The 57,516-nt window shown below is 68.1% G+C and carries 48 protein-coding genes and 3 tRNA genes (1 of these 51 only partly in view); 14 read left to right on the plus strand and 37 right to left on the minus strand.

The features are described 5' to 3' along the window. The 11 genes from VHAB30_RS22745 to trpE all read right to left on the minus strand — a co-directional run. Positions 1–122: GTP-binding protein (locus VHAB30_RS22745; RefSeq protein WP_235926911.1), on the minus strand; the 122-nt coding region annotated here is incomplete at its 3' end. Between the two features lie 73 nt (positions 123–195). Further along, a tRNA-Thr gene (locus tag VHAB30_RS22750) sits at positions 196–270 on the minus strand. Between the two features lie 42 nt (positions 271–312). Continuing rightward, a tRNA-Gly gene (locus tag VHAB30_RS22755) sits at positions 313–386 on the minus strand. 65 nt (positions 387–451) lie between these two features. Continuing rightward, positions 452–537 (minus strand) — tRNA-Tyr (locus VHAB30_RS22760). 94 nt (positions 538–631) lie between these two features. Next, positions 632–1,354 carry a uracil-DNA glycosylase gene (locus VHAB30_RS22765; RefSeq protein ID WP_070063900.1) on the minus strand — a complete coding sequence of 241 codons (723 nt, stop codon included), beginning with the start codon at positions 1,352–1,354 and terminating at the stop codon, positions 632–634. Further along, positions 1,351–2,151, minus strand: a complete 801-nt coding sequence (gene trpC / locus VHAB30_RS22770) for an indole-3-glycerol phosphate synthase TrpC (protein WP_159273692.1) — start codon at positions 2,149–2,151, stop codon at positions 1,351–1,353. The genes VHAB30_RS22765 and trpC overlap by 4 nt, the downstream gene beginning before the upstream one ends. Positions 2,152–2,188: 37 nt before the next feature. Further along, a complete protein-coding gene (trpD, locus tag VHAB30_RS22775; RefSeq protein WP_159273691.1) occupies positions 2,189–3,211 on the minus strand; it encodes an anthranilate phosphoribosyltransferase in 1,023 nt (340 codons plus the stop codon). A gap of 197 nt (positions 3,212–3,408) precedes the next feature. Continuing rightward, positions 3,409–4,467, minus strand: a complete 1,059-nt coding sequence (gene ltaE, locus VHAB30_RS22780) for a low-specificity L-threonine aldolase (RefSeq protein ID WP_159273690.1) — start codon at positions 4,465–4,467, stop codon at positions 3,409–3,411. A gap of 6 nt (positions 4,468–4,473) precedes the next feature. Further along, positions 4,474–5,058 (minus strand): aminodeoxychorismate/anthranilate synthase component II, encoded by a 585-nt coding sequence (locus tag VHAB30_RS22785; RefSeq protein ID WP_070063896.1) that lies wholly within the window; start codon positions 5,056–5,058, stop codon positions 4,474–4,476. Further along, positions 5,055–5,447 (minus strand): GxxExxY protein, encoded by a 393-nt coding sequence (locus tag VHAB30_RS22790; protein ID WP_070063895.1) that lies wholly within the window; start codon positions 5,445–5,447, stop codon positions 5,055–5,057. Before VHAB30_RS22790 ends, VHAB30_RS22785 begins: the two co-directional genes overlap by 4 nt. Continuing rightward, the gene (gene trpE / locus VHAB30_RS22795) at positions 5,444–6,946 is read right to left on the minus strand and encodes an anthranilate synthase component I (RefSeq protein WP_159273689.1); all 1,503 of its coding nucleotides are present in this window, start codon (positions 6,944–6,946) and stop codon (positions 5,444–5,446) included. Before trpE ends, VHAB30_RS22790 begins: the two co-directional genes overlap by 4 nt. A gap of 334 nt (positions 6,947–7,280) precedes the next feature. On the opposite strand from trpE, the gene VHAB30_RS22800 reads away from it, so the two are divergent. Continuing rightward, on the plus strand, positions 7,281–7,886 hold the full coding sequence (locus tag VHAB30_RS22800; RefSeq protein WP_095743420.1) for a chalcone isomerase family protein: 606 nt from the start codon (positions 7,281–7,283) through the stop codon (positions 7,884–7,886). A 15-nt stretch (positions 7,887–7,901) separates the two neighbouring features. Here the strand turns inward: VHAB30_RS22800 and VHAB30_RS22805 are convergent, their stop codons facing one another. Next, entirely contained in the window at positions 7,902–8,582 is a 681-nt protein-coding gene (locus VHAB30_RS22805; protein WP_235926893.1) for a phosphoglycolate phosphatase, read from the minus strand. 79 nt (positions 8,583–8,661) lie between these two features. Between VHAB30_RS22805 and VHAB30_RS22810 the strand changes: the two genes are divergently transcribed. Next, positions 8,662–9,894 carry an NUDIX hydrolase gene (locus VHAB30_RS22810; protein ID WP_159273687.1) on the plus strand — a complete coding sequence of 411 codons (1,233 nt, stop codon included), beginning with the start codon at positions 8,662–8,664 and terminating at the stop codon, positions 9,892–9,894. A gap of 9 nt (positions 9,895–9,903) precedes the next feature. On the opposite strand, the gene VHAB30_RS22815 is transcribed toward VHAB30_RS22810, so the two are convergent. Further along, positions 9,904–10,605 (minus strand): response regulator transcription factor, encoded by a 702-nt coding sequence (locus tag VHAB30_RS22815; RefSeq protein ID WP_095743417.1) that lies wholly within the window; start codon positions 10,603–10,605, stop codon positions 9,904–9,906. Between the two features lie 253 nt (positions 10,606–10,858). On the opposite strand from VHAB30_RS22815, the gene VHAB30_RS22820 reads away from it, so the two are divergent. Together VHAB30_RS22820 and VHAB30_RS22825 are read left to right on the plus strand one after the other, a co-directional pair. Beyond that, positions 10,859–12,184, plus strand: coding sequence for a DotU family type IV/VI secretion system protein (locus tag VHAB30_RS22820; RefSeq protein ID WP_159273686.1), 1,326 nt, complete (start codon positions 10,859–10,861; stop codon positions 12,182–12,184). 17 nt (positions 12,185–12,201) lie between these two features. Then, positions 12,202–13,317: a type VI secretion system protein gene (locus tag VHAB30_RS22825; RefSeq protein WP_095743415.1), complete on the plus strand. Its 1,116-nt coding sequence runs from the start codon at positions 12,202–12,204 to the stop codon at positions 13,315–13,317. A 19-nt stretch (positions 13,318–13,336) separates the two neighbouring features. Here the strand turns inward: VHAB30_RS22825 and tssJ are convergent, their stop codons facing one another. After that, entirely contained in the window at positions 13,337–13,855 is a 519-nt protein-coding gene (gene tssJ, locus VHAB30_RS22830; protein ID WP_159273685.1) for a type VI secretion system lipoprotein TssJ, read from the minus strand. Positions 13,856–13,926: 71 nt separating this feature from the next. Between tssJ and tssA the strand changes: the two genes are divergently transcribed. The 5 genes from tssA (at position 13,927) to VHAB30_RS22855 (ending at position 18,288) form a co-directional block, all read left to right on the plus strand. Further along, positions 13,927–14,958: a type VI secretion system protein TssA gene (tssA, locus tag VHAB30_RS22835; protein ID WP_159273684.1), complete on the plus strand. Its 1,032-nt coding sequence runs from the start codon at positions 13,927–13,929 to the stop codon at positions 14,956–14,958. 49 nt (positions 14,959–15,007) lie between these two features. Continuing rightward, complete coding sequence (gene tssB, locus VHAB30_RS22840) at positions 15,008–15,520, plus strand: type VI secretion system contractile sheath small subunit (protein WP_062482197.1); 513 nt, start codon at positions 15,008–15,010, stop codon at positions 15,518–15,520. A gap of 53 nt (positions 15,521–15,573) precedes the next feature. After that, on the plus strand, positions 15,574–17,067 hold the full coding sequence (gene tssC, locus VHAB30_RS22845) for a type VI secretion system contractile sheath large subunit (protein WP_159273683.1): 1,494 nt from the start codon (positions 15,574–15,576) through the stop codon (positions 17,065–17,067). A gap of 152 nt (positions 17,068–17,219) precedes the next feature. After that, on the plus strand, positions 17,220–17,699 hold the full coding sequence (locus tag VHAB30_RS22850) for an Hcp family type VI secretion system effector (RefSeq protein WP_070063886.1): 480 nt from the start codon (positions 17,220–17,222) through the stop codon (positions 17,697–17,699). 88 nt (positions 17,700–17,787) lie between these two features. Beyond that, entirely contained in the window at positions 17,788–18,288 is a 501-nt protein-coding gene (locus VHAB30_RS22855) for a peptidoglycan-binding domain-containing protein (protein ID WP_062482201.1), read from the plus strand. Positions 18,289–18,359: 71 nt separating this feature from the next. Here VHAB30_RS22855 and VHAB30_RS22860 read toward each other — a convergent pair whose 3' ends face one another. The 23 genes from VHAB30_RS22860 to VHAB30_RS22970 form a co-directional block, all read right to left on the minus strand. Next, positions 18,360–19,154 (minus strand): PP2C family protein-serine/threonine phosphatase, encoded by a 795-nt coding sequence (locus VHAB30_RS22860; protein ID WP_070063885.1) that lies wholly within the window; start codon positions 19,152–19,154, stop codon positions 18,360–18,362. A gap of 40 nt (positions 19,155–19,194) precedes the next feature. Further along, a complete protein-coding gene (gene tagH, locus VHAB30_RS22865; protein ID WP_159278691.1) occupies positions 19,195–20,877 on the minus strand; it encodes a type VI secretion system-associated FHA domain protein TagH in 1,683 nt (560 codons plus the stop codon). A 114-nt stretch (positions 20,878–20,991) separates the two neighbouring features. After that, entirely contained in the window at positions 20,992–21,387 is a 396-nt protein-coding gene (locus VHAB30_RS22870; RefSeq protein ID WP_062482207.1) for a DUF4150 domain-containing protein, read from the minus strand. An 11-nt stretch (positions 21,388–21,398) separates the two neighbouring features. After that, the gene (locus VHAB30_RS22875) at positions 21,399–22,070 is read right to left on the minus strand and encodes a DUF3540 domain-containing protein (protein ID WP_070063883.1); all 672 of its coding nucleotides are present in this window, start codon (positions 22,068–22,070) and stop codon (positions 21,399–21,401) included. A 27-nt stretch (positions 22,071–22,097) separates the two neighbouring features. Further along, positions 22,098–23,153 carry a pentapeptide repeat-containing protein gene (locus VHAB30_RS22880; protein ID WP_095743408.1) on the minus strand — a complete coding sequence of 352 codons (1,056 nt, stop codon included), beginning with the start codon at positions 23,151–23,153 and terminating at the stop codon, positions 22,098–22,100. Continuing rightward, the gene (locus VHAB30_RS22885; protein WP_159278692.1) at positions 23,150–25,756 is read right to left on the minus strand and encodes a DUF2169 family type VI secretion system accessory protein; all 2,607 of its coding nucleotides are present in this window, start codon (positions 25,754–25,756) and stop codon (positions 23,150–23,152) included. Before VHAB30_RS22885 ends, VHAB30_RS22880 begins: the two co-directional genes overlap by 4 nt. A gap of 18 nt (positions 25,757–25,774) precedes the next feature. Further along, complete coding sequence (tssI, locus tag VHAB30_RS22890; protein ID WP_159273680.1) at positions 25,775–28,942, minus strand: type VI secretion system tip protein TssI/VgrG; 3,168 nt, start codon at positions 28,940–28,942, stop codon at positions 25,775–25,777. Positions 28,943–28,982: 40 nt separating this feature from the next. Continuing rightward, entirely contained in the window at positions 28,983–31,676 is a 2,694-nt protein-coding gene (tssH, locus tag VHAB30_RS22895) for a type VI secretion system ATPase TssH (protein ID WP_070063879.1), read from the minus strand. Between the two features lie 39 nt (positions 31,677–31,715). After that, a complete protein-coding gene (tssG, locus tag VHAB30_RS22900; protein ID WP_235926895.1) occupies positions 31,716–32,771 on the minus strand; it encodes a type VI secretion system baseplate subunit TssG in 1,056 nt (351 codons plus the stop codon). Next, positions 32,768–34,660: a type VI secretion system baseplate subunit TssF gene (gene tssF / locus VHAB30_RS22905; RefSeq protein WP_159278693.1), complete on the minus strand. Its 1,893-nt coding sequence runs from the start codon at positions 34,658–34,660 to the stop codon at positions 32,768–32,770. Before tssF ends, tssG begins: the two co-directional genes overlap by 4 nt. 6 nt (positions 34,661–34,666) lie before the next feature. After that, positions 34,667–35,182: a type VI secretion system baseplate subunit TssE gene (tssE, locus tag VHAB30_RS22910; protein WP_153280903.1), complete on the minus strand. Its 516-nt coding sequence runs from the start codon at positions 35,180–35,182 to the stop codon at positions 34,667–34,669. Further along, a complete protein-coding gene (locus tag VHAB30_RS22915; RefSeq protein WP_159278694.1) occupies positions 35,175–36,014 on the minus strand; it encodes a type VI secretion system accessory protein TagJ in 840 nt (279 codons plus the stop codon). Before VHAB30_RS22915 ends, tssE begins: the two co-directional genes overlap by 8 nt. Before the next feature lie 40 nt (positions 36,015–36,054). After that, positions 36,055–36,612, minus strand: a complete 558-nt coding sequence (locus VHAB30_RS22920; RefSeq protein WP_159278695.1) for a type VI secretion system tube protein Hcp — start codon at positions 36,610–36,612, stop codon at positions 36,055–36,057. A gap of 54 nt (positions 36,613–36,666) precedes the next feature. Next, positions 36,667–38,694 carry a caspase family protein gene (locus VHAB30_RS22925; RefSeq protein WP_174250274.1) on the minus strand — a complete coding sequence of 676 codons (2,028 nt, stop codon included), beginning with the start codon at positions 38,692–38,694 and terminating at the stop codon, positions 36,667–36,669. After that, positions 38,691–39,818 (minus strand): hypothetical protein, encoded by a 1,128-nt coding sequence (locus VHAB30_RS22930; protein WP_159278696.1) that lies wholly within the window; start codon positions 39,816–39,818, stop codon positions 38,691–38,693. Before VHAB30_RS22930 ends, VHAB30_RS22925 begins: the two co-directional genes overlap by 4 nt. 27 nt (positions 39,819–39,845) lie before the next feature. After that, positions 39,846–40,595, minus strand: coding sequence for a hypothetical protein (locus VHAB30_RS22935; protein ID WP_062482983.1), 750 nt, complete (start codon positions 40,593–40,595; stop codon positions 39,846–39,848). Between the two features lie 153 nt (positions 40,596–40,748). Further along, positions 40,749–42,332 (minus strand): murein transglycosylase A, encoded by a 1,584-nt coding sequence (gene mltA, locus VHAB30_RS22940; protein ID WP_159278697.1) that lies wholly within the window; start codon positions 42,330–42,332, stop codon positions 40,749–40,751. 61 nt (positions 42,333–42,393) lie between these two features. Further along, a complete protein-coding gene (locus VHAB30_RS22945; protein ID WP_159278698.1) occupies positions 42,394–44,307 on the minus strand; it encodes a serine/threonine-protein kinase in 1,914 nt (637 codons plus the stop codon). Positions 44,308–45,061: 754 nt separating this feature from the next. Continuing rightward, positions 45,062–45,697: a type VI secretion system-associated protein TagF gene (gene tagF / locus VHAB30_RS22950; RefSeq protein ID WP_159278699.1), complete on the minus strand. Its 636-nt coding sequence runs from the start codon at positions 45,695–45,697 to the stop codon at positions 45,062–45,064. Beyond that, complete coding sequence (gene tssM / locus VHAB30_RS22955; RefSeq protein WP_159278700.1) at positions 45,694–49,299, minus strand: type VI secretion system membrane subunit TssM; 3,606 nt, start codon at positions 49,297–49,299, stop codon at positions 45,694–45,696. Before tssM ends, tagF begins: the two co-directional genes overlap by 4 nt. Next, positions 49,296–50,642: a DotU family type VI secretion system protein gene (locus VHAB30_RS22960; protein ID WP_159278701.1), complete on the minus strand. Its 1,347-nt coding sequence runs from the start codon at positions 50,640–50,642 to the stop codon at positions 49,296–49,298. The genes tssM and VHAB30_RS22960 overlap by 4 nt, the downstream gene beginning before the upstream one ends. A gap of 32 nt (positions 50,643–50,674) precedes the next feature. Further along, a complete protein-coding gene (gene tssK, locus VHAB30_RS22965; protein WP_159278702.1) occupies positions 50,675–52,006 on the minus strand; it encodes a type VI secretion system baseplate subunit TssK in 1,332 nt (443 codons plus the stop codon). A gap of 1,518 nt (positions 52,007–53,524) precedes the next feature. Beyond that, the gene (locus VHAB30_RS22970; RefSeq protein WP_159278703.1) at positions 53,525–55,024 is read right to left on the minus strand and encodes a YfjI family protein; all 1,500 of its coding nucleotides are present in this window, start codon (positions 55,022–55,024) and stop codon (positions 53,525–53,527) included. Between the two features lie 574 nt (positions 55,025–55,598). Between VHAB30_RS22970 and VHAB30_RS22975 the strand changes: the two genes are divergently transcribed. The 5 genes in view from VHAB30_RS22975 to VHAB30_RS22995 are tightly spaced (at most 1 nt apart) and all read left to right on the plus strand, a layout consistent with a single transcriptional unit that may run on beyond the window. Continuing rightward, complete coding sequence (locus VHAB30_RS22975) at positions 55,599–56,192, plus strand: YqaJ viral recombinase family nuclease (protein ID WP_159278704.1); 594 nt, start codon at positions 55,599–55,601, stop codon at positions 56,190–56,192. A gap of 1 nt (position 56,193) precedes the next feature. After that, positions 56,194–56,733 (plus strand): hypothetical protein, encoded by a 540-nt coding sequence (locus VHAB30_RS22980; RefSeq protein WP_159278705.1) that lies wholly within the window; start codon positions 56,194–56,196, stop codon positions 56,731–56,733. Further along, the gene (locus tag VHAB30_RS22985; RefSeq protein WP_159278706.1) at positions 56,730–57,041 is read left to right on the plus strand and encodes a hypothetical protein; all 312 of its coding nucleotides are present in this window, start codon (positions 56,730–56,732) and stop codon (positions 57,039–57,041) included. The genes VHAB30_RS22980 and VHAB30_RS22985 overlap by 4 nt, the downstream gene beginning before the upstream one ends. Next, positions 57,038–57,325, plus strand: coding sequence for a hypothetical protein (locus VHAB30_RS22990; RefSeq protein WP_159278707.1), 288 nt, complete (start codon positions 57,038–57,040; stop codon positions 57,323–57,325). The genes VHAB30_RS22985 and VHAB30_RS22990 overlap by 4 nt, the downstream gene beginning before the upstream one ends. Continuing rightward, positions 57,306–57,516 carry the 5' portion of a hypothetical protein gene (locus tag VHAB30_RS22995; protein ID WP_159278708.1) on the plus strand. Its footprint extends 50 nt past the window's final position, so 211 of the gene's 261 nt are visible here — the first part of the coding sequence; the start codon lies at positions 57,306–57,308; its stop codon lies off the right edge, out of view. Before VHAB30_RS22990 ends, VHAB30_RS22995 begins: the two co-directional genes overlap by 20 nt.

Below are 57,516 nucleotides of genomic sequence, written 5' to 3' on the forward strand. Positions count from 1 at the left end.
CCGAACTTGGCCGACAGCACGGTGGCGATCGCAGCCGTCAGCGTGGTCTTGCCGTGGTCAACGTGACCGATCGTGCCCACGTTCACGTGCGGCTTGGTGCGGGTGAATTTACCTTTTGCCATTTTTCGACTCCGAAAAAAACGATTTCAACGCATGCAGATGGGTCGCAAGCCTGTCGTTGCAACCCCAGAAAACTGGTGCCCTTTGCGGGAATCGGACCCGCGACCTCTCCCTTACCAAGGGAGTGCTCTACCACTGAGCCAAAAGGGCTTTTGTTCTAACCAAATCGCTTCCGGCGCCGAACCGGGTCTCTGGAGCGGGAGACGGGAATCGAACCCGCGTCATCAGCTTGGAAGGCTGGGGTTCTACCATTGAACTACTCCCGCATCGGGGGCACTTCAAGGCACCCAAAGCGCTAGATCCAATCGCTCTTAGAAACCAAATTCATCGCTGGTGGAGAGGGCTGGATTCGAACCAGCGTACTCGTAAGAGGGCAGATTTACAGTCTGCTGCCATTAACCACTCGGCCACCTCTCCGGCGAACCTCGAAATATAGCACGATTTTGTGACTACACAGGATTCCCAGCAAAAGATGAAGCGTGGAAACCTGCTCGAGGTGTGAAGCCTCTGATTATGAGCGAAGTTCGGAGCCTCCCGACTGCTGCGCCTCACGCCATGCACGGGCTTGGCCAAAATGACCGCAGCCGATGAACGGAACCGGCGGCCGAAGCGCAGAAAGCGGCGAGGGATGATTCGACATCAGCACCTTATGGCGCCCAACATCGATCAACGCACGCTTACTTTGCGCGTGCGAGCCCCATAGCATAAAAACAACAGGTCGCTCGCCCTGCGCCACATGGCGAATCACGGCGTCGGTCAGCACCTCCCAGCCGCGGCCCGAATGGCTGGCCGGCTGGGCTTCCTCGACCGTGAGGCAGGTGTTGAGCAGCAGCACACCGTGCGTCGCCCATTTCACGAGACTGCCGCCCGGGTTCGGAAACGCCGGCGGCGGCGTGCCCAGGTCGCGCTGGAGCTCCTTGAAGATGTTGCGCAGCGACGGCGGCAGCGCCACGCCCGACGCCACCGAGAAAGCCAGGCCCTCGGCCTGCCCGCGCCCGTGGTACGGGTCCTGGCCCAGGATCACCACCCGCACGTCTTCCGGCGGCGTGAGTTCCAGCGCCCGCAGCGGCTGCGGCGGAAAGATCACCGCCCCGGCGTCGAGGCGCTCGCGCAGGAAACCCTGCAGCTTCTGCCCGACCGCGCTGGCGAAGAAATCGTCGACCAGCGGCTGCCAGCCCGGCGCCACCGGCCAGTCGGCAGGATCGCTGCTTGACAGCTGGTCCGGCCGCGTCATTTGAACAATGCGGCGAGCGCCTCGCCGGGTTCCTTGGCGCGCATGAAGGCTTCGCCGACGAGGAAGGCGTTGACGCCCGCAGCGCGCAGCGTGGCGACGTCCTCGCGCGTGGCGATGCCCGATTCGGTCACCGGCAGGCGATCGGCCGGCAGCCTGGGCAGCAGATCGATGGTGGCCTGGATCGACACCTCGAAGTTGCGCAGGTTGCGGTTGTTGACGCCGATGAGCGGCGTCTTGAGCTTCAGCGCGCGATCGAGCTCGCCCGCGTCGTGCACCTCGACCAGCACCGCCATGCCCAGCCCGCGCGCGATGGCCTCGTAGTCCTTCATCTGCGCGTCGTCGAGGCAGGCAGCGATCAGGAGAATGGCGTCAGCACCCATCGCACGCGACTCGTACACCTGGTAGGCGTCGACGATGAAATCCTTGCGCAGCACGGGCAGGTCGCACGAGGCGCGCGCCTGCTTCAGGTAGTCGACGCCGCCCTGGAAGAACTGCTTGTCGGTCAGCACCGAGAGGCAGGCCGCGCTGACCGAGCCGTCGCCCTCGGCATAGCTTTGCGCGATGTCGGCCGGAATGAAGTCTTCGCGCAGCACGCCCTTGCTCGGGCTGGCCTTCTTGACCTCGGCGATCACCGCCGCCTGGCCGGCCGCGATCTTGGCGCGCAGCGCGGCCTCGAAGTCGCGCGTGAGCACGCGGCTTTCGGCGTCGAAGCGCACGGCCTCGAGCGGGGCGCGCTTCAGCGCGGCGGCAACTTCCTGGCGTTTGACGGCGACGATCTTGTCGAGAATGTCTGACATGGCTTGCTCTGCTTTCGGTGGCACGACGGCCTGATTCTCAGAAGGAGGTGGAGGCTGCGACCAGCTCGGCGAGCTTGGCCTTGGCCGCACCGGACGCAATGGCCTGGCGCGAACGCTCCACGCCCGCCGGCACCGAGTCGACCACGTTGGCCGCGTACAGCGCCGCGCCCGCGTTGAGCAGCACGATGTCCAGCGCCGGGCCGGCCTGGTTGTCCAGCACGCCGATCAGCATGGCCTTCGACTGCTCGGGCGTCTCGACGCGCAGCGAACGGTTGCTCGCCATCTGGAAGCCGAAGTCTTCCGGGTGCAACTCGTACTCGCGGATCTCGCCGTCCTTGAGCTCGCCGATCATGGTGGCGGCGCCCAGCGAGATCTCGTCCATGCCGTCGCGGCCGTAGACCACCACCGCATGCTCGGCACCGAGGCGCTGCAGCGCGCGCACCTGGATGCCCACGAGGTCGGGGTGGAACACGCCCATCAGGATGTTCGGCGCGCCGGCCGGGTTGGTCAGCGGGCCGAGGATGTTGAAGATCGTCTTGATGCCGAGCTCCTTGCGCACCGGCGCCACGTTCTTCATCGCCGGATGGTGGTTCGGCGCGAACATGAAGCCGATGCCGACCTGCGCGATGCACTGCGCGATCTGCTCGGGCTTGAGGTTGATGTTGACGCCCAGCGACTCCAGCACGTCGGCACTGCCCGACTTGCTCGACACGCTGCGCCCACCATGCTTGCTCACCTTGGCGCCGGCCGCGGCCGCGACGAACATCGAGCAGGTCGAGATGTTGAAGGTGTGCGAGCCGTCGCCGCCGGTGCCGACGATGTCCACGAGGTTCGTGGTGTCGGCCACGGGCACCTTGGTCGACACCTCGCGCATCACCTGCGCGGCGGCGGTGATTTCGCCGATGGTTTCCTTCTTCACGCGCAGGCCGGTGATCAGCGCGGCCATCATCACGGGCGAACACTCGCCGCTCATGATGAGCCGCACGATGTGCAGCATCTCGTCGTGGAAGACTTCGCGGTGTTCGATGGTGCGCTGCAGCGCTTCCTGGGGGGTGATCATGAAGAGTCTCCTCGGTGTGTGCGTGTAGCCAGGCTTCAGAAGGCGTGAATGAATCCGGCGTGGCCGAGCAGCCCGCCCAGGCGCGCCCCCTCAAGGCGCAAAGCGCAGCCATAGCTCGGGCTATGGCGAGCATTTGCAACGCCGAGGGGGCGTGTCTGGGCAGGATGAGCGGACATGGCGGGTTCGTTCACACCTTCTCAGGCCTTGAAGAAGCCGCGGATCGCCGCGACAGCGCGGTCGACGCCCGCGGCATCGACATCCAGGTGCGTCACGAAGCGCAGGCGGTACAGCCCGGTCGCGAGGATGCCCTGCTCATTGAGGCTGGCGAGCAGCTCCGCAGAACGCGCCTGCGCCGCCCCCGTGAGATCGACGAACACGATGTTCGTGTGCGGCGCCTCGACCTTCAGGCCTTCGATGCCCTCGAGCCCCTGTGCCAGGCGCTGCGCGAGCGCATGGTCGTCGGCCAGACGGTCGATGTGGTGGTCGAGCGCATGCGAGGCCGCGGCCGCCAGCAGGCCGGCCTGCCGCATGCCGCCGCCTGCCATCTTGCGGATGCGGTGGGCGTGCGCGATGAACTCGCGCGAACCGACCAGCGTCGAGCCGATGGGTGCGCCCAGGCCCTTGCTGAAGCACACCGACACGCTGTCGAAGCACTGCGCGATACGGCGGGCTTCGGCGCGGATGTCGGTTCGCTTGTTCAGCGCAGCCTGTGCGGTGGCGGCATTGAAAAGCCGCGCGCCATCCAGGTGCCGCTGCAGCCCCTTGCTTTTCGCCAGGTCGGTCGCGGCCTGCACGTACTCGAAGGGCAGCAGCTTGCCGCCCAGCGTGTTCTCCAGCGCCAGCAGCTTCGTGCGCGCAAAGTGCGCGTCGTCGGGCTTGATGGCCGCCTCGATCTGCGCCAGCGGCAGCGTGCCGTCGGGCGCGTGGTCCAGCGGCTGCGGCTGCACGCTGCCGAACACCGCGGCGCCACCGCCTTCCCAGCGGTAGGCATGCGCCTGCTGGCCGACGATGTACTCGTCGCCACGGGCGCAGTGCGACAGGATCGCGCACAGGTTGCTCTGCGTGCCGGTGGGCACGAACAGCGCCGCCTCGAAGCCCAGCAGCGCAGCGATCTTCTCCTGCAGCGCATTGACGCTCGGGTCGGTGCCGAAGACGTCGTCGCCCAGCGGCGCTGCCGCCATGGCCTCGCGCATCGCGGGCGTGGGCTGCGTGACGGTGTCGCTGCGCAGGTCGACGATGGGAGTGCGTTCGGTCATGGTGGGTCAGTCCAGAAAGTTCTTGAGCATGGCGTGGCCGTGCTCGGTGAGGATCGATTCGGGATGGAACTGCACGCCTTCGATGCGCACGTCGTGCGCAAAGCCGGTGTGCCGCACACCCATGATCTCGCCGTCGTCGGTCCAGGCGGTGACAGCCAGTTCTTTCGGGCAGCTCTCGCGCTCGATCGAGAGCGAGTGGTAGCGGTTGACGATGAACTTCTGCGGCAGCCCCGCGAACACGCCCTCTTGCGTGGTCGTGATCTCGCTGGTCTTGCCGTGCATGAGCTGCTGCGCGCGCACGATCTTGCCGCCGAAGGCCGCGCCGATGGCCTGGTGGCCCAGGCACACGCCCAGGATGGGCAGCTTGCCCGCGAAGGCCTCGATGGCCGCCACCGACACGCCCGCCTCGGCCGGCGAACACGGACCCGGCGACACCACCAGCCGCGTCACGCCCGAAGCGATCAGCGCGCCGATCTGCTCGACGGTGATCTCGTCGTTGCGGTGCACCTGCACGTCCGCCCCCAGCTCGCCGAAGTACTGGACGATGTTGTAGGTGAACGAATCGTAGTTGTCGATCATCAGCAGTTTCATGGCTTGCTCACAATCCGGTGCACGCCCTTGACGACGGGGAACACGTTGAAGTTGATCAGCAGGCCCAGCTTGAGGCCCGACAGGCGCAGTGCGGCGAGCACCTGCGCGCGGTGCAGGTCGGTCAGCACGTCGACGGCGCGCAGCTCGACGATGACCGACTGCTCGATCACGAAGCCCGCGCGGTACACCTCGCCGAGCGACCGGCCCTTGTAGCTGGCCGACAGCGCCACGTCGCGCGCAAAGCCGATCTCGCGCTCGGCGAGTTCGATGGCCAGCGCTGCAGCGTAGGCGCCCTCGTCGAGCCCCGTGCCGAGCACGCGCTGCACCTCGACGGCGGCGCCGATGATCTCGTGCGAGAAGTCGTTCTGGATGTCCGGTGCGTTGCTCATTCCAGGCCTTCCTCGACCAGTTCGGCGGCACGCAGGAGTGCGCGCGCCTTGGCTTCTGTTTCCTTCCACTCCAGCTCGGGCACCGAGTCGGCGACCACGCCGGCCGCGGCCTGCACGTGCAGCATCTGGTCCTTCACGATGCCGGTGCGGATCGCGATGGCCACATCCATGTCGCCCGCGTAGCTGATGTAGCCGCAGGCGCCGCCGTAGAGGCCACGCTTGGTGGGCTCGAGCTGGTCGATGAGTTCCATCGCATGCACCTTGGGCGCGCCGGTCAGCGTGCCGGCGGGGAACGTGGCCTTGAGCACGTCGATGGCGGTCATGCCGTCCTTCAGCGTGCCTTCGACGTTGCTCACGATGTGCATCACGTGGCTGTAGCGCTCCACCGCGAAGGCCTCGGTCACCTTCACGGTGCCGGTCTTGGCGATGCGGCCGATGTCGTTGCGCGCCAGGTCGATCAGCATCACGTGCTCGGCGCGCTCCTTCGGGTCGTTGATGAGATCCACCTCGGCCGCCTTGTCGAGCTCGATCGACGCACCGCGCGGGCGCGTGCCGGCCAGCGGGCGGATGGTGATCTTCTGCTCGCCGTCGCCCGTGTTCTCCTGGCGCACCAGGATCTCGGGCGAGGCGCCCACCACGTGGAAGTCACCCAGGTTGTAGTAGTACATGTAGGGCGACGGGTTCAGCGAACGCAGCGCGCGGTACAGCGACAGCGGCGATTCGGTGTAGCGCTTGCTGATGCGCTGGCCCACCTGCACCTGCATGAAGTCGCCGGCGGCGATCATCTCCTTGGCGCGCTCCACGGCCGCAAGGTAGTCGGCCTTGGCGAAGCTGCGCTCGGGCGGGTGCGCCTGCGTGGGCTTCACGACGGGCGCGCTCACCGAGTACTTGAGCTTGTCCTTCAGCTCGCGCAGGCGGCGCTTGCCCACGGCATAGGCCTCGGGCTGCTTCGGGTCGGCATAGACGATGAGGTAGAGCTTGCCCGACAGGTTGTCGATGACCGCGAGTTCTTCGCACTGCAGCAGCAGGATGTCGGGGCAGCCCAGCGCGTCGGGCGGGCAGCTTTTTTCAAGCTTGCGCTCGATGTGGCGCACGGTGTCGTAGCCGAAGTAGCCGGCCAGGCCGCCACAGAAACGCGGCAGGCCGGGCCGCAGCGCGACCTTGAAGCGCTTCTGGTAGTCGGCCACGAAATCCAGCGGGTTGCCCTTGGCGGTCTCGACGACCTGGCCGTCGGTCACGACTTCGGTGACGGCCTCATCGCCGAAGCCGCTGGCGCGCAGCAAGGTGCGCGCCGGCAGGCCGATGAAGCTGTAGCGCCCGAAGCGCTCGCCACCCACCACCGATTCGAGCAGGAAGCTGTGCTTGCCGCCGCCCTGCGAATGGGCGAGTTTGAGGTACAGGGAAAGCGGGGTTTCGAGGTCGGCAAAGGCCTCAGCCATCAGCGGGATGCGGTTGTAGCCCTGGGCGCTGAGGCTCTTGAATTCAAGTTCGGTGATCACGGATCGTTCTCCAGTTGCCTGCCGACGCTCCTTTGGCCGGTGGCAAGGTCATTCACGAGAGTGGCCCGGTGCCGGCATGCGTGCCGGCTCGGAACCGCGGGCGCACGGCGTGCGCCGCGCAATCAAACAGTCAGCGATGTATGGCGACGCCAGGGCCAGGCTCCCCGGCTGCCTTCACCTGTTTGAATGATGTGATGAACGAACATGGAGCGCCGAGTTTAGCCCACGAAAACCAGGCCTTGTGCAACCGCTGGCTTCAGGGTTCCCCCGGAGCCTCTCGGATAAAACGAAAAGATACATTCGCACGACCGTTCGCAAATTCAAGGAGACTCACTTGCTCGCACCCCTGCTCCCGGCCGTGTTCTCCCGCCTCGCGGCGCTCGCTGTCCTGTCGGCCGCGCTCTGCGGCAGTGCCTTCGCGGCGCAGGTCGAGGTGGCGGGCGTCAAGCTCGACGACCAGATGGACCTGCGCGGCGCCCCGCTGGTGCTCAATGGCGCAGGCATTCGCTACAAGACCATCATCAAGGTCTACACGGCCGGCCTGTACCTGGGCAAGAAGGCCTCGACCACCGAAGAGGCGCTGGCCGTGCCGGGCCCCAAGCGCGTGGCGATCACGATGCTGCGCGACATCGACGCCAACGAACTCGGCAAGCTCTTCGTCAAGGGCGTGGAAGACAACTCGCCCAAGAGCGAGATGGTCAACCTGATTCCCGGCCTGCTGCGCATGGGCCAGATGTTCGCGGACCAGAAGCAGCTCAAGGCAGGCGACACCTTCACCATCGACTGGGTGCCCGGCACGGGCACGCTGATCACGGTGCGCGGCGTGCCGCAGCCCGACCCGGTGAAGGAAGTGGCGTTCTTCAATGCGCTGATGCGCATCTGGCTCGGCCCGAACCCGGCCGACTGGAAGCTGAAGGACGCGCTGCTCGGAAAGCAGTAAGGGGCAGTCAGCCCGTCAGGCCGCCGCTGCGAGGTCGGCCAGCGACGCCACGAACCCGTCCGCATCCACGCCGCGCACCGGCTCGCCGTGGTTGTAGCCGTAGGTCACGAGCACCACGGGGCAGCCGGCGGCGCGTGCGGCACGCGCGTCGTTGCTCGAATCGCCCACCATCAGCGTACGCGCGGGCACCGTGCCCAGCGCCTCGCAGGTCTTCAACAGCGGCAGCGGATCGGGCTTCTTGCGCTCGAAGGCATCGCCGCCGAACACCTGCTCGAAGAAGCCATCGAGCCCCTTCGCGGCCAGCAGCGGCTTGGCAAAGGCGGTCGGCTTGTTCGTGAGGCAGGCCAGCCGCAGCCCGCGCGCGCGCAGCGCCTTCAGGCCCTCGACCACACCGGGGTAGGCGGACGAGTACCGGCCGTTGATCTCCAGGTAGTGGTGCTGATAGCGCTCCCAGGCGCGATCGAACAGCGCCGCCGGGGCCGGCGCGCCCACGTGCGCCAGCGCCGACAGGATCAGGTGCTCCGAGCCCTTGCCCACCATGCGCTCGATGGCGGCGGGTGTCACCGGCGGCAGCTCGAGGTCGCGCAGCATGCGGTTCAGGGCCTCGGCAAAGTCGCCGAGCGTGTCGACCATGGTGCCGTCGAGGTCGACGATGGCGACGTCGAAGCGGGAGAGATCGGTGCGAAGAGTGTCCAAAACAGGCGGCTCCCAGGGAGCGAAGTGGGTGGTGGATGCGCGAGGCACGCATTGTCCCCCGGCCGCAAAATAGGCGCCCATGACCCCCACGACGCCCCCGCCCTCCGCCCCTCGCCCCATCCGCACCGCCGCCACGCTCGTCGTCCTGCGCGACGGCCCCGAAGGCCTCGAGGTGCTGATGCTGCGGCGGGCTGAAAAGGCCAACGACCAGAACAGCGGCGCCAGCGTTTTCCCGGGTGGCATGGTCGATGCGCACGACCGCCTGCTGCACCCGCTGTGCGCGGGCCTGGACGACGCCGCCGCGAGCGCGCGGCTGGGCCTGCCCGAAGGCGGGCTCGACTTCCACGCGGCGGCGATCCGCGAATGCTTCGAAGAGGCCGGGCTGCTGCTCGCGAACGATGCGCAGGGCCGGCCGGTCGAGCTGCTCGCGCTCACCTCGGGCGAACTCGACGCGATGCGCGCCGCCGCCGAGCGCAGCACCGACGCCCTGCTCGCGCTGTGCGCCGAGCGCGGCTGGTGCCTTGCCGTCGACCGCATCGCGTACTTCAGCCACTGGCTGACCCCGCCCGGCATGCCGCGCCGCTTCGACACGCGCTTCTTCGCCGCCGCGATGCCCGCCGGCCAGGACGTGCGCCCCGACGGCCGCGAAACCGTCGAGCACCTGTGGCTGAAGCCCGCCGACGCGGTCAGTCCCGAACGCGGCCTCAAGCTGCTGAACGTGACGCGGCGCGTGCTCGAGCACCTGGCCACCTTCGCCCGCGTCGACGACTTCATGGCCCATGCGCGCGCGCTGCGCCGCATTCCACTGACCATGCCGCGCCTGGCCGACGGTCCCAAGGGCCGACGGCCGGTGAACATGGAAGAGCCCGCCTACGACGAGATCGGACACCTCGATCCCGACGGCCAGGGCAGCGGTCGCTATGCGCTCGAGGCGGGCCTGGTCACGCCGCTGTCCGCACGCGTGCTGCGCGTGGTGCACGACAGCGGCCTCAACAGTTTTCTCATCGGCGGCACCGAGGGCTGGGCGCTCATCAACCGCGCGCCCGGCGACGCGGCGCACGAAGCCGCACTGCGGGCGGCGGCGCCCGGGCCGGTGCGATGGGTGTTGTCGGCGGACGCTGCGCCGCAATCCCTGGACCTCGGCGGCGCCACGCTCCAGGTGCTGGGCGCGCAGGGTTTCCTGCTGGCCGAGGAGCGCATGCTGTTCACGGAGGACGCAACGACGCCCGCGCCCGAAACGGATCAGATCGTCGAATGGATCGTGCCCGCGCGCGGCTTCATGCGCCGCCCCGCGTCGGCGCTCGCCGACTGAGCCGCGTCTTCAGGCCTGCTGCGCTTCCGTCAGCGCCTGCGCCGCCACCACCGCCTCGGTGCGGTTGCGCACGTTGAGCGCGCGGAAGATCGCCGCGAGGTGGATCTTCACCGTGCCTTCGCTGATGCCCAGGCTGCGCCCGATCAGCTTGTTCGGCTTGCCTTGCGACAGCAGCTGCAGCACCTCGACCTGCCGCTCGGTGAGCACGCTGCGCAGGTGTTCGAGGGTCTGGGTGCCGCCACCGCCGTTGCCGCCGCGCGCAAAGGGTTCGCCCGCCGCGGCAGACGACGGCGACACGCCGGCCACGATGCCCGGCGGCAGCGCCGTGAGCATCATCGGCGGCACGTAGACGCCGCCCGCCAGCACCAGGCGCACGGCCGACAGCATGACGTCAGGCGAATAGGCCTTGGGAATGAAACCGAGCACGCCGCGTTCGAGCGCGCTGCGCATGATGGACGGGTCTTCGTAGCCTGACAGCACGATCACGGGCACGGCCGGGTGTCGTCGCCGGATCTCGTCGATGTGGGCCTGCCCGTCCGCGCCGGGCATGTTGAGGTCGATCAGGGCCAGGTCGAGATCGTCGGTCGCGCCGGCAAGCAGTTCGTCGACGCTCAGCGCCAGGACGAACTCGATGCCAGCTCCCAGCTCCGACAACTTGGCTTTGACCGCCTCGATGACGAGCCGGTGGTCGTCGGCGATCAGAATTTTCATGGCATACCCCAGTGTCCCAACGTCAATGTGCATTGGATTCTTCTGCGACTGCGAAGATAACGGCGATTGCCCCGTCCAGCAAGGCCGCCGCGCCCCACCAACGGCATAGACCCCAAGCGGTATGGCGGCCCCGTGGGCCCGTTGAAAAAATGAACGCCCACTCCAACGACCGGGGACATGGGCATGTGCGATCGCTGCAGGCGCCGGTGCAAGGCATGCTTCGCAATGCACGCTTGAGAAGCGGGCATCCCTCATGGCCCGCCTGCTCGACTGCTTCTCGCCCTTCATTGCCTTCGGTCTCGGCCTGGACGCGTTGATCGCGGCCGGCCGCCCCACCCTCACCCACGGCGACGCCCAGCGCGAGGCCCTGCGCCTGCTGGACATCGCTCGCGCCGACGCCGACGTGGCGGGCGCCACCGCCACGCAGATCGAATCGGCCGCCTTCGCCATGGTCGCGTGGCTCGACGAGATCCTGGCGCGCCACCCCGACGCCGTGGACGGCGCCGCGCCGCTGCAGGTGCAGCTGTTCAACTCCAACAACGCGCACAGCGAGTTCTTCCACCACCTCTCGGCCCTCGGCGCGCAGGACCATGCGGTGCGAGAGGTCTACTGGCATGCGCTGGCCCACGGCTTCAAGGGCCAGTACTACTTCGAGTCGGGCGACGAAGGCGAGCTCGGCAAGCTGAAGGACCTGCACGGCCGGCAGCTGCAGCCGCCGCCGCTCGAACTCGGCAGCCTCGCGCAGGACCACATCACGCCCCAGCCCTACGGCGTGCCCGACCCGCGCGGCCCGGCCGACATGCGCCGGCGCGACCGCACCGTGCTGCGCACCGGCACCGCGCTGGCCGTGCTGGTGCCCGCGCTCTTCCTGCTGTGGCACTGGCTGGCGGGGCCGCCGGCCGCCGGCACGGCGCTCACGCAGCGCATCGACCGGCAACTCGCCAGCTACGCCTGCGCGGACCTCGAAGCCTCGATCGACCCCGACGGCCGCCCGCGCGTGACCGGCTTCGTCTCGCAGCGCGACGACCTGCTCAAGGTGGCGGAGGACGTCGCGGCCATTCCCGGCGTGCGCGCGCCACAGTTCGACATCGGGCTGCGCGTGTGGCCGCACTGCGAGGTGTTCGCCATCCTCAAGCCCTCGCAGGCACGCAACCGCCAGAAGAACCACGGGCTGAGCGTGAGCGCGCCGTCCGCGCGCGACGGCCGGCTGCGCGAGGGCGACGCGGTGCGCGTGCAGGTGGTGGCGCCGCGCCACGAGAGCTACATCTGGGTCGACTACTACACCGCCGATGGTTCCGTGATGCACCTGAACACCGGGCCGGCCCCGACGCGGCTGCGCGCGGGCGAGTCGCTGGAACTCGGGTCCGACATTCCGTCGAGCTGGCTCGTGAGCCCGCCCTTCGGCAACGTGCTGATCACCGTGCTGTCGGCGCCGATGCCGTTCAGCGAAACCTCCGACCGCCCGCCGTACGAGATGGCCTCGGCCTACCTGCTGCGCCTGCGCGAGGCGCTGGCGGCCAGCCGGAACAGCGAGCGGCTGATCGCCGACTTCATCTCCCTCGAAACCGTGGCGCGCTGACCTCGCCCTTCCCCATCATGTTCGACACGCTGTCACCCGTGCACCTCTTCTGGCCGCTGCTCGCGGTCTGCCTCGCCGGCCTGGCGCTGCTGTACGCCGCCGTGCGCGACGCCGGCCGCGGCGCGCGGCGACGCGGCCTGCTGCGGCGCGTCGATGCCCTCGGCGCGCCCGCCGACCACGCCGCCGTCGACGCGCTGAAGGAGGCCATGGCGCAGGCGCGCACCTCGCTGCGGCAGGCGCCGCGCACGCGCGCGACGGCGCCGTGGTTCCTCTTCATCGGCGGCCCGGCCACCGGGCTGCCGGGGCTGCTCTCGGCCGCCCGTGCCGAGTGCGTGGCGCCGCCGCCGCACGAGGCACCCGGCACGCCCTGGTGGCGCTGGTGGACCACCGGCGCGCTGACGGCCATCGAGCTGCATCCCGACGCCATCGGCGACCAGGCCGGCACGGCGCCCGCGCGCGGGCTCTGGCTGCAGTCGCTGCTGGCGCTTGCCGAGCGGCGCGAACGCCTGCCGCTGCACGGCGTGGTGGTGTGCGTGGCGGCCGGCGACCTGCTGTACGGCGACCCCGCCCTGCGCAAGCGCGCCACCGCGAACATGCGCCGCCTGCTCGACGAGGCCAGCGACACGCTGCGCCTGCAGCTGCCGGTCTACCTCGTCGTGACGGGCCTCGAAGGCCTCAAGGGCTACGCCACGCTGCGCGCCGCGCTGCCGCCCGAGGTGCTCGCGCAGGCGCTCGGCCACCGCGTGGAGCACCCGTTCGCGGCGCACGCAGCACGCGCCGCCGACCGGCTCGATGCGCTGTTCGATCCGCTCGTGGCGCAGCTGCACGGCCTGCGCATGGCCCTGCTGCGCGAGCAGCCGGGCCCCGCGGGACGGCTCGCGCTGCATGGCTTCGTGGAGAGCGTGCGCACCTTGCAGCCGGCCTTGCGGCAGGTGGCGCAGGGGCTGTTCGAGGGGCACGGCAAAGGGGTGCGCGCGCCGCGCTGGCGCGGGCTGTACCTCACGGCGACGGCGTCGGAGAACGGCACGGGCGCCGCGTTCGTGAGCGACCTGTTCGGCCGCTTCCTGCCGGCGGACCAGCCGCTGGTGCGGCCCGGGCGCTTTGCGCCCACGGTGCCGGCGGAACTGCGCTGAGGCCGCCGTGCAGCTGGTGCTACTTGGCCGCAGCGTCGACGCGGATCTGCCGCGCGCCGAAGGTCACGTTGAGCACCTGCGCCTGGCCCGGGGTGACCGCGCGCACCTCGCGCCAGCGCGCGCGGTCGAGGTCGCGGAACGCGGCCATCACGCCGATCGCCTTGGCATCGGCCGGCAGGGTGAGGTCGAGCTTCTTGCTCTCGCCGGGGCGCAGCAGCATTTCTTCGCGCTGCACCAGTTCGGCGCCGAGCGTGGCCTGGTCTTTCTCGAACAGCGAGAAGAAGTCGGCGCCTTCGAAGGGCCCCGGTGTCTTGAGCGCGTAGACGCGCACCGTGAGCGGCGAGGCGCGGCCGCGCGCATCGGGGTTGGCATCGGCGCCGGCCGTGAGCGTCATCGACACCGGCGTGACCACCGGTTTGCTCGCGCAGCCGGCCATCAGAAGACCCGCTGCAGCAAGGCCAAAAGCCGCGAGACGTCGCCGGGAAGGCCACGCCACGGAGTGCTCATAGGACGAATGGTGTGTACCCAGCGTGCGCATGCTATTCCCTTCGTTGCATTGACCGGTCCTGACGCATCTTTGATTATCACCAGCGAACTCGAACAGGCAACATGCTGACTCCCCAACTCGTCGACGCACTGCTCACGCCCATCGGCGAGGCCTCGCCTTGCGGGGACGACCTGGAGTACGACGCGGACTTCATGGCCCTCACGACTGCAGCGCAAGGCAAGGCCGAGCAGCAGTTCGGCGACACCGTGATCCCCGCCGTCGAACCCGACTGGCGCGACGTGGCCGAACGCGCCGATGCGCAGCTGCGCCGCAGCAAGGACGTGCGCGCCGCCGTGCTGCTGCTGCGCGCCGCGACGCGCCTGCAGGGCGTGGCCGGCTTCACCGCAGGCCTGCAATTGCTCACCTCGCTGCTCGACACCTTCTGGGACGGCATACATCCAAAGCTGGATGCGGACGACGACAACGACCCCACGATGCGCCTGAACGCGCTCGCGCCGCTGAGCGACGACAGCATGGTGCCGCGCGACCTGTACGACGCCTCGGTGGGCAACGCACCGGGCGTGGGCCCGATCCGCGTGCGCGACATCGCCATTGCGCACGGCGTGCTCAACGCCGTCGGCGGCGAAGCCTCGTATTCGCCCGCGCAGGTGCATGGCGGGCTCGAGGCCCTGCACGCCGCACACCCCGAACAACTGCAGGCCGCCATCGGCCTTCCCGCGCTGCTCGATCGTCTGCAGAAGCTGCTGGGCGAGCGCACCGGCCGCACCGATGCGGTGGACCTGGGCACGCTGCGCACCGTGTCGCGCACGGTCGCCAAGGCCTGCACGGCGGCGGCCGGCGCACCGGAGGCCTCGGCCGATGAAGGCGCAACCTCAGACGGCGACGCCCCCGCCGGCAACACGGCCCGCCCGGCCGCGCCGCGCGGCGAGATCCAGAACCGCCAGGACGCGGTGCAGATGCTCGACCGCGTCATCCGCTACCTCGAACAGGCCGAGCCCGGCAACCCCGCGCCGCTCCTGATCGAACGCGCCAAGAAGCTCATCGGCGTGAGCTTCCTGGACATCATGGCCAACCTCGCGCCCAACGCGATGGACACCATCGAGACCGTGACGGGCAAACGCCAGTCCGAATGACCGCCGCCGTTTCCACCCGTCCCCTTTCATTCCCGCAAGGAGCATCGCCATGGCCAAGAGCAGTCAGAAATTCATCGCACGCAACCGCGCGCCCCGGGTCCAGATCGAATACGACGTGGAGCTCTACGGCGCCGAGAAAAAGATCCAGCTGCCCTTCGTGATGGGCGTGCTGGCCGACCTGTCGGGCAAGCCCGCCGACCCGCTCGCGCCCGTGGTCGATCGCAAGTTCCTCGAGTTCGACGTCGACAACTTCGACGCCCGCATGAAGGCCATGAAGCCGCGCGCCGCCTTCGCGGTGGAGAACTCGCTCACCGGCGAGGGCGACCTGAAGGTCGAGCTCACCTTCGACAGCATGGACGACTTCTCGCCCGCCGCCGTGGCCCGCAAGGTGGGCGCGCTCAACAAGCTGCTCGAAGCGCGCACGCAGCTGTCGAACCTCGTGACCTACATGGACGGCAAGGGCGGCGCCGAAGACCTGCTGGCCAAGGTGCTCGAAGACCCGGCCCTGCTGCAGACGCTGGCCGCCAGCAAGAAGCCCGGGGACGGCGAAGCCGCCGCCTGAGCCTCATTCCCGATTCCTGACAGACACACACCGGTACACGAGGAGAAACCATCATGGCCGACGCACTCGAGCAGAGCGCACTGAAAGACGTTGCGTACGCGGGAAGCGACTTTTCGTCGCTGCTGCAGAAAGAATTCAAGCCGCGCAGCGACGAAGCCAAGAGCGCCGTCGAAGCCGCCGTGCTCACGCTGGCGCAGCAGGCGCTGAGCAACAGCACCGTCATCGGCAAGGACGTGACCAAGTCGATCCAGGCCATGATCGCCGCGATCGACGCCAAGCTCACCGACCAGGTGAACAAGATCATCCACCACCCCGACTACCAGAAGCTCGAGAGTGCGTGGCGCGGCCTGCACTACATGGTGAACAACACGGAGACCGACGAGAACCTGAAGATCCGGGTGATGGACATCTCCAAGCAGGAGCTGGCCAAGAACCTCAAGAAGTTCAAGGGCGCGGCCTGGGACCAGAGCCCGATGTTCAAGAAGATCTACGAGGAAGAGTACGGCCAGTTCGGCGGCGAGCCCTTCGGCGCGCTGGTGGGCGACTACCACTTCGACCAGAGCCCGCCCGACGTCGAGATGCTCGGCGAGATGGCCAAGATCGCCGCCTCGGCCCACGCGCCCTTCATCACCGGCGCGAGCCCCAACCTCATGCAGATGGAGTCGTGGCAGGAGCTGGCCAACCCGCGCGACCTGACCAAGATCTTCTCCACGCCCGAGTACGCCGGCTGGCGCTCGCTGCGCGAGTCGGACGACTCCAAGTACCTGGGCATGTGCATGCCGCGCTTCCTGGCGCGCACGCCCTACGGCGCCAACACCAACCCGGTGGAAGAGTTCGACTTCGAAGAAGACACCGCCGGCGCCGACCACAGCAAGTACGCCTGGGCCAACGCCGCCTATGCGATGGCGACCAACATCAATCGCTCATACAAGCTGTACGGCTGGGGTTCGCGCATCCGCGGCATCGAGTCGGGCGGCGCGGTGGAAAACCTGCCGCTGCACACCTTCCCCAGCGACGACGGCGGCGTGGACCAGAAGTGCCCCACCGAGATCGCCATCAGCGACCGGCGCGAAGCCGAGCTCTCGAAGGCCGGCCTGCTGTCGATGATCCACCGCAAGAACTCCGACTTCGCGGCCTTCATCGGCGCCCAGTCGCTGAACAAGCCGGCCGAGTACGACGACCCCGACGCCACGGCCAACGCCAACCTGGCGGCGCGCCTGCCCTACCTCTTTGCCTGCAACCGCTTTGCGCACTACCTGAAGTGCATCGTGCGCGACAAGGTCGGCAGCTTCAAGGAGCGCGAGGACATGCAGCGCTGGCTCAACAAATGGATCATGAACTACGTGGACGGCGACCCCGCCAACTCGTCGGAAACCACCAAGGCCCAGAAGCCGCTGGCCGCCGCCGAGGTGATCGTGGAAGAAGTCGAAGGCAACCCGGGCTACTACACGTCCAAGTTCTTCCTGCGCCCGCACTACCAGCTCGAAGGCCTCACGGTCTCGCTGCGGCTGGTGTCCAAGCTGCCGACGGCCAAGGGCGCCAGTTGAAAAAAATCTGCGGATTCTTCTTGAATTCCCGGTTCCGTTTCGTTCTATGAGTAGCTGCCGGGCATCGGAACTTTTCTCCCACCGCCGGCAGCCATTTTTTTCGTTTCGATCATCAACCGCCCGAATGCAATCGGGTTCCAAGGAGTAGGAACATGTCATCTGACTTTCACATCAAGCTCGACGGCGTCAAGGGCGAGTCTTCTCACAAGGACCACAAGGACGAGATCGAGATTTCGTCGTGGTCCTGGAATGTGAGCAACGCATCGGGCGCGGGATCGGGCGGCGGTTCGGGCAAGGGCAAGGCCACGCCGGGTGAATTCAATTTCACGCACGTCTACGACAAGGCATCGCCCGTGCTCGCCAAGAACTGCGTGAGCGGCAAGCACTTCAAGGACATGGTCATGACCTGCCGCAAGTCGGGCGAAGGCCAGCAGGAGTACCTGAAGGTCACGCTCAAGGAAGTCTTCATCTCCAGCGTGGGCCCCGGCGGCGCACAGGGCGGCGACGTGCACGAGCAGGTGTCCTGCAGCTTCAAGGACATCGAGTTCGCCTACAAGGGCCAGGACGACAAGGGCGCCGGCGGCGGCGAGGTGAAGTTCGGCTGGAACGTGGCCACCACCGAAACCCGCTGACGGGCGACGGACCCGCCAGCCCCGTCCGCCCCTGGCACCCCACGGTGCCGGGGCCGGTCCCTGCCCGTGTCCTCACCGGAGCAATGCCATGGCATTCAGCACCACACTCATCGGTACCAGCGGCAAGCTGCACACGACCTACAACTCCGATTGGTCGGTCGGACGGATCGGCTCCAACACGCGTGAAGACGTGATGCTGGTGCAGGCCCTGTTCAAGATCTTCTACTACGAGCTGCTCGGCTTCAACCACGACTTCGACCCGCCCCCCGGCGCGACCGAGGTGATCGTGGTGGACGGCTACTACGGGCCGGTCACGCAGAAGCACATCACGCACTTCCAGGAACAGGCGATCGCACGCGGGCGCAAGGTCCTGCCGGACGGCATCTTCGATCCGTTCCGCGAGCCCGGTGCGTCCAGCACGATCAGCAAGACGCGCTACGCGCTCGACCTGCTGAACAACGGCTGTGCCAACAGCTGCGAAGAGCAGAACATCGACAACTACAGCAACCTGCCGAACCGGGAAGACATGCCCGCATTGCTGCGCAGCGCGCTGAAGAAAGTCAAGAAGAAGGCCAGCAAGTACAGCTGAACAGTCTCAGCGGACCCAAGCAAAACGCCCATCCATCGGATGGGCGTTTTGCTTGAAAGATGGCGCCACGCTCAGGGGTCTGTCGACGCGACGTTCTCGGGCAGCAGCCGCGTCAGATCGTCGTCGGCGTCCTCGATCACCCACAGCGTGAGCGCCGTGTAGTTGTCGTGGCCCGGCTTGGCGTTGGCCTTGATCTGCGCGTCGAGCAGTTCGGTCCACTGGCTGGGCGTGCGCGAGGCGTGCAGCGTGTCGACCAGGCACTCGTCGCCCAGCGGCTCCCACACGCCGTCGCTGCACAGGAGCAGCACGTCGCCGGGCAACAGGCGCATGCGGTCGGACACCGCGATGTCGGGCGCCTCCTCGATCGAGCCCAGTGCCGACAGTAGCATGTTGCGCTGCGGATGCAGGCGCGCGCCCTCCTCGTCGAGCATGCCACCCGCGACCATCTGCTGCACCAGGCTGTGGTCGGTGGTTCGCGCCACGATGGCGCCGCCGCGGAACAGGTAGGCGCGGCTGTCGCCGCTGTGCACCCAGGCCAGCACCTCGCGCTCCAGGTCGATCACCGCGAACACCACCGTGGAGCGCATGCCGGCGAGCTTGCCGCCTTCGGCCTGGCGCGCCACCACGTCCAGGTTGGCGCGCTCGATCAGCGCACGCAGCGCGGCCTCGTCCAGCGAGGGCGCGCCCGAGAAGCCGCCGAGCACGCTGGCGCGCACCGTGGCGGCCGCCACGTCGCCGCCGCCGTGGCCGCCCGCGCCGTCGGCCACCAGGCAGGCGACGTAGCGCTCGTCGTGCCAGTGGCCGTGCACGTCCTCGTTGTAGGTGCGCCCGCCCTGCCGGGAGAGCGTGACGATTTCGATTTCCAAGCGGGGTGCCTCGCGAGTGCTGGGGTTGTTCTGGTGGTCTTCAGGTGTCGGACTTCAGGCGCGCCATCTGCTCTTCGTAGGCCGCGAGGAAGGCCTTGCCGAAGAGGCTGTGGAAGTCGTCCTCGGCCTCGCTCGCGATGCCGCCGTACAGCGCCACGAACTGGTCCCAGAGCTTGGCCTTGCGGTTGGCGACAAAGAGCGCGTCGAGCGCGGTCTTCGCGCTGATCTTCTTCTCGAGCTCGGCCGGCTCGAAGCGCCCGATGACATGGGCCAGCGCCGCGCGCATGCCCACCATCACGCCGAACTGGTGTGCACGGAGGTCGTCGAAGGCATCGCGCATCGCGGCCTCGGGCGGCATGAAGCCGCGCACGCCGGGGCCCAGCAGGTGCGCCAGCGCGACCTCGACCGTGGGCGAGAACTTGAGCGGGTTGTTGGCTTGCGACGCGATCATCGTGACCTCGGCGCGCACCTCGCGCTTGAACTCCTGGCGCGTGAGCAGCAGCTGCAGCGTGCCCTCGGTGGAAGTACGCAGCATCGCGCCGATGCGCTCCATGAGGCCGGGCGTGAGCATCTCCGGCGGCTGGTGCGTGCTCGCCAGGCCGCGCAGGAAGGCGGCGAGCAGTTCGTCGTCGGAGGCGGCGCGCGTGGACGTGGCTGCCGCGGGTGTCGGCGGCGCGACGTGCACGGGCGGCGGCGGTGGCGGAGGGGGCGGCGGCTCGGCGACGCGGCCGGCGTTCTCGGGCCCGCTGATGCGGATCGGCTGGCCGGTCACGTCGTCGAACTTCGCGAGCGGGGCCACGGGCGCAGGCGCAGGCGCAGGCGCAGGAGGCGGTGGCGGTGGCGGCGTGATGGCCTTCGGCGGCTCGAAGCCGAACTGGTCGATCGGCAAGTGATCGGAGCGCGGCACCGGCGTGGCGGGCGCCGCGCGCTGCAAGGCGGCCAGCGGGTCGGCGTCCGACGCGGTGTTGGGCTGCAGCAGCGGATCGGCCAGCGGCGACAGCGCGAGCGGATCGCCGCCGATGCCGCCGGCGCCCGGCGAACCGCCGAACAGGTCGTCGATGCTCGCGGCCTTGCCGTGCGCGGGCGGCGCGCCCAGGTCGGAAAAATCGTCGAGCGCGCCAAGCCCTGCAGAAGGTGCGGCCGACGGCGTGGGGCCCAGCAGGTTCGCGAACGGGTCGACCTGGTCGGCCTGCGCATTGCGCGAGCCGCTGGCCATGGGGTCGGGAAAGAGCCGCGACTCGGCGGGCGCGGCGGCGGCGCGGGCCGCAGCAGGCGCCAGCGCGGGAGCGGCCGGCGACCCCAGCCCCGCGAGCAGGTCCGCGAACGGATCGTCGCTGCTGGCGGCAGGCGCGGCGACGGGCGCCGACATCACGGTGTTGGGGATGACCGGTGCGCGGGATGCCGCCGCAGCCGCCATCACGCGCACCGAGAGTTCGAAGCTGCCGATGACAAGGCGCGCACCGTCGGTCAGTGCCGCTTCCTTGCCCGCGCCCAGCGACACGCCATTGCATTGCATCGCGTTGCTGCCGCGATCGACGATGAAGTACTGCCCGTCGCGGCACAGCACCTGCGCGTGCACGCGCGAGACGGTGCGGTCGGGGTCGTCGAGCACGAGCGCGTTGGTGTCGGCGCGGCCGATGGTGCCGCCGCCGGGCCCGAAGTCTGCGGCGATGGACGGTCCGGCCGGCATGCCTTGCCGGGTGATGACAGCGATATGGATCATGAATCGGCCCCCGATGGCGGCTGCGCCCGTGCAATCTCGCAAGGAGTATTCATTCCGTGGGGCCGGTTGGCAATCTCGCCTTAAGAGGTATGCCGCATACGCGCCTTCGCGGCCTCACGGCGCCAGCAGCAGCACGAGCGACTGGCTCGGCACCGCGCGCACGCCGGGGCAGTTGGTGCTGTTCTGCAGCGAGTTGCTGGTCAGGCGCGTGGCGGGCATGCCCTGGAACAGCACGGTGAACGCGCCCGTGAGATGGCGGCACGGCCCCATCACGGTGCCGGAGGCCACGCCCAGCAGCACCCCGGGGTTGTCGCCGTTGCTCATCGGGATCGTGGTGCCCAGGTTGTGCGCCGGGCCGCCCATGATGAGGATCGTGGGGCAGTTGGGAATGGCCATCGCGCCCATCGCGATGTTCGGGTACGGAATGGGCAGCGGCGACGGCGCGGCCGGCGTCATGCAGACGTCGGGGAAGGCCATGTCGGTGCCCATGAGCTGGCAGTTGGCGAACATGGGACGTCTCCTCAACCGAAGTGGATCTGCGCGCCGCGCGTCTTGACCAGCTTGCCGCCGTTGACCATCACATGCTCGGCCTTGAGCTGCATCAGCTGCTGCGCCTCGTGGTCGATGTGCATGGCCTGCACGCGGTCGGTGCCCTGCGTGGTGCGCAGGTAGTGGCGGCTGAAGTGGGTGACGCGGTCCATCACGCTCGAGAGCACCGAACCGACGAACTTGATGGTGCCCGCGCACAGCCGGAACTGCCGCGCGGCCACCTCCACCTCGTCGGCCACCAGGTGGGTGCGACGCCCGCGCAGCTCGAGCTGGTCGGCATCGAGCTGCAGCCGCGCGGCCTCCAGGTGCAGGGCGCCGTCGCACCGCAGCACGGCCGGCTGCGCCGCGTCGCGCTGCAGCACCGCCAGCACCCACAGCTCCGACGGGCCGGTGCGCAGGCAGGCCACGGTGTCGCCGACGGCCGGCACCAGCAGGCAGCTGGCCGCACGCCGCGCCTGCACCTCGCCCCGCAGGCCGACGCGCACACGCACGGTGGCATCGGGCCCGACGGCGGTGACGAGGCCGCCCTGGCAGGCGCCGGCGATGGCGACGGTGGGGTCGACCGCCGGCGCGCAGACCGGTTGGCTCTGGCTGTGCGGGCTGCGCTGGCTGGGGCTTCTGCCGGGGGTTCGGGTCTTGCTCATGGGGCTCTCCAGGATGTGCGGATGGGGTCAGGCGGCGGCGACGGCGCGCCAGCGCTCGGCCTCGGCGCGCTGCGGGTCTTGCGTCAGCGCGCGGGCGTGGTCGTCGATGCGCGCGCCTTCGGTGAGCGCGCCGTGCAGCTGGGCGCGCAGCAGCGAGGCGCCCTCCATGTCGCAGCCGCGCAGGTCGGCGTGGCTGAGGTCGGCGTGGTCGAGCACCGCGTTCTGCCACTGCGCGCGTGCCATGCGCGCACCGGCGAAATGCACCTGGTGCAGGCGGGCGCGTGCGAACACGCTGCCTTCGAGCAACGCGCCGGTGAACAGCGCCTGCGTGAGGTCGGCGCCCGAGAAATCGACGCCGGCCGCCTGCGCCTCGCAGAAGATGGCGCGCGGCGCCTGCACGCCGGCCAGCCGCGCACCGCCCAGCAGCGCGCCCTGGAAGCTGCACTGCGGCAGGCGGGCGTCGGTGAAGTCGGCGCCCTGCAGGTCGACCCCGGCGAACTGGCAGCCGCGCAGCGACTGGCCGCGAAAGTCCTGCCCCGCCAGGGGGGTCTTGACGAACACCGTGCGCTCGAAGTTGCCGCCGCTCCAGGCCAGGTGACGCACGTCGCATTCCATCAGCGTCGCCTGGCGCCAGTTGACGCGCTCCGCGCTGGCATCGAACAGGCTGCACTGGTTGAAGGTGGCGTTGTCCAGGCTCGCGTCCTGCAGGCTGGCGTGGGCGAACTTGCTGCGATTGGCCACGAGCATGGACGCGTCGGCGCCGGCCAGCCGCGCGTGCGACACCTCGCACTCGTTCAGGGTGGCGGCATGCAGCCGCGCCTCGCCCAGGTCGGCGTGCGTGAGCTGGCACTGGTTGAAGGTGGCCCGCCGCAGATCGGCCGTGCCCAGCAGCGTGCCGCGCAGGTCGCACTGATCGAACACCGCCTCGTGCAGGTCGGCGCCGCGCAGGTCGGCCCGGCGCAGGTCGACCTTGCTGAACAGCGCACCGGCCAGCGCGGCGCGCGCAAAGTGGCCGCCCTGCAGATCCAGCGACTCGATGGGCTCGCCGATGGCGGCGGCCATGGCCAGGACTTCGGGCGTCATGGCACGGGCTGCGCCTGCTCGGCGGCGCTCAGCCGCGGCCAGGTGCGGGTGCGTGTGAGCAGCGCGTCGTCCAGCCGCACGTCGCCGTCCAGGCGCACGCGCGACAGGTCGGCCTGGAACAGGTTGCTGCGCCGCAGGTCGGCGCCGCGCAGGTCGGCATGCTGGAGCATGGCGTCGCGCAGGTCGGCGCCGGACATCCGCGCCCCGCGCAGCACGGCCTTGCGCAGCAGCGCGCCGCGCGCCGAGGCCAGGCGCCAGTCGCTGCCGGGCATGCGCGCGCCGGTGAAGTTGGCGCCGTCGGCCACGGCGCCGGCAAAGCTGGCGTCGGCCAGCGCCACGCCGCCGAAGTTGGCATGCGCGAGGTCGGCATGGCCGAGGTCCGCGCCCGTCATGTCGCACGCGGGCGTGACGACCACGCCGGCGGCGCGCGCCTGCGTCCAGCGCGCGCCCTGCAATGGGCAGTCGACGAAGTTGGCGCCCGCGAGGTCGGCGCCGCGCAGATCGATACCGCGCAGGTCGCACTCGACGAAGCTGGCGCCGGCCAGCGTCGCGCCCGTGAAGGCGACGGTGCGCAGGTCCGCGCGATAGAACACCTGCCCGCCGGCCTGCGCCTCGCTCCAGTCGCAACGGCCCCAGGCCGCTTCCAGCAACGAGGTGCCGCCCAGCTGCGCGCGCGCGCCGCGTGCGCCTTCCAGCCGGCAGCGCTCGAGCACGGCGGTGCGCAGGTCGGCGTCGTCCAGCACGCAGCCGTCCAGGCGGCTCGCGCCCAGGTTGGCCCCCTCGAAGTTGGTGCCGATGGCGATGGCGCCGCTCAGCTCGGCATGCGCCAGCACCGCATATGAAAAGTTGGCGCCCGAGAGGTTGGCCTGGCGCAGGTCGGCGCTTTCGAGCCAGGCGCCGGTGAAGTCCGCGCCGCGCAGGTCCAGCCCGTGCAGGTCGGCGCCGGTGAGGTCCATGCCGCGGAAGGCGCGAAAACCCGATGCCGCCGCCCGCCGGATCTCGTCGCGCAACGCCGCGGCCGCATCGGGCGCCATGCGATCGACCGGCGGCTGCTGGTGCGCCGCCTGCAGGTAGCCCAGCGAGTCGGCGCCCTCTTTCTGCAGCAGCGGGCCGTGGACCACCTCGGGCCGGAAGTCGCGTTTCTCGTGCCGCGCGGTCTGTTCGAGCTGCTTCAGGTCCTGCTCGGCGCGGTAGGTGGGCGGTCCGCGGTGCTGCAACTGCGCCAGGTCGACGCCGCGCTCGCGCGCCATCGCGATGGCCTGCTCCATGTACGCGAGCACGTCGTTGAGTGCATGCAGCTGCTGCAGCTCGGAGGCTTCGATCTGCCGCTGCAGCACCTCGGCCAGCTCGTCGGGCTTGGGCACGGGCTCGCGCGGCGGCATCGTCACGCCCAGCGCGTCGGGGTCCTTGCCGAGCCCGCGCAGCTGTTCGCGGGCCATGGCCACATCGAGTTCGGCGCGCCGGTACTGGGCCTGCGCCTGCACGCCGTCGCTGGCGAAGGGCGCGCGCGCGGCCTCGGCGTGCGGATCGGTGATGTCCAGGCCCTCGGGCAGCAGGTCGCTGTCGCGCAAGCTGTGGACCAGGCCCAGGCGCGGATCGGCGCGCTGCGCGATCACGTGCAGGTAGTGCGCATCGGGGCGCGGCGCCTCGGTGATGCGCTCCACGCCGCAGGTCATGCCGCGGATGTCGCTGCCGTCGTCGCTGGCAATCTCCGCCAGGCCGTGGAAGACCAGCACCAGCCGCTGCGCATGCGGAAAGCACCACACGGTGGTCAGGCGCATCGGCACTTCGCGCAGCGCGTCGTCCTGCCCCGCGCCCATCGCGTAGGCGGCGAACACGCGCGCGCGCAGGCCGGGCAGGCGCCCGGTGAGCGTGGGGTGCTCGGGATGCAGGTGGACGAACTCGAGCTCCTCGTCGCCGCGCAGCGGTTCGGCAAACCACTGGTCGGCGGGGGCCACGTTGAAGAAGCGCCAGTCGGTGTCGGGCGCAAAGCCGGGCGCGTGCTCGCGCAGGTACTCCGGTCCGTAGGTGCCGCGCCAGGCGGCACGCGCCGGGTGCATCGGATCGAGGCGGCCGAAGCCGGCCGGCTCCGCCACCTGGTCGGGATGGTGCAGCGGTGCGTGCGGCCATTCCACATTGGGCAGCGGGCGCACGCCCTGCACGGCGGCCCGGCCAATGCCCGCCGGATTGGCCGCGAAATCGGCACCGCCGTAGGCGCGCTCCCAGCCGATCGGCATCTGCGTGTAGGGCTGCGGCGCGCTGGCGCGTTCGCCCTCCCAGTGCCGCTCGCCCATCACCACCAGCGTCTTGCTCACCGGCCCCACGCGCACGCGCACCGCGCAGCCGGTGGCCGGTGCCGACGGCGGGCAGGCCCGGCCGTGCACCAGGAATTCGGCGGTGAGCTTGGCCACGCCTTCGTCGACCAGGGGCTCCGCCATTTCCTCGGCCAGAAAGTCCCACATCGACTGCTCGCCCCACAGCCGGCCGTGCGCGCCCTGCTCGAGCGGCACATGCAGCAGCGCGCTGATGCACAGCGCGCGCCGGCCCCGGTACTCGATCGGGCGGGTGGACAGGCCCAGGGCCTGCGGCTTGTTGATCTGCATCGCGTGCGGCCCGGCCCGTCAGGGCGTGCCCGACCCGCCGGAGCTGTTGGGGTCTTGCGAGCTGGTGGGTCCGGGCGTGCTCTGGGGCCCGTCCGCCGCCGGCGGCTGGTTCGAGCTGACGGGCTCGCTGGGCCCGGCCGGCTGACTGGAACTGGCAGGCTCGCTCGGCCCTGCCGGTTGGCTCGAACTGGCAGGCTCGCTCGGCCCCGCCGGCTGGCTCGAACTGGCAGGCTCGCCGGTGCCGGCCGGTGCCGTCTGCGCCGGCGAGGGCTGGGGGGTCGGCTGGGGCGCGGGCACCGAGCCGTCCTCGGCCGGCTTGAGCGCATCGGCCTGGTCTTCGGCACCGCTGCCCATCGCGCGGCCCATCGCGCCGATCGGACCGCCCACCACGGCGCCCGCGACACCCAGCACCGGCGACGCGATGATCGCGAACGGCCCGGTCACGAGGCCCAGCGCTGCGCCGGTACCCGCGCCGATCGCCGTGTCGGTGCCGTAGTGCGAGCCCGCCAGCGCCTCGCCCTGCGCCTTGCGATCGCGCGCCAGTGCGGCCATGTCCCGCAGCCGCTTCTGCAGGCCGGGAATGCGGCCGACGTCCGGGTCCTTGGCCGCCTCCTCGAGCTGCTTGGCCGCGTTCTCGTACTGGGTGAAGGTGGCCTCCACATCGCGCGCACCCAGGAACAGCCCGCGGATCGCGCCCACCGCCGAGAAGAGCGCGGCCACGCGGTTCAGCGGCGGCGGTCCACCGCCCCCGCCCCCGCCGCCGCCGGCCTTGAAGATGTGGATCGGCGCCTCGCGCAGGCTGCCGAGCTTGCGCTCGATGCCCATCGAGGCCACCGTCTCGAGCTTGAGCGCGATGGTGTTCTCGATCTGCATGCCCATGAAGTTGGCCACCGCCAGCCCGACGGCGTTGTCCATGCTCATGCCCAGGAAGGTGGAACGCGCCGCGCCCAGGTTCGCCTCGCTGTTGGTGCCGATGTAGCCGCTGCTGTTGGCGCCGAGCACCGTGGTGTTGGAGCCCAGCGAGGTCTGGTTGATGTCGCCGATGGCCATCAGGTTGATGTGCGTGTTGCTCACCAGGCTGTACTGCATGAAGTTGGCCTGGAACGGCGCCACGCCGGCGTCCATCTTCATCGAGTTGCCGCCGGTCACCTTGAACTCGATGTGGCCGGCCTCGAAGGTCATGCGCGACGCCTTGTGCGCCATGTTGCCGGCGATGGTCACCGTCTGGTTGCCGCCCACGGTGCGGCTTTCGTTGGAGGCCGTGAAGTCGGTGCGCGCGGACTTGGTCTCGATGCGGTGGTCGCCCTTGACCACCAGCGCGTGCGCGCCGTCCACGTTGGTGGTCTGGTTGGCCACCACGTGCACGTCCTGGCTGGCGCCGACGGTGATCTTCTGCGCCACCTTGACGCTCTTGGTCTCGTTGTTGGTGACGTTGACCGTGCGGTTGCGCTGCACGCTCACGGTCTGGTCGCGGTCGACCTTGAGCGACTGGTCGCGGCCCACGCTGCCCGAGTCGTCGCGCTCCACGCTGCGACTCATGTCGAGTTCGGCGTGGATGTTGATGTTCTCGGACCCCTTCTTGTCCTCGAACATGATCTCGTTGTAGTTGTTCACGCCGCCGCCCGGCGTGGACCGGGTCCGGAAGCCGCTCTGCGTGGGCGACTTGTACGGAATGGGCTGGTCGTCGTTGTAGACGCGGCCCACGATCACCGGGCGGTCGGGGTCGCCGTTGAGGAAGTCGACGATCACCTCCTGGCCGATGCGTGGCGCGAAGTAGCCGCCCCAGCCCTTGCCGCCCCAGGGCTGCGACACGCGCACCCAGCAGGTCGACTTCTCGTTGCTCTCGTCGTAGCGGTCCCAGTGAAAGTGCACCTTCACGCGGCCGTGGTCGTCCACGTGCAGCTCGTCGCCCTTGGGGCCGACCACGATCGCCGTCTGCGGGCCGGGCATGGTCACGCGCGGCGTGAGGCGCGGCGCGCGGAACGGGCGGTCGACCGGCATCACGGTGAGCAGGAACAGGCTGCTGCCGGTCTGCGCGGCGGCCAGCGCGGGCGTGGCGGCGATGAGCTCTTCCAGCACCGGCAGGGTGTCGGCGTTCACGGCGTCGTCGCGCAGCACCTCGGCCAGCGCGCGCTGCACGGGCTGGGCCGGCGCGCTGGCGCTCACGCCCTCGTAGCCGCGGTGGCTGGCGATGAAGGTGCAGGCGGCGATCACGTAGTCGCCGTTGCGCGTGCCGTCGGGGTCGTCCTCGAACTTGAAGCTGCGCCCCGCCGCCACGTCGGGCCACGGCGTGAGCGCCCAGTGGCGGTCGCGGCGCGCGTTGAGTTCGTCGCCGCGCAGCTTGGCGCGCGTCTCGGCGTCGTCGCCGCTGAAGTAGCCGCCGGGAAACTCGAACATTTCGAACTCGGCGAGCTCGTGCTGGTCGGAGCTGTCGATGTCGGCGCCCAGCTTCTTTTTGATGGCCTTGAAGTCGCTGTCGCGCGACGAATGCTTGCCGGTGTCGAACTGCCGCGCGCTGACCCAGCGCGAGATCTCGTTGAAGCGCGGCTCGGCCGCGTGGACCGCCATGTGGCGCAGCGTGTCGGCCGCGGGCAGCTTGTCGTGCGCCAGGTCGCTGGCGTCCGACAGGTGCATGGTGCCGGGCGCGTCGTGCGCGTCGAACCAGTAGTAGATGCCTTCGTCCTCCAGCAGGCGCGAGAGGAACTGGTAGTCGCTCTCCTGGTGCTGCACGCAGTAGCGACGCGGGTTGTGCGTGCCGATGACGTTGGTGGCCTTGGTCTTCTTGAAGCGCTTGATCGGGCTGTCCTCGAACACCGCGTCGAGCACCTCGAGCACTTTCTTTTCCTGGTGGATGCGCGAGTTGGCGCGCTTGGTGAGCAGCCAGAACCACGAGCGCAGCGCGATGCGGTACTCGTAGTGCCGCCCGATGTGGCCCGCGCGCACGAAGCGCACCGCATGGCCCTGGCAATGCCGCTCGTGCGCACCGCCGTCGGCGTCCTTGAACTCGATGACCACGTCGAAGGCGTGGCCCAGGATGTCCTTGGCGGCGAGGTCCTTGTTCTTGGACAGCACGGTGAGCTCGTAGGCCGCGGGGCGCGCCAGCGCCTCGTGCCCGACGATGCGCCAGAACATCAGGTCGTCCTTGGCGGGCGAATCGCTCTCGATGCGGAACTCGTGGTCGGCCATCTTGGGTCTCTCGGAAGTGGGGCGTCGCGCTGCGGGGGGCTCAGTCGAACGCGTAGGTGAAGTCGGCGTCCTTCACGTCGAGCGCCACGCGGCGGATCTCGCCACCCGAGGCCAGGCGTTGCAGGTACTCGACCGAAATGGTGGGCAGCACGGTGTTGGTGAGGATCGCGTCGATCACGCGCCCGCCCGACTCCGGGTCCTGGCAGCGCGCGACGACCTGCTCGATCACCGCCTCGGTGTATTCGAAGGGCACGCCGTGGTTGGTCTCCACGCGCTTCTTGATGCGGCCCAACTGCAGCCGCACGATCTTCTTCATCATCTCGGGCGACAGCGGGTAGTAGGGAATGGTGACGATGCGGCCCAAGAGCGCGGGCGGGAACACCTTCATGAGCGGCGCCTTCAGCGCATCGGCCAGCGCGTTCGAATCGGGCAGCAGCTCGGGGTCGCGGCACATGCTCATCACGAGCTCGCTGCCGGCGTTGGTGGTGAGCAGGATGATCGTGTTCTTGAAATCGATCATGCGGCCCTCGCCGTCTTCCATCCAGCCCTTGTCGAAGACCTGGAAAAAGATCTCGTGCACGTCGGGGTGGGCCTTCTCGACCTCGTCGAGCAGCACCACGCTGTAGGGGCGGCGGCGCACGGCCTCGGTCAGGATGCCGCCCTCGCCGTAGCCCACGTAGCCGGGCGGCGCGCCCTTGAGCGTGGAGACGGTGTGCGCCTCCTGGAACTCGCTCATGTTGATGGTGATGATGTTCTGCTCGCCGCCATACAGCGCCTCGGCCAGCGCCAGCGCGGTCTCGGTCTTGCCCACGCCCGAGGTGCCGCAGAGCATGAAGACGCCGATGGGTTTCTGCGGGTTGTCCAGCCGCGCACGCGAAGTCTGGATGCGGCGTGCGATCATCTCCAGGCCGTGCTTCTGGCCGATGACGCGCTGGTTCAGCGTGTCGGCGAGCTTGAGCACCGCCTCCACTTCGTTCTTCACCATGCGGCCGACGGGAATGCCGGTCCAGTCGGCGACGACCGAGGCCACGGCCTGCTCGTCGACCGACGGCAGGATGAGCGGTGACTCGCCCTGCACCGCATGGATCTTCGTCTGCAGTTCGTGCAGCTCGGCCAGCAGCGTGGCGCGGTCGGGGCCGGCCTCGGCGGCGGTTTCACCGGCCGCCGGTTCATCGACCGGCTTGTTGCCCGCGCGCAGCTTGCTGCGCAGTTCGAGCAGGCGATCGACCAGCCCCTTCTCTTCCTGCCAGCGCGCATTCAGCGCTTCGAGCTGCACCTTCGATTCGGCCAGCAGCGTGGCCACCAACGCGGCGCGCTTGGTCACGTCGATGCCGATGGCCTCTTCGCGGCCGATGATCTCCTGCTCGACCGTGAGGCCTTCGATGCGGCGCATGCAGTCTTCCACCTCGGGCGGCGTGGCGTGCTGCGACACGGCCACCCGCGCGCAGGCCGTGTCGAGCAGGCTCACGGCCTTGTCGGGCAACTGGCGCGCGGGAATGTAGCGGTGCGAGAGCTTCACGGCCGCTTCGATGGCCTCGTCGAGCAGCTGCACGCGGTGGTGCTTCTCGAGCACGCTGGCCACGCCGCGCAGCATCAAGATCGCCTTGGTCTCGTCGGGCTCGGGCACCTGCACGACCTGGAAGCGTCGCGTGAGCGCCGGGTCTTTCTCGATGTACTTCTTGTACTCGGCCCAGGTGGTGGCGCCGATGGTGCGCAGGTTGCCGCGCGCCAATGCCGGCTTGAGCAGGTTGGCCGCATCGCCGGTGCCGGCCGCGCCGCCTGCGCCGACCAGCGTGTGGATCTCGTCGATGAACAGGATGATCGGTGTCGGCGAGCTTTGCACCTCGTCGATCACCTGGCGCAGGCGCTGCTCGAACTCGCCCTTCATGCTTGCGCCCGCTTGCAAGAGGCCGATGTCGAGCGTGAGCAGCTTCACGTCCTTCAGCTGCGGCGGCACATCGCCGCGCGCCAGGCGCTGCGCGAAGCCTTCCACCACCGCGGTCTTGCCCACACCCGCCTCACCCGTGAGCAGCGGGTTGTTCTGGCGGCGGCGCATGAGGATGTCGACGATCTGGCGGATTTCCTCGTCCCGCCCGGTCACCGGATCCATCTCTCCCTTCTTGGCTTTCTCCGTGAGGTCGACAGCAAATTTCTTGAGGGCGTCGCCCTTGCCCATGGCGGCCGGCGCCATGGCGCCCGAGTCTTCGCCGGGTGCACCGCTGCCCATGCCGGTGCCGTCCTGGGCGCGCATCTGCGCTTCGGGCGAGGCGTCGCAAATTTTCGGGAAGTTGTCGGCCAGGTCTTCGACCTTGATCTTCTCGAACTGCTTGGACAAACCGAACAGCGGGTTGCGCAGGCTCTGCGTCTTGAGCATGCCCACCAGGATGTAGCCGGTGCGCACCTGCGCCTCGCCGAACTGCAGGGTGGCGTAGGTCCAGGCGCGCTCGATGGCGTTCTCGATGTGCGGCGAGAAATCGCTGATGGCGGTGGCGCCGCGCGGCAGGCGGTCGAGCGCGGCCGTCATGTCCTTGGCGATCACCGACACATCGAGGCCGTAGTGCTGGATCACGCGGTGCAGGTCGGAGTCCTGCGCCTGCAGCAGCTGGGCGAACCAGTGCTCCAGCTCCACGTACGGATTGCCCCGCATCTTGCAGAAGACGGTGGCGCCCTCGATGGCCTTGTAGGCCAGCGAGTTGAGTTTGCCGAAGAGGGCGGTGCGGCTGATTTCACTCATGGAGGACTCCGTATCTCTTCTGAACGAATGAAGATGGGTTTATTGAAAAGAGGCGGGCTGCTGCGGCAGGCGCGCCCTCGACGGCTGGCTGGCAATGCGCACGTCGGCCGCATCGCGCGTGCGCGGGCGTTCGCCGAGCCACGAGACCCAGCCCAGGCGCGGGCCGTTGCCCCGGGCCTGGCCCAGGCGCGTGGGCGGCACCTGTACTTTCTCGAGCACCAGCTGCGCGTCCCATTCGAGGGTGTCGCCGAGCAGCTGCTGCATCCAGCGCTGCAGCACGGGCTGCGCGTCGCCGGTGGGCAGGAACATGCGGTACTGGTCGACCGTGAGCGGCCCCAGGTGCAGGCGCACGCGGTGCTGGCGGTCCCACGCGCGCGTGCCGAGCATCGCGCCCATGCCCATCGCGCGCGAACTCTCGCCCTGCCCCAGCCGCGTGACCTCGTCCGTGGGCACGCGCATCCAGTGACCGACCCAGCGCTCCAGCTTCACCGGCACGCCGAAATAACTGCACAGCACCGACTCCACGCTTTCCGCGTTGTGCACGCGGCGCGCGAGCCAGCCCGAGAAATGCAAGCGCGCGTCATCATGGATCTCGTCGCGGTCGATGCGCCCCGGCGTGCCGATGCCGACCAGCGCACCCACCTGCAGGCGGAAGCGGTCTTCGCCGGGCCGGTCGAGCGCCACGGCCGGCCGCGACTGCGCCCACGCGCGGTAGAAGTGCAGCGAGAAGCGGTGCGAGAAGGTGTCGAGAAAAGCCAGCCAGGTCGGGTCGCCGTGGTTCAGGCTGCGCTCGCGGATGAAGTCGCTCAGGTGCACCGGCAGCGGGCCGTTCGGGCCGATGTAGCCGAAGAAGTGCTGGCGCAGGCGCGGCGGCGAATGCGCGGTGGCCGGCTCGAAGCGGCTGAAGCTGGCGGGCGCGAACGACAGCGACGGCTCCTGCCCCACGCGCACCGGCTCGGCGCTGGGCAGCAGGGCGCGGCCCCAGCGCGGCGTGGTCTTCGCGACGGACTCGATGCGCCGCATCACGGCGAAGTAGTCGAAGTCCCACGGCTGCGCCGACCACCCGCGCAGCGCCTGGTCCACCCGCGTGCTCACAGAATCTGGCGTGTCCCGCACAGCGGCCTCCAGCGCATGGCTTCGCCCTTGCCCGCGACGCGCAGCACGGTCTCGACGAAGTGGTTCACCTCGACATGGCGCGCCAGAAACTGCGCCAGCACGGCGCCGAACAGGAAGGCGCTGTGGCCGTGGAAGGCGTCCTTGTCGACCTCCAGCGTCACCTCGAGCCCGCGCCCGAAGGCGATCGGGCCCGCGAGCGGCAGGCGCCGCGCCACGGGCTTGCTCTTGACCGACAGCAGGCCGCGCACCTGGCCCTGGCGCATCTCGTCGGCATGCACGGCGTAGAGCATGAGCGTCTCGCGCAGCGCGGCGGCGCCCTGCTCCGGCGTGCTGTCGGACAGCGACAGGTAATTGAGCGCCAGGTGATCGATGACGCGCCAGCCCAGCCCCTGGCTCACGACCGGCGACACCGGCCGCGACGGCCCGCGCACCATGCGCACGCGCTGCACGGGAAAGGAGTCGACGCAGTCGAAGTCGTTGTCGCGCCCCAGCGGCATCAGAAGCGGCAGGTCGCGGTTGGTGCACAGCGCGGTCACGGCGAGCTGGCGCAGCGTGGCGGCATACGGCGCCTGCTGCGGGTCGACGATCTGCATGTAGACCTCGGAGCCGATGTGGCTGCTGCGGTGGCCTTCGGTGCGCTGGCGCACCGAGAGCATGCGCGGCTCGCGCGTGGTCGTGAAGTAGGCCGGGTGGCTGTTGCGGCTGCCGTGGAAGGCCGAGTAGAACGGCCGGAACGGCTGCTCGGCCACCGCGGCGTCGGCCCCCGGCGCGCCGTGGCCGATGACCTCGGTGACGGTGTGCACCTCGAAGTCCTGCGGGCGCGTGCGGTCGGGCACCAGGTGGAACTGGCTCACGCCCTCGGTCACGGGCACGCGGTCGAGCCGCTTGGTGAACAGGTTGACGGCAGGCACGCAGTGCAGCTGCACGTTGTCGGCGCTCACCAGCTTCTCGAGCGCCGCATCGCCGCGCGAGAACAGCAGCACGATCTCCAGCTCGGTCACCGGCATCGTCGCGAGCAGCGCCTGCAGCCCGCCGATGCGCACGAACTGGAAGCGCTGCGGGAACGCGAAGTACTCCTGCAGCAGCCGAAAGCCCGAGAAGCCCGTGGCCGTAACCGGCAGCAGCGCCTCGTCGTCCCCGAAGCCGACCGCGCCGATGGCGCTGCCCGGCAGGCTGCGCACCGCGCCCTGCAAGGCGCCGCCGGCCGTGAGCGGTCGCACCCACACGCCCACGGGCTGGCCCAGCGCGCATTCGTGCAGCTGCCAGGCCACGTCTTCCGCGCCGCCGAAGTGCAGCACCAGGTCGTCGAGCGCGATCTGGCTGAAGTCCAGCCCCGCCGTGGCGCGCAATGCAATGCGCAGGCCGCCGCGGATGGCGCGCGACTGCGGATGGGTGTTCAGCGGCAGGTCGGGCGCGTAGGTGAAGTACTGGGCGCGCTGCACCTCGATCGGCCAGATGCGCAACGCGGCGGCGGTGCGGAACTCGCAGTGCGTGTTCTGCCCCACGGCCTGGCGCGCGCGCAGGCCGGCGCCGCGCGGCAACGTGGGGCCGGCCGCGAGGTTGGCGTCTTCCGGGTCGGGCACGAACGACACCACCGTCATCGCCGGCGTGGGCGCCAGGAAATGCGGGTAGACGATGTCGAGCAGGTGGCCCGTGAAGCGCGGGTATTCGGCATCGAGCTTCAGGCCCACGCGCGCCGAAAGGAAAGCCGTGGCCTCGATCAGCCGCTCCACGTACGGGTCGGCGACTTCCTGGCCCTCGATGCCCAGCCGGTGCGCGATCTTCGGGAACGCACGGGCGAACTCCGAGGCGCTTTCGCGGAAGTAGCGCAGCTCCTGCTCGTACAGGCTCAGCAGCCGAGGGTCCATGTGGACTTACCTTGGGTTTTGCGCCATGTCCACGATCTCTATGCGGCCTTCCTCAAGATCGACGCGGCTTCGCATGAGGAACTCGAGCGGCACGGGCTGCGCCCACAGCATGCCGCGGATCTGCAGGCCGATGCTGTTGTGGGACTCCAGGGCCGGGCCTTCCATGACGAGTTCGACTTCGAGTGTGCGGGACAAAATGCGCGGCTCGAACTGCAGGATTGCGTTCTTCAAAGCCTGTTCCATGCTGACACGCTGCACCGACGAGGTGAACTGGCCAGACAGCATAGGCAATCCGTAGTTGATGACGGAGCGCGCGGCATTCGGGTGCTGCTTGTCGTCCATCGAGAGGCCGTGCCCCGTGGCATTGAAGAGCCAGCCGAGGTCGCGCAGCACGGCCTGGCGCAGCGCCTGCTTGGTGAGCGTGCGCTTGTCGTCGCCCTCGCGCTTTTCGTCGGGCGCGTGGTCGACGAGGCGGTCCAGCAGCGAAGGCTGCAGCCGCTCCTGCGCGGTGAGTTCAGGCACCGCCGCTGCTTTCGCCGCCTTCGGCCGCATCAACGGCAGCAGGCGTGAAGAGGATCTCGCGCACGTCCATCAGCGCGTACTCGCCGGCGTCGCTGCCGAGCACGCGCTGGCCGTAGCCGGCCCAGACCTCGGGGCGCAGCTCGCGCCACTCGGTCTTGCGCGCCAGGCGCAGCTCGCCGTCGTCCTGCGCCTCGGTGCCTTCGTAGCGCGTGGGAATGAGGGCCAGCGTTTCGCCGCCGTTCTCGAACTGCAGGTGCGCGGGCATCCAGACGCAGTCGCGCAGGTCTTCGGGCGGCTCGATCTTGATGTGCGCCAGGCGCGCGTAGGGAATCCAGTAGTACTTGCCGTTGACGAAGGCCTCGAGCACCGGGCCCAGGCGCATGTCGGCGTCGGCCAGCCATTCGAAGGGCGCGCCGTCGATGGTGCCGGCGATGGCGGGCGCGCCGTCGAAGGCGCGCTGGCGCAGGTCTTCGGCCAGCCCGCTCTCGCCGCGGCCTTGCCGCAGCAGCGATTCGATGAGCAGTGCCAGCCATTCATCGGGCTGGCCGAAGATCATCGGCGTGCGCGTGCCGGCGAACACGTCGGCGCGCAGGCCTTCGCAGCGCACGGCCTCGCCGTACACCTGCTTCATGGGCACGGCCAGTGCATCGAGCTCGGCCGCGACGGTGAGCTGGTTGAGCGCGCGCTCCCACTGCCCGAGCACGCACAAGAGCTGCGCCATGAAGACGCGGTGCTTCGAGTCGGAGGGCTTAGCGCGCACGTCGTCGCTCAGGGCCTTGAGGGCGGCCACCGGGTCGGCGGCCTTGAGGAAGTCTGCGGCGGTCGTCGTCATGGCGGGGTGCTCCTGGAGGCGTTCGGAATCGGATTTCGGTTCACGTCCGGGTGAACTGGCATTCGCGCACCGCGCCGCGCGCGCCGCTGGTCTTCTGCGGGGCCGACTTGATCTTCACCGTGCGGTAGCTGATGGAGACCAGCTCCGAGGGCACGCCCCAGTGGCCGCCGGAGTTGAGCACCAGCCGGCAGATGCGCGCGTTCTCCAGCGAGATCTCGAAGGTCGCCTGCGCCTCGGGCGACTGCGGATCGCCGCCGGCCTTGTAGGCGCTGATGACGACCTTCAGGTCTTTTTCCTGCGCGCGCAGCAGGCTGGCGAGCGTGGCCGTGGCCGCGTCGCTGCGACGCGCGACGACCAGGTTGTTGGGAACGACCTGGTTCTGCGCGGACGATTCGGGCACCTGCACCGACCAGTAGTAGCCGCCGATGTTCAGGCGCGCCTTGCCGTCGTCGAAGACGCGTTCGAGTTCGCCTTCGACGGGCGAGCCCTTGCTCTCGATCATCATGACCAGGTCGGTCTCGGCCGAGCCGGTGCCGATCAGTTCGTAGAACTGCCGTGCGTCTTCGGGGCTCCAGGAGCCGTCTTCGAGAAATGCCATGTCAACCTCCGGATTCGGACAAAGAAAACTGGACCGGGACCACGCGCACCTGCCTCATGGCCGCGCACCACCGTCTGCCGTGCCAGCGCTCCTGCGCAGCAAGGCCGCGAACACCTGGCGCTCGCCGCCGGCGGCCGGTGGCTGGCCGCCGCGCACGCGCACCTCCGACACGTCGGCCTGCGCCGCGGTGGCCACGCCGAACAGGCGCGGCGCGCTGTGGGGCGCGGCCGGCACCGCCATGACGAGCAGGCGCGCCTCGCCGGCCGCATCGAGCCAGGGCAGGTCGAAACGCTTGACCGCCGGCTGCTCGGGCGTGCCGCGCTTGAAGCGGTTGGTTTCGCCAGCCCCGTCGGGGTACACCGCCTGCAGCGCGCCGCGCGCGTCGATGCCGGTGATGACGAGGTCGAGCGAACGGCCGCTGGTGTTGCGCACGTTCAGGCGCACGCGCTCCCCCGTCCGCAGTGCAGGCAATGCAGGCAGCACGCTCGCGGCCTCGGCGACGGGCACGCTGCGCAGCAGCCGGTCGGCGCTCCAGACTTCGAGCGCCGCATCGAAACCGTCGAGCTGGCCGCCCCTGGCATGGGCCTGCAACTGGGCCAGCCACTTGAGCTGCGCCAGCGCCTGCAGGCGGCGGCGCAGCGCGGCCACGTCGGGCACCACGACGGTGGAGGCGGCGGTGCCGAACACGGGCGCGAGCGCTTCGAGCCGATGGCCCGCGGGGCCGAGGTCGGTCCAGCGCACGTCGGCGCTCGCGGGGTCGTCGGCCAGGCGGATCGCGGCCGGGTAGTCGAGGCTCAGGCCGGCGGGCAACGGCTTGTCGGCGCGCACGCGCAGGGCTGTCGCGGCCGGCTCAGTGACCGGCGTGACGCTCCAGAACGCGCTGCCCGGCAGGTCTTTCAGCGCCGCGGGCACGGCGAGCCAGGCGCCGCCGAGCTTGATCTGCGCGATGGCGGCCGGCGCGCGGCGCACGGTGCCGTCGTCGAGCGTGGCAAGCACGCGCACCTCCTGCTGCGGCGCCAGGCCGTCGAGCAAGCCAGCCTTGACGGCCAGGCTGTCGCCGCTGCGCTGCGCGCCCCACACCGGGCGCGTGGACGCGGGCGCGCCGCTGTTGGCGAACAGCGGCGCATCGAGGTTGCCCTCGGCCACGGGCGACGGCAGCTCGCGCGTGGGAAAGCGCTGCGCGAGTTCGTCGATGACCGGCGGGTACAGCGCGAGCACGCCGTCGAACAGGTCGCGCCAGGTGGCGGGCTTGCGCGCCAGCGACTCGACCACGGCCCAGGTCAGGAGGCCCTGCGGCCGGGCGCTGCGCGCCTTGCGCGGCAGGCGCAGCTCGGGCGTGATCTGGTGGCTCTCGGACGCGAACAGCGCCACGTAGCGGGCGCGCGGTACGGCATCGGTCGCGGCCGGCGGAGACAAGGACCGTGCGGGCGACGCACCGCCCATGAGCTGCGTCGTGCGCAGGCCGCGCCAGCGCACCTCGTCGTCGGCCGGGCCCTCGGCGGTCGCGGGCGCATCGCCCGTGCCGCGCGTCATGGAGTTGGCGGAGCAAGTGTCGAACACCGAGGCGACGAACACGTTCTTCGCGAGGAAGGCCTGGATCCAGGCATCGAAGTCGACGTCGCGCAGGTCGCCGCTGAGCGCGGCATCGGCGCCGAGCGTGCCGCGCACGTCGCGCGCGAGAAAGTTCTCGGACAGGCCGTCGGGCTCCTGGTAGCGCTTGGCCACGTCGCGCAGGCGCGTGCCGTGGCCGGAGAAATACAGCAGTACGAAGTCGCCGCTGGCCGACTGCGCGAGCAGCCGCGCCAGGGCGTCGTGGATGGCCTGCGATTCGGGCAGCGCGGCACCGGGCACGCCGTCGGCGAGCACGGCAATGTCGGGCGCGGTGAAGCCCTGCTTCAGCAAGGCGTCGCGCATGAGCATCACGTCGTTGCGCGGCGCCTGCAGCCACAGGGCCTGCGGCTGGTTGACGAGTTCGGAGACACCGACGAGCAGCGCGCGCTGCGCGGCCTGCGCGGCAGCGCCGCCCGCGCCCCACACCACCAGCGCGAGCAGGAACCGCAGGCTGCACGCGCGCCAGTTCATGGTGGCTCCGAAGCCGGTCCGGCCGACGCGACCAATGGCGACGTCGCGAGCACCGACAAGCCGCCGACCGGATCGGCCACGCGCAGGCGCCAGACGCCGTTCGGCCCCGGCCCTCCGACCACTTCGGCCGACATCGTGCGCAGCAGGCGATCCGCCTCGTCGATGCGCACGCCGTCCTTCCAGCGCACGACCAGGTTGGCCTGCGCCGCAATCGGCGCCGTGGGCACCGAGCGGAAACGCACATCGTCGTCTTCGGCACTGCCGCGCCCGCCGATGAGCCCCACGTTCTGGATCACCGCAAACAGCGCCACCGCCGCGAAGGCCGGGCGTGCCCAGCCTTCGGCGCCGAACCAGCGGCGGATGCTGCCCCACCAGCCGTCCTCGGGCCGCGGCAGCGGCCGGGCGGGCGATGGCGGCGGCGCGGCGGGGGCCTCGTCCTGCGGCTGCGCCAGCGCGCGGCCCAGTTGCAGGCCGGCATCGCGGTACAGCGCCTGGTAGTCGGTGCGCGGGTCCTGCGGGCCCAGCGGCGTGCCCGAGAGCACCGAGAACGCGCCGGCCACGCCGCGCAGCGCGATGCGACCGGGCTCGGGCGCGATGTCGGGCGCCGCGTGCGCGGCCCATTCGTCGTGCACCGCGCGGATCGCGGCGAGCCGCGTGGCCGACACCTCGCCGAGCACGCGCGCGGCCAGCTGCGGGCTGGGTTCGAGCGTGAGCACGTTCCAGGCCTGGACCACGCCGAACATCGGCTCGAAGGGCTCGTCGTCGGGCTCCAGCAGCACGTCGAAGGGGCCGGCCCAGTCGGGCTCGCCGGCGGCCATCCAGCCCTGCCAGAGGTCGCCGTGGATGCAGCGGTCGAGCAGCACGCCGAGCAGGCGCCCGTCGTGCACCACGCTCACGAGGCGGCCCGGCGCCCAGCGCGCGGTGAAGGCGCGCCGGGCGACAGCCTCGCGGCGCCGGGCCAATTCGGTCAAAGGGAGCAGCAGGTCCGACACCCCGGGCGCGCCCGCGCCGCTGCCGTGCGGCATCGCGACGGGTGCGGCGTCCGGCGCGGCATCGCCGGGCGGCGCGCCGGTTTCGAACGCATGGCGGATCACGCTGAGCGGGGGCCAGAGGTCGGTGGTCATGGCGTCTGTTCCTGAATGGCTATGTCTTCAGACATAAGACGCTTCAGCCCCGAGGATTTTGAAAACCTGCAGGATCGCCGCCATGTTGTCGGCCTCGATGGCGATGCCCAGGGTCTGGCCGATCCAGCTGCCGATGCGGGTCTGCGCATAGCCGGCGCCCAGCCCTTCGCGCTTGTGCACGAGGCCCAGCCGCCCGGCGCGGTAGTGGTACGAGGCGATGGCGTGGCGCGAGGCCACGCCCGACAGCCCGCCCTCGGCCTCCTGCCCGAAACCTTCGCACAGCAAGATGCGCTCGGGCTCGGGCAGCCCGGCGATGAAGGCACGTGCCGCCAGCTGCACGGCCTGCGCGCTGAGGCCGTGCTCGGCCAGGCAGCCGTCGAGGTCTTCGCCCGGGCCGAGTTCGTCTTCGAGCTGGGCCTCGGTGATCTGGTCGCCGATGGAGACCTTGCGGCGAAACGAACTGGCGCGCGTGCAGTCGATGAGGTAGCGGCGGAAGTACGCGCACAGCGCGAAGGCGGTGGACGGCGCGCTGTGGCCGGCGCGCTCTTCCGACTCGTCGGGGTCGGCATCGAGCCGCAGCACCTTCACGTAGATGAACTGCGCCACCAGCTCCTGCCGCCCCTCGCCCAGCACCTGCAGCTCGGGCGGATTGCAGGCCACGAGCGCATCGCCCACGATGCGGTACATGGTGCCCATGTCGTCCGAGGACAGCGTCTGCCGGCGCCGCCAGAGGCGGACGAGTTCAGAGCTCTCGGCGGACGAAAGGGTTTCCTGCATCACTGGCTCACCCCCAGGCTTGCCCACTTCGTGTGGCCTCCACCCCCCTTGCAGGGGGCAACACCTGCGGCCCGGCAAAGCCGGTTCCACGGTGTTTCCCGAACGGGCCGCGCTGCGCGGGCCATGGGGTCGAGCGTAGGCCGAGGTAGAACATCAGTCGTCGACGCAGACGCCTTCGGTCGGCACGAGGCACTGCGGCAGATTGGCACCGACCGGGCCACCGCGCGTGCGGATCGCACCCGACACCGCCGCCTGCGCCACAGCCAGACCGCGCGGCAGAAGAATCCACAGCTGGCCGCGCTCCTTCATGCGGCGCGCGTTGGTGGCGGCCTGCTGGCCGTTGCCGAAGAAGTAGTCGGCCCGCACCGCGCCGCGGATCGCGCCGCCAGTGTCCTGCGCGATGGTCAGGCGCTGCATGGGCGCGCCGCTGCCGGGCGTGCGTGTCGACACGAACACCGGGTAGCCCAGCGGCGTGCTGCGTGGATCGACCGCGATCGAGCGGCCGGCCGACAGCGGCACGCCGAAGGCACCCACCGGGCCGCCCGCGGGCGAGGTCGATTCCTTGAAGAACACGTAGCTCGGGTCCTTGATCCCGGAGCCGGTCACCGCGCCGGCCGTGCGCCGGCCCGGCACCACCACCGCGCCGCTGGCCGTGGGCCGCGCCAGCGTGAAGCCGCGCGTGCGGATCACGCTGTTGTCGATGGCGCCCGTGTCTTCGTCGTCGCCGTCGTCCAGCGTCAGCTCGAGCGAACCGCCGCGCACCTTCACGGCGCTGCGCGGCTTGCCGTTGGCGGCCTGCGCGATGGTCGGGCGGAAAGGCTGGCCGTTCTGCTCGGCATACGCCACGCGCACGACCTCGCCGCTGGGCAGCTTGATGCGGCCCGAGCCCTGGATCTGCATCTCGTACAGCGCCGTGGCGCTGCTCACGAAGGCCAGCACCTTGGCGTTGGGTGCGCCCTTGGTCTCGATCTCTTCGCGCGTGTAGTACGGCAGCAGGCGCTTGCCGTCGATGCGCAGGCGCACCTTGCGGTCGAGCGTGTCGCGGGTGATGGCCGACAGGTCGAGCGCGTACAGGCCCGGTGCGCCCATGTCGCGCGTGCTCAGGCCGCTTTGCACGATCACGTTGCGGCCTTCGACCTTCGCGGCCACCGTGCCGCTGCCGGCCGGGAGCTTGCGCGCATCGACGAACAGCATGTCCTCGGGCTGGCCGTAGACCGGGTAGATGAACGGTGCGACGTAGGTGCGGCTGCCCGCGATCTCGGGCTCGAAGTAGCCGGTGACCACGCCGTCTGGCTTGCGGTCGTCGTCGCGGATCTGGTACGCCGAGAACTCGCTTTCGAAGAAGCCGCGGATCGCCTGCGTGCTCTTGCCGTCGACCTTCAGCGCGCGCTCGCACACCTCTTTCCATTCGGCGCCGCGACCGTTGAGCACCTTGCAGCTGCCCAGGAAGGCCGGCCAGCTTTCCGAAAAATCGTCGCGCGCCCAGCCCGGCACGGCGTCGAAGCCGACCGAGGTGTAGGTGGCGAGCTGGGTCGAGAAGGTGCGCGCCTGCCCCGCCACGCTGCCGCCGGTGGGGCGGGCCGGTGCGGTCGCGGGGTCGGCCGTGGTGGGCGCGGTGGTGGCCGTGCCCGTGGCGGTCGGCGGCGTGTTGGCGCAGGCGGCCAGCAGCACCAGCGCGACCACGGCGGCCGTTCGGCAAAGGGGAAGCGCGAAGTGCGGCAACGGTGACGTGTGCATGAAAGTCTCCTGGTCGTGGTCGTGGAAAGGGGGCCGAAAGCGGCCGACGCTCTACAGACGATTACTTCTCGACGATTTTGAAATTCGCGACGCCATAGACGTCGTTGCACGGCGGGGCGCCCGGCGCGCACACCGGTTTGCCCAACAGCGGCGACGGCCCGGTGCCGCGTGTGGCTTCGAGTGCCGCGAGCACCGGCAGCGGGAACTGCGGGAACACGCCTTCGTTCTGCACGCCCGAGGCGCCGAAGTCGCGCTCGTGCTCGCTCACGAGCACCGCGAACTGGTTGGTGCCGGCCGGCCCGCCGGCGTCCATCGGCCAGGAGGCGCGCGGCAGCGCCAGCGCGGCGTTGGCGGTGATCTTGTTGTACTTGTCGAGCAGGTTCGGGAACAGCAGGAACATCTCGCCGCCGCTGGACAGCAGGAACACGTAGACGAAACCGTCGCGCTTGCTGCGCACCTCGAAGGCCAGCTTGTCCTTGCCGATGGCGACCTCGGCCTTCTTCGGCGTGGCCGTGACTTCGAAGCCCGGCGCGGCGCCGGCGGCGAGGGATTGCAGTGACTCGGCGGGGGTTCGTGGCTTGGGAGGCGGCGGCGGTGGGGGTGGCGGTGGGGCCTCCGCGACCTGGGTGGGGGTGTCGGGTGGGGGTGCGGACGTGGCGGTTTGCGCCGTCTTGCCTGCATCGCCTTCGCTGCCCGAGCGACCGAGGAACCACCAGCCGCCACCCGCTGCGACGACCAGCACGGCGGCGGCGACGGCGCCGAGGACGGCCTTGCTGCTGCCACCACTCTTGTTGTCGTTCGCAACAGGTGCCTTGGCGGCGATGGGCTTCGGCATGTGGGCCGTGCCGATCACGGTCGGTGCATCGGCACCCGACTGACTGCTTCGCGCACCCGACGGCGGCACGGTGCGCGGTGTGGGCGCGATGCTGTGGCCGACTTCGAGACCCAATGCCGCGCGCAGCTCCGCCATCGACTGCGGTCGCGCTTCGGGCCGAACGCCCAGGCCCGCGTCGATCGCCGCGAGCAGCCGGTCGCTGTAGCGCTGGCGCAGGATGTCGTTGCCCGCGAGCGGCACGTAGCTGTCGGACAGCAGCCGCGCCACTGACGGCGGCGGTGCACGCCCGCACACGGCGACGTGCATCACGGCGGCGAGCGCGTAGACGTCGGTCCACGCGCCCTGCGACATGTCGGGCATCTCGGCGTACTGCTCGATGGGCGCGTAACCGGGCTTGAGGATGACGGTGATCGCCTGCGTCTTGTCGGTGATCACGCGGCGCGCGGCGCCGAAGTCGAGCACCACGGGGCGGCCGGAGCCTTCGAGCAGGATGATGTTGTCGGGGGCGATGTCGCGGTGGTAGCAGTGGGCGTTGTGCATCACGGCGAGGGCTTGCGTGACGCCGTCCATGATGCGGGTGAGCCAGGCTTCGTCGACGCCTGCCGGGATGGCTACGAGTGCTTCTCGCAGGGTGTCGCCCTTGTAGAAGGGCATGACCATGTAGGTGGTGCCTTTTTCTTGCCAGAAGCGGTAGACCTTGAGGAGCGACGGGTGGTCGAACTGGGCGAGAAGGCGGGCTTCGTTGATGAAGCTGCGCATGCCGAGGTCGAAGGTTTCCCTGTGTCTTTCTGAGAGGGGGACTACGGTGCCGTCTTGCTGTCTTGTGGATAGCGAGGTTGGGAGGTATTCCTTGATGGCGACTACGCGCTCCAGCGTGTGGTCCCAGGCTTCGTAGACGACGCCGAAGCCGCCTTGGCCTACGACTCGGGTGATTTCGAATTCGGCCAGGCGGCTGCCTACGGGGAGGAGGCCGGCTTCGTGGGTTGCGGTTGCTGGGCTGGTGACGGGGACGCCCGAAGCCGTGGTGAAACCACCGCCGGTGATGACTGTGGCGCCTGTGTCAGCTTCGCTGGTGGATGGCACGGGCCGTGAGACGACTCGGGTGCGGTCGTCTTCCGGGGGAAGGGCGTTGTCGGTCATTGACCTGCTCCTGCTGGGCGAACGCCTTTTTGGGGTTGCTTTCCGGGGCCGGGTCTCGCCCCGGCAGGCGACCTACTTTTCTTTGCTTCGCCAAAGAAACGTAGGCAAAAGAAAGGCGACCCTGCTGTCTGCGACCCTCCGCTTCGCTGCGGGCAACCTGCGGTGCTCACGTTTCGCGGGGTCTCGCAGAACTCGCTTCGCTCAAACAGCTGCGAGCCCTGATCCGCGAAACGCTGCGCTCCTCGGCGCATACAGAAGGGGTTTGGATACCAACGGGCCATCGCTTTGCTCGGCCAGTAGGCCGCAGCAGGCGCTTCGCGCCTGCTGCGGCTTGCATGGGGCGTGGCGTTGAACTGAGCAGGGCGCTGGCGCTCGCGCAAGTGCAGACACATGTACGAGTGCGAGTGCGAGTGCGAGTGCGAGTGCGAGTGCGAGTGCGACCAACCCCGTGGCATCTGGCTGCTGGAAGTTCCCAGGCCGAGCGAAGCAAAGGCCTGTCCGGTATCCAAATCCCCTCTGGTTGCGCCGAGGAGCGCAGCGTTTCGCGGATCAGGGCTCGCAGCTGTTTGAGCGAAGCGAGTTCTGCGAGACCCCGCGAAACGCGAGCACCGCAGGTTGCCCCGTAGCGAAGCGGAGGGGTCGCAGACAGTGGGGTCGCCTTTTCTTTGCTTACTTTCTTTTGGCGAAGCAAAAGAAAGTAAGTCCGCCGCCGGGCGGAACTCCCGGCCTCGGGAAGCAAAAGAAAGCAGGGCCCTCATTCCCCACCCCCAAGAAACAAAGCCTCGAACTGCAAATCCCGAGGCAACCCAGTAGCCAACATCCGAACCCCGCCCTCCAAGCCAGGCGTCTCCATCCAAAGCGAGGCCCCAGCCAAAGGCAACTGAAGCGACCGATCCTCAGCAGCAGGCTCACCAGCAGCGGAAACAAACAGCCGCCCCAGCACCGCATCAAACCGCAGCGCATCCAAATCCCCTTCAAGCCCTTCCAACACAGCCTGCGTCCCCAACGCCCACCACCGAAGCGCAGCAACAAGCGCCTCTCCATGCAGCGCACCAGGTACGCCTTCATCCAATTCAACGGCGAGAGTGAATGGAAAGTACCGCCCCACCCCATCCACTGAAGGCATCAACACCCCCATCCACCCCCGCTCCCCCACCACCTGCGCCCCCAGCGCAAAGCACCACACAGGCGCCTCCAGGTAGTGAGCAGTCCAATCCGCATGCCGATCCCGCAGCCGTGCCAGCCCGCGTTGCAACCACGGGTCCCACACCGAGCGAAACGACTCCGGCAACCGCCGATGCGCAAAGTCCCCCATCCCCGGCAGCTTGCCAAACCATCCCGGCAACTCAGAGGAGACGAAGAGAGAAGAAGAAGAAGAGGCCAGACTCACAACCCCTCCGGACAAGAAAACTCCCGCAACTCCTTCAACCGGATCGGATGCTGCACGCTGTTCGTCGTCACTTCGAACCGCGTCTTCCGCGCCCCCACCTGGAACGTGATGAAGAACTTCTCCGGCGCATCCCCCGCTTCCAGTTGCCCGTCGTCCAACGTACGGAACAAAGCCCAAGGCCCATCCATCGCCGACCCCGAACTCCCCGTTGTCGACGGCGGACTCACCTGAACGCGCACCTGGTTGCTCCCCTTCGGCCCCGGCCACTGCACCGCCATCGGCACCACCGGCCCGTGCGCGTACTTCACCAGCTGCCCGTCCACGTCGAGGATGAACTGCGTGATGCCCGCGTCCATCTCCACCGGCTTGAAGTCCAGCCGCATTGACGGCCCGCGACCGCCGCCGCGGAAGAAGATGTCCTTGATGCGCGCCGCACGCTCGAACTGCGCCAGCGCCTGCGTGGTGATCGCGCCGCGCTCGGCCACGGGCTTGTAGCGCCACGGCCGGGTGCTGGTGTCGACCAGCGCGGCCAGGCGCTTCTGGAAGAAGTCGTCCATCAGGCCGCCGGCGCCGAACATCTGGCCGAAGTCCTCGGGCAGTACGTCGCGCTTGCTGCTTTGCACGAAGGGGTAGCGGCCCGCGATGGCGCGGTTGCAGAACTCGGTCACGGGGCGCAGGTCCTGGCTCAGGTTGCCGCGCTCGGCCACCTGCGCCTGCGCGGCGCCGGTCTGGCTCAGGTTCTCGATCATGCTGCGCACCGGCTCGGGCAGGCGACCTGCGTCCGACTTGAGCTTGCCGGCCACGTCGCCGGGCGGCGGCGAGGTGCGGCCCTTCACGGCCGTGTCGACGGCGTTGAGGTACACGTACACCTCGTTGAAGAGCTTGAGCGCGTCGTCGATCGGCGCGGGCTGGTTCGGGCCGCCCGCGGTGACCAGGCGGCGCAGCGACTCGAAGCGGTCGTCCACGATGCTCTCGATGCGCTTGCCCGGCGCCACCTGCTTGCCGGCGTCGCTGCCGAACAGGTCTTCCAGGCCCTTGCGCGTGTTGCGCACGGTCTCGGTGGCCTTGCTGACGACGTCCTTGTTGGCATCGGCCGCGGGAATCAGCGTGGTCTGCTTGACCACCGCACGCAAAAAATTCGCAAGTGGTGAATCGACGCCCGACAGGATGCGCGCGGTCTCGATGTTCTTCTCCAGGCCGCTGACGCGGATCAGCCGCACATCGGCCAGCAGCGCCTCCCACTGCTTGACGTACTCCTCGAGGTACAGGCGCCGCACGCGGTCGGTGAGCGCACCCAGCGCCGCGGCATCGCGCAGGCGCTCGCTGGCGTTTCGGTCCTGGCCGAGCACCCACGGGTCTTCGGCGGCCAGCAGGCCGGTGAGCACCACGACCTCGTTCTGGAAGCGCTTGTGGTACCCGTCGTAGGTGAACATGCCCGGCACGCCCTCGCTCAGCGGCTTGCCGCTGATGCGCTCGAACACCAGCGGGCCCGAGGGGCCGGTGGCCTGCGCCACGCTGAAGCCCGGAATTTCCTTGGTGGCGCGCTGGCGCTTGAGGCGGCTGAACACGCGCTGCTCCAGCGGGTAGCTCGCGAGCACGGCGCGCACGCTGCGCACCAGGTTCTCGTCCATCTTCAGTGGCGAGCGCGGCGGGCCCTGGGCGATGAGCACGTCGAGCTGGTCTTCGAGCGCCTTGCGCTGGTCTTCGGGAATGCCGCGGTCGAGGTTGCGCGCCCAGTCGAGCGTGATCCAGGCCTTCAGCGCCTCGGGGTCGAAACGCTCGGGCTGGTAGAGCATCAGATAGCTCTTCAGGGCTTCATAGGTGAACTCGAGGTTGTCCTTCTGCGCGGTGCGCAGCTGGTCCTCGATGCGCTTGGCGATCTGCGGCAGGAAAGCGTCGTTGAGCGCGCGCTGGTGCGTGAGCATGGCGGCGGCATCGAGCTTGTCGCCCTGGTACAGACCCAGCGTCATCGACAGCGGCTCGTCGCCCTGGCGGTTGTCGGGCGTCTTCCAGATGTCGCGCAGGCCCTGCAGCACGGGCGCGACCTCGACCAGGTTCTGCACGCGCGTCGGCAGCGCGGCCAAGGTTTTCTGCGCGGGCTCGACGCGGGCCTCGACCGACTTCAGGTAGTTGTTGTTCTGCCAGGTGCTGTAGCCCCAGGCGGCGAGCAGGCCGACGGTGAGCAGCGTCATCGCGGCCACGCCCGCCAGGCGCAGCGTGTTGCGGCGGCGCTCCAGCTTCACGTCGGCGCCGGCCAGGCGCTGCTCGGGGAACACCACCTCGCGCAGCAGCGCGGTGAGAAAGTAGCTGCGCCCGCTCGACTTCTGCGGCGCGAGCATGGCGCGCTCGATGCCGAAGCTGCGCGCCAGGCTGCCCATCACGCGGTCGATCGGGCTGCCCTCTTGCGTGCCGCTGGTGAAGTACACGCCGCGCACCCACGGCGGCTGCGCAAAGCGCGAGCCGGTGAACACCTGTTCGAGCAGGTCGGAGAGCAGCGGGCCGACCGAGCCGAACTGCGCCGGAAAACCGAAGATCGCCGCACGGCGCGTGCCGTCGGTCTCGCGCTGCATGCGTGCGATGAGGCCGTCGTTGACGCGGTTGTGCAGCAAGGCGAACTCGCGCTGAAAGGCGGCCGACAGGCCCTTCTCTTCCAGCTGCACGTTCTCGTCCGCCGGCAGCGTGAAGCCGAAGACCTGCGCGCGCTGTTCCTTGCCGAGGTCGTCGAAGTAATCGGTGAAGCCGTAGAGCAGGTCGCTCTTGGTGACGAGCACGTACACCGGCAGGCGCGTGGTGAGCTTGCTGTCGAGTTCGAGCAGCCGCGCGCGGATCGACGCCGCGAGCTGCGTGCGCGCCTCGGGGCCCTGGCTCAGCAGGTCGCCCACGCTCACGGTGAGGAACACGCCATTCAGCGGGCGGCGCGGGCGCGCCTTTTTCAGCAGGCCGAGGAAGCCTTCCCAGGCGCTCTTGTCTTCCGACTGGTGGCTGTCCTGCGTGGTGTAGCGCCCGGCCGTGTCGATGAGCACGGCCTCGTCGGTGAACCACCAGTCGCAGTTGCGCGTGCCGCCCACGCCGCGGATCGCGCCGGGGCCGAACTTCTCGGCCAGCGGGAACGAGAGGCCCGAGTTGACGAGCGCCGTGGTCTTTCCCGCGCCCGGTGCGCCGATGAAGACGTACCACGGCAGGTCGTACAGGTAGCTGCCGCCCGAGATCGACAGCCAGTCGCGCCAGCCCGGCTTCTTGCCGGCGGCATGCAGGCGCATCTGCTTGAGCGTGGCGACGGCTTCGCTGAAGCGCGTGTCGAGGATCTTCTGTTCGCCGTCGACCGGCGCGCCGGCCTTGGCGGCGGCCGGCGCCTTCATGAGGCCGTCGGTCAGGTGCTGGCTCGCGCGGCGCGCGCGCCAGCGGCGGTACAGCGCGCGCAGCACGACGATGAGCACGATCACGCCGATGACGATGGCGCGTGTCATCTCGCCTTCGAGCGGCGCGAGCGAACCGATCTTCACCAGCGGGCCGATCCACCAGATCAGCAGCGCGACGACGATCAGGGCGAGCAGCGTCAGCAGCAGCGGGCTGAACAGGAAGCCGAAGATTTTCTTGATCATTTCGTCGCTCCTGGAACGGGAGCAGCCGGTGCAGCAGCAAGGCGCTCGGGTTCGGTCAGCAGCACGATGTCGACGCGGCGGTTGCGCGCGCGGTTGGCCGGCGTGTCGTTGGCCACCACGGGCTCGGCGTCGGCCTTGCCGTCGGAGCGCATGCGCGCGGGCTCGACCAGCGTGGAGAGCGCGCCCTTCACCGCATCGGCGCGCGCGGCCGACAGGTGCCAGTTCGACGGATAGCGCAGCGAGCGGATCGGCTGGTTGTCGGAGTGGCCGGTGATGAGCACCTCGCCCCTCACCTCGGCCAGCGCCTGACCGATGCGGCGCAGCACCGGCAGCGAGGCCGCCATGGGCTCGGCGCTGCCCGAGCCGAAGAACGAATCGCCGCGCAGCCGCACCACGCTGCGGTCGGCCTCGTCGGTCACGGTGACCAGGCCCTGCTTGATCTCGGGTTCGAGAAAACGCGCGAGCCGCGGCGACTTGGCCGGCGCGGCGGGCGGTGCGATCTGGATGTTGGGCACGCGCAGGCTCGATACGGCCGCGTAGGTCGTGTCCGAGCGGTGGTTGAGCGTGAGCCGCAGGCCGAACCACGCGAGCGCCAGCAGCAGCGCGAAGCCGGCCGCGAACACCCACAACGGCAGCGACTCGCGCAGCCGCACCGTGCCCGCGCCCTGCCCGCGCCAGTGCGGCGACAGCTCGGCCTCGACCGGCGGGCGGTCTTTCGCGATCAGGTCGGCCAAGCGCTGGCGCACCGAGTCGAGCTGCGCGCGGCCGTTGTCGACCACGCGGTAGCGGCCCTCGAAGCCGAGCGCGAGCACGCTGTAGATCAGCTCGAGCAGCTGGCGGTGCGTGGGCACGTCCTGCGCAAGCTTGGCCAGCAGCTGGAACACCTTTTCGCCGCCCCAGGTCTCGTTGTGGAACTGCACCAGCAGGCTCTGCTTGTTCCAGCCGGCCTGCACGCCCCAGGGCGTGTTGGCCACCGCCTCGTCGAGCGCGGTGCACAGCACATAGCGCGCGGCCAGCACCGACTCGTTGCCCACGCCCGCGCGCCGCGCCGCGGCATCGAACTGGTTCACCGCATCGGCGGTGGACGCGCGCAGCGCCGGCACGTTGGGCGGCTGCGCGAGGTTGCGCAGCTTGCCGATCAGCACCAGCAGCTTGCCGGCCGCCGACACCAGCGGATTGAGCAGGCCGATCTCGCCCACCTCGGCCACGGGCGTCGGATCGGCGCCGCCAAAGAACGGCGCGGGCGCAGCGGCCGGCGGCGTGCCGCCCGGCGTGCGCGGCTTGGGCTTGATGACCGTGCGCTCGGACTCAAAGGCGGCAAAGGGGTCGGGAGGGGTGCTCATGGTGATGTTCCGTTTCCGTCAGCCGGAGGCGGCTAGGAACGAATGGCCCAGAACGCCAAGTCCAGGCCGGGGAAATCGCCCGCGATGTGCATCGCGATGCCGCCCGATTGCTCGAGCTGTCGCCACAGGTCGCTGTTGCGCGTTTCGAGTTCGAAGTAGTTGGCGCCCGTGTGGAAGGGAATCTGGCGCGGCGCCACCGGCATCGGCGTCAGCGTGACGCCCGGCAGCGCCAGGTTCACGAGATCGCGGATGCGCTCGACCGGGCCGATCTTCACCTGCGTGGGGAAGCGCGCGCGCAATGCCTCGCTCGGCATGTTCGCGCTCACCGCGAGCACGAAGGTCGCCTTGCGCTGCAGCTCCACGTCGGTCACCACCGCCACGCGCACGCCGTGCTTGCGGTCGTGCAGGTCGATGCGGATCGCCGACTGCTCGAACACCATCGACAGGCTGCGGCGCAGGTCGTCCATCACCGGGCGGAAGCTCAGCGCCAGGTCGTCGTGGATGTAGGGGCCGAAGCGCGTCACGCGGCGCGTGTCGCGGAAGCTCGCGAGGTCGCCGGCCAACCCGAGCGCGTGTTCGAAGAAATGCTGCGGGTGCAGCATCGCGCTCTTGGCCAGGTGCGCAAAGATGGCCTCGTTGCGGTTCACCGCCTGCAGCAGCATGAAGTCGGCGATCTCGGCCACGCCGCCGGTGCCGCCCTGGGTCATGCGCCCGGCCAGCGCCTCGCCGCGCTGGCGCAGCAGGCCCAGCAGCTCGTCGAGCCAGGCACGGATCACCGCGTGGCCGGCCACGTCGAGCAGCGGCGGCAGCATCCCGCGGTCGAGCTGCACCTGGTTGTCGACCCGGCGCTCGACCACGCGGGCCACGCCCAGGGTCGCCCAGGCATCGGTGGCTTCGCTGGCGCGCATCAGGCGCGTGTGAAGCTGGCCGAGTTGCAGCATCGCGGTGCGCTCGCCGGCCGTGTTGGAGTCGGGCACGTCCGACTCCAGCACCCGGTGGCGCACCAGCTCTTCGTACTCTTCAGCATCGGCTTCGCGCGCCCCCGCGCGGCGCAGCGGGAGTGCCAGCACCACGGCTTCGTCGCGCATGGACGCGGGAATGTCGATGGGCTCGGGCAGCGGATCGACCGCCGGCATATCGAACACCGTGCCGTCGCCGAAGATGCCCACCGCCCGCACCAGCGCCAGCTTGCCCAGCGTGAGCGCCGCCGCGTCGATCTCGACTTCGGCGAATCCCCAGGCGTAGGGCGTGGTGGTGCGCAACAGCACATGCCGCGCATGATCGGCATGGCGCTCGCTCTGCTGCAGGTGCTGAGGCTGCAACAGCATCCCCTCGCTCCAGACCACTTTGGTTCGCCAACTCATCCGCACTCCGTCAACGGCAAGGGTGCCGGGAAGAAAGAAGAAACACGAAGTTTCCGGCGCGGGGGGCGGGAGGCAAATCCGCCTTAAGGCCTAGCTAATGGCCTAGGAGGGCAGATTCGAGGTACGGCAAAGGGAGTAGATGGGACCAGGCGAAGTTTGCGGCTTCCGGCAGGTCGGTTCTGAAGGTCGCATGACTCCCCTTCCTCGGGGCAGGTTTTTCGGCGATGAAAACAGGCCCTTTTTGCCTCGTTCCATGAAGCTGAGGACAGCGACTCTGAATATACGCTTCATGTTTACGCCGCATTAATACATCCGCGGCAGAGGCCTCATCGGTTCAATTGATGAATTTTCTTCCGAAACTTCGATGCCTAGAGCGAATTGAGGATCACAACACCCGGCAAATGAAGCATCCTCGCTATTGAAAAATCAATGCAAGGCTCCGGTCACCGCCCATCCCATATCGAGGATTTTTTAACACAAAATCTTTGCTTTTGAATCAAGAGTTAGCAAAAACAAGTTCCGAACACCTCACCTGAAGTTGCTTCGACAGACCGCGACGCCAACTCCATCTGATTTACTACCACGCGACAATGCCACATATGCTAAAAAATTTATTGACTACAAAATTAAAATCAATTCTGCGTGACATCAAAACCGACCACAAAGAAATTCAACGCATTGATTCGCGTCAAATCAGCAATTGCATGCTGAAATTCCCGCTTGCAACATGCCGACCTCCGCAGAGCTTCTTAAACTCGGGAAATTTACGGAGCGACGCGTGAGCTAAGCTTTTCGCGTAGCTTGTGCGCATTCAAGTGCGAAAAAATTGTGAGCGGCAGATTGATTTTTCATTTAGCGAACCGTTCACTACTTTATTTTTAAGGTTGACCCAGCCTTCGGCTGGTCAAAAAAATCCCTATGTCCCGCAAAATTAGATGGCTTGACCAGGATTTTATCAGGGTTTGAGGGCCGCACGGACCGATTGACGTGGCAATGATGATTCGATCTAAATCTTCCTTCATGAGATTTTAATTATCAACTCGTTTCAAATAAGTCAAATCAAAAAAAACGATTACCAACCGAAGATTGAAATGGAAGCCTCACATTTTGCAGCTCCAGCCCGGCCCTACTCCCAGCGCGCTTTAGCATGCGTCGGGCAACTGGCTGATCAAGTACGTCAAATGCAAATTCCGCGGAAATATTTCTATCCCCTTCAATTGCAAACCCTGATCATTCCGCGCATATCAGTGCACACGGAAATGCATCGAGGGCACCGCCATCGTCATGCGATACAGCGAAGCCGGCACACGCATCGTCAATCTGCAGTGATCCTTCGATCGATCGTCTACGCCGTTGGCACTTCGAACGGTGGAGTTGTGCCGCCTCACTCCTATCCCCTATCGCGCGAATCAGCAAGACGCCCTGGGACTATGAGTTTGCCTTTCTCTTGAAAACACTTCAGCTATAGACTTAGTGTGGCGATTCTGGCGAATTTCGCCAGAATCGCCACTACTCAAGTTAAAGAAGTGATTGTTGTTGAAGATCGTGAGCTGGCGTAAGGACGATCCACTCCTCTCCTGTGGGCAGCGGGTACTCCAGGCTGACCTTACCCACATGTTCAAGGTAGTCCAGTGCTGGTTGCCACACACTGCTCCTTCGCAGAAAGTGAGGAGTGGCATTTTTTGCAATCAATTTCTTGGGAACAATGGATGCAAGGGAGTTCCACATTGCTTTTTTGTTTAACCAATGCAAAAGTAGTTCGGCATTTTTTTCGATTGGATCATTTTCCCTTCTGCTGAAGTAAAAATAATGCTCCACAAGATACCATTGGCATACATCGATGGCGCACATGACGCTTTCTCTTGTAATTTTTTGAGGGGCGATGGGATGGCTGAAGCATTCAAAGATCGCGGCCATTCGAGCGATGTTTTCTGAGACCTTGGAGGCCATTGCTCTGATACTCTCCAACGGACCACCTCGGATCATGAAGTTTTCAATCAAGGTTGAATACTCACTCCATATTTTCGCCGCTTCCGCGCTGAAACGCATCGGAGGAATTGGTTCGGAAAGAGGTTTTGAATAGGAAATGTCGAGCAACTTTCCAATCTCACCATTGAAGGCGTCGAGTCCCCCGTAGACTGGCTCGTATCCAGACGGAGGTTTCCGTGTGCCAATTTTTGACTGTGGAAATGAAAACAACGAACGTGCAAGAAGACCACTTTCTTCCCAGATGTTGTTTTCCTTTTTTAAGGCGCGAAGGAAAATCTCTGGTTGCAGCATCAGGTGTACCGTCAAGCGAGGATTTTCGATGGTAAAACTCTCCGAGCTAGTTCTCTCGACGCTCAACGATTTTCCATTCCAACTATTATTCAGGTTGCCCACATTTGCAGTTGCAAATGATGCAAGCGCACTTGCGCCTTCATCAGAAATAATGCTGGTTGTTGGTTGGTATTTGTCAAAAAAACGAAGAAATGCTGCAGAGGTGGTATTGTCGATCTGAAGCTTCAATCCTTTTGGCTCTATGGGCTCTGATCCAAGAATTTTTTCTTGATCGTAGCGAAGCGCTTCCAGATTTTCTGTTTTTTCATCGCGCAGACATCGATCAATCTTTTTCTCGAGAACTCGCTTCTGTTGATTCCAAAAATGAAGGTCTGCTTTGTATTTTTGAATCTTTCCCTGAAATTCCAAATCAAATCTTCTTTGAAACTCTCTGACAGGCTTCATGAGCAAGGCGTCAGTTGCGGTTTTTCTCTCTCCTGATGCTGCGAGAGTAAAGAAGTAAAGAGATAAAGGGGAAATTTGCCCTGAAGGATGGATGACGGTTCGCCTTGCTTGGCACGCAATCGAAAGAACTGACAGGATAGAGCTTGTGATCAGGGCTATTGGGCTTTGAATCTTTTCTGAGACCTCGTTGATGGTGCCTTGAATTAAGTGATGGTAATTATTTTTGGGCGGATGTTCTGTATGTGCTTCTCTGTTGTTTAATTTCTGAAGCAGGTCAACTGAAAAGTTATTCATTGATTAAAAGCGAAGGAAAAGTACTGAGGAGATGCGGGAACAAGGCTCGTTGTATTCTTATTTTTTCCGGTCAAGCTGCGCTGAGATTTGAATGAATACTGAATGATGGCGCGCCCAAGGGGGACGCCCGGTGCCACGGTTGGATTGCAAAAAATTTCGGCCCCATATGACAGAGCTGACAACCAAGCATCCGTCTTCATCGTCGCACCTTTGGACGAGAGTCCAGTAGCCTTGATAGGTAGACCCGAGGCCGATGAGTCGGATCTTTGGATGCGACGAAGGCGAGCACCAATGCCGCTTGACGCTATTTGATCTTCGACCTTCCTCTCCCACTCCCTCCTCCCACGTTCCCCACCACTCCCACTCAGCTCCTCCACCAAAGCCCCGCCTCTCCATCGAGAGGGCGGGGCTTTTTGCTGGATGGGCGGTTCCAACCTTCAGAAAGAAATTGATGAACTCAACTCCCCGAAGCACACGGCGTTCCCCGAGCGCTCGTCCGCGGTCTCGCGCCCCTGCATTGCACTTGGTGCCGACCACTCGTTCGCGGGATCCGATATCCGAGCGGTGGCCGGGCATGCAAACGGACGGCCCTGCCGGGATCGGCAGTCTCGACGCCGCTGCGGCCGTAGGCCGCGATCCCTTCAAGTCTGCCGTGCGGCTGTGGATGGAGAAGACCGAGCGTCACGACCTGCTGCAGCCTGTCGATCCTTCCCTCGTTCAGTCCGCAGAAACCGCAGCCTATTGGGACCGCCTGCTCGAGCCCATCGTGGCGGCGCACTATGCGCTGCGCACGGGGCACCAGGTGCGGCGCACTCGCGCCTTGCTGCGGCACCCGCAGCACCCCTGGATGCTGGCGCTTCCCGGCCGCGAAGTCGTCGGCGCTCCCGATGTCCAGCTGCTGGAGTGTCGATGCGTCGGCATGCACGCGGCTGAGCTCTGGAGCGCGGGCCTTCCCGCCTACGTGCGGATCCAGATGCTGCATCGGCTGGCTGTCACAGGCGCCCAGGCCCTGGATGTGGTTGCCCTGATCTGCGGCCAGGACCTGCGGATCCACCGGGTCGAACGCGACGAGGTCGAGATCTCCCGACTCATCGATGCCGAGCGCGAGTTCTGGCACTGCGTGGAAACCGACTGCGCGCCGCTGGAGGGCGATCGGGCGGAGGTCTGAGATGGGCAGCATCGTCTACCGGGCCACCAAGGACCAAGCCGTCCATGACGAACTGCATAGCGTCGCAGCCTTTGCTGCGGTGCTGGCACATCGCGCGATCGGCAACCGGCTGTGGTTCCTGGCACAAAACCGTTCGGGTGAACACGCCGGGCGGATCTGGATCGGCCTGACCCTCATCGATTGCAGGAAGGGTGAAGTGGCCGTCAAGAGCATGGACGAGAGCTGCGGGCCGTACTACTTCGACTGTCCGCTGGTCTTCCTGGATCGGGCCAGTCCTCCGACTGGGCCCTACGCAGGCCCATGGCGCGAGAAGGTGCGTGAGTTCCATGCACACCGGGTCACCAGACGAGCGGCCATCCGCCCGGGCCTGCGCGTCTCCTACGGCGAATCGACCTACGTGCTGCGCCGAAGTCTCGGCCGCCGTGGCTGGGACGTCGCACGAGAGAGCGACGGCCTGATCTGCCGCCTGAAATCCCGACAACTCGGCAGCGCGACGGTGTTGCCGTCCCAAGAAAAACCTCCCCAAGAGAAACATTCATGAAAACCAGATTCCGGTGGCACGCCACAGTGCCGCCCCATACCCGCGACCCCTTCGCCCAAGACGTATTCAAGTGGTCGGCCGACTTCGAGGTTCCCGCGATCGGCGACGACGTGATCATCCGCATCAACGGCATCGGGCGCGCCAAGGTGGTGGGCTACGCCTCGCAAGGCGGCTACCTGGGTGTGATGACCGTGCCGCACAGCCCGCCCGATTGGTGGATTCGCCAGAACGGACCACCCAGCCCCGACAACGCGGCGCTGGCGTTCGGTGCGGAGATCTCGCGCATCGACACCGGGGAGGGCGCATGAGCGGCACCGCGTTCACCTCGTCCATGCCCCGCACGGTGGTGGTCTTCAGCATCGAGCTTGCCGTCTTCGATGAGGAGGCGCTCGCTGGTGCTGCCAGGGTGCGTGCACGCGAAGATGGCCTGGACGATGAGGCGTGGGCGTCGATGCGCTCGGGCATCTCGGATGACCTGGTCATGCTGCTGGATCCGGGCCTCATTGCCGATGCGGGCTTCGAGATCCTTCAGTCGACATGTGAGGTCTGCGAGGTGAATGAGGGGAGCCAGCATGCCTTCGAGCAATGTTGAATTCGTCACCGAGCTGATGGAGTTCAGCGCTCACGGTGCGCTCATCCAGGCGTTCGTGATGCAGGCGCTGGAGCAGTACGCCAGGCGCGTCGCTGAAACGGATCCCCAGGCGCTGGACACGCCCATGGTCAGTGGTCATGCCTGGCATGGCTGCGCTGTGGAAGTGCGGGACAAGCTGGCCAGAAGGCTCG

This window comes from Variovorax boronicumulans, from assembly GCF_009811375.1.
Taxonomy (GTDB): Bacteria; Pseudomonadota; Gammaproteobacteria; order Burkholderiales; family Burkholderiaceae_C; genus Variovorax; species Variovorax boronicumulans.

Coding starts and splice junctions, on each gene's coding strand:
- VHAB30_RS22765 (WP_070063900.1), bottom strand. CDS start 1,354: ATGACGCGGCCGGACCAGCTGTCAAGCAGCGATCCTGCCGACTGGCCG.
- trpC (WP_159273692.1), bottom strand. CDS start 2,151: ATGTCAGACATTCTCGACAAGATCGTCGCCGTCAAACGCCAGGAAGTT.
- trpD (WP_159273691.1), bottom strand. CDS start 3,211: ATGATCACCCCCCAGGAAGCGCTGCAGCGCACCATCGAACACCGCGAA.
- ltaE (WP_159273690.1), bottom strand. CDS start 4,467: ATGACCGAACGCACTCCCATCGTCGACCTGCGCAGCGACACCGTCACG.
- VHAB30_RS22785 (WP_070063896.1), bottom strand. CDS start 5,058: ATGAAACTGCTGATGATCGACAACTACGATTCGTTCACCTACAACATC.
- VHAB30_RS22790 (WP_070063895.1), bottom strand. CDS start 5,447: ATGAGCAACGCACCGGACATCCAGAACGACTTCTCGCACGAGATCATC.
- VHAB30_RS22810 (WP_159273687.1), top strand. CDS start 8,662: ATGACCCCCACGACGCCCCCGCCCTCCGCCCCTCGCCCCATCCGCACC.
- VHAB30_RS22815 (WP_095743417.1), bottom strand. CDS start 10,605: ATGAAAATTCTGATCGCCGACGACCACCGGCTCGTCATCGAGGCGGTC.
- VHAB30_RS22820 (WP_159273686.1), top strand. CDS start 10,859: ATGGCCCGCCTGCTCGACTGCTTCTCGCCCTTCATTGCCTTCGGTCTC.
- VHAB30_RS22825 (WP_095743415.1), top strand. CDS start 12,202: ATGTTCGACACGCTGTCACCCGTGCACCTCTTCTGGCCGCTGCTCGCG.
- tssJ (WP_159273685.1), bottom strand. CDS start 13,855: ATGCGCACGCTGGGTACACACCATTCGTCCTATGAGCACTCCGTGGCG.
- tssA (WP_159273684.1), top strand. CDS start 13,927: ATGCTGACTCCCCAACTCGTCGACGCACTGCTCACGCCCATCGGCGAG.
- tssB (WP_062482197.1), top strand. CDS start 15,008: ATGGCCAAGAGCAGTCAGAAATTCATCGCACGCAACCGCGCGCCCCGG.
- tssC (WP_159273683.1), top strand. CDS start 15,574: ATGGCCGACGCACTCGAGCAGAGCGCACTGAAAGACGTTGCGTACGCG.
- VHAB30_RS22850 (WP_070063886.1), top strand. CDS start 17,220: ATGTCATCTGACTTTCACATCAAGCTCGACGGCGTCAAGGGCGAGTCT.
- VHAB30_RS22855 (WP_062482201.1), top strand. CDS start 17,788: ATGGCATTCAGCACCACACTCATCGGTACCAGCGGCAAGCTGCACACG.
- tagH (WP_159278691.1), bottom strand. CDS start 20,877: ATGATCCATATCGCTGTCATCACCCGGCAAGGCATGCCGGCCGGACCG.
- VHAB30_RS22870 (WP_062482207.1), bottom strand. CDS start 21,387: ATGTTCGCCAACTGCCAGCTCATGGGCACCGACATGGCCTTCCCCGAC.
- VHAB30_RS22875 (WP_070063883.1), bottom strand. CDS start 22,070: ATGAGCAAGACCCGAACCCCCGGCAGAAGCCCCAGCCAGCGCAGCCCG.
- VHAB30_RS22880 (WP_095743408.1), bottom strand. CDS start 23,153: ATGACGCCCGAAGTCCTGGCCATGGCCGCCGCCATCGGCGAGCCCATC.
- VHAB30_RS22885 (WP_159278692.1), bottom strand. CDS start 25,756: ATGCAGATCAACAAGCCGCAGGCCCTGGGCCTGTCCACCCGCCCGATC.
- tssI (WP_159273680.1), bottom strand. CDS start 28,942: ATGGCCGACCACGAGTTCCGCATCGAGAGCGATTCGCCCGCCAAGGAC.
- tssH (WP_070063879.1), bottom strand. CDS start 31,676: ATGAGTGAAATCAGCCGCACCGCCCTCTTCGGCAAACTCAACTCGCTG.
- tssF (WP_159278693.1), bottom strand. CDS start 34,660: ATGGACCCTCGGCTGCTGAGCCTGTACGAGCAGGAGCTGCGCTACTTC.
- VHAB30_RS22915 (WP_159278694.1), bottom strand. CDS start 36,014: ATGACGACGACCGCCGCAGACTTCCTCAAGGCCGCCGACCCGGTGGCC.
- VHAB30_RS22920 (WP_159278695.1), bottom strand. CDS start 36,612: ATGGCATTTCTCGAAGACGGCTCCTGGAGCCCCGAAGACGCACGGCAG.
- VHAB30_RS22925 (WP_174250274.1), bottom strand. CDS start 38,694: ATGAACTGGCGCGCGTGCAGCCTGCGGTTCCTGCTCGCGCTGGTGGTG.
- VHAB30_RS22930 (WP_159278696.1), bottom strand. CDS start 39,818: ATGACCACCGACCTCTGGCCCCCGCTCAGCGTGATCCGCCATGCGTTC.
- VHAB30_RS22935 (WP_062482983.1), bottom strand. CDS start 40,595: ATGCAGGAAACCCTTTCGTCCGCCGAGAGCTCTGAACTCGTCCGCCTC.
- mltA (WP_159278697.1), bottom strand. CDS start 42,332: ATGCACACGTCACCGTTGCCGCACTTCGCGCTTCCCCTTTGCCGAACG.
- VHAB30_RS22945 (WP_159278698.1), bottom strand. CDS start 44,307: ATGACCGACAACGCCCTTCCCCCGGAAGACGACCGCACCCGAGTCGTC.
- tssM (WP_159278700.1), bottom strand. CDS start 49,299: ATGATCAAGAAAATCTTCGGCTTCCTGTTCAGCCCGCTGCTGCTGACG.
- VHAB30_RS22960 (WP_159278701.1), bottom strand. CDS start 50,642: ATGAGCACCCCTCCCGACCCCTTTGCCGCCTTTGAGTCCGAGCGCACG.
- tssK (WP_159278702.1), bottom strand. CDS start 52,006: ATGAGTTGGCGAACCAAAGTGGTCTGGAGCGAGGGGATGCTGTTGCAG.
- VHAB30_RS22970 (WP_159278703.1), bottom strand. CDS start 55,024: ATGAATAACTTTTCAGTTGACCTGCTTCAGAAATTAAACAACAGAGAA.
- VHAB30_RS22975 (WP_159278704.1), top strand. CDS start 55,599: ATGCAAACGGACGGCCCTGCCGGGATCGGCAGTCTCGACGCCGCTGCG.
- VHAB30_RS22980 (WP_159278705.1), top strand. CDS start 56,194: ATGGGCAGCATCGTCTACCGGGCCACCAAGGACCAAGCCGTCCATGAC.
- VHAB30_RS22985 (WP_159278706.1), top strand. CDS start 56,730: ATGAAAACCAGATTCCGGTGGCACGCCACAGTGCCGCCCCATACCCGC.
- VHAB30_RS22990 (WP_159278707.1), top strand. CDS start 57,038: ATGAGCGGCACCGCGTTCACCTCGTCCATGCCCCGCACGGTGGTGGTC.